The organism is Streptomyces panacea (assembly GCF_040560175.1).
Taxonomy (GTDB): Bacteria; Actinomycetota; Actinomycetes; order Streptomycetales; family Streptomycetaceae; genus Streptomyces; species Streptomyces panacea.
The window spans coordinates 1-56976 of record NZ_JARJHW010000008.1; the positions used below are offsets into that span (position 1 = coordinate 1).

At 72.0% G+C, this 56976-nt stretch carries 52 protein-coding genes and 1 pseudogene (1 of these 53 only partly in view); 36 read left to right on the forward strand and 17 right to left on the reverse strand.

Features of this window, described 5'->3' with window-relative positions:
- Positions 1-4 precede the first annotated feature (4 nt).
- Complete coding sequence (gene ileS / locus P3L51_RS03725) at positions 5-3151, reverse strand: isoleucine--tRNA ligase (RefSeq protein ID WP_354603570.1); 3147 nt, start codon at positions 3149-3151, stop codon at positions 5-7.
- A 641-nt stretch (positions 3152-3792) separates the two neighbouring features.
- Between ileS and P3L51_RS03730 the strand changes: the two genes are divergently transcribed.
- The 6 genes from P3L51_RS03730 to P3L51_RS03755 all read left to right on the forward strand — a co-directional run bounded on the left by P3L51_RS03730 (position 3793) and on the right by P3L51_RS03755 (position 9783).
- Positions 3793-4596, forward strand: a complete 804-nt coding sequence (locus P3L51_RS03730; RefSeq protein WP_354603571.1) for a TraR/DksA family transcriptional regulator — start codon at positions 3793-3795, stop codon at positions 4594-4596.
- A gap of 58 nt (positions 4597-4654) precedes the next feature.
- Positions 4655-5215, forward strand: coding sequence for a signal peptidase II (gene lspA, locus P3L51_RS03735; protein ID WP_354603572.1), 561 nt, complete (start codon positions 4655-4657; stop codon positions 5213-5215).
- 70 nt (positions 5216-5285) lie between these two features.
- Positions 5286-6230: an RluA family pseudouridine synthase gene (locus P3L51_RS03740; protein ID WP_354603573.1), complete on the forward strand. Its 945-nt coding sequence runs from the start codon at positions 5286-5288 to the stop codon at positions 6228-6230.
- Entirely contained in the window at positions 6227-6745 is a 519-nt protein-coding gene (locus tag P3L51_RS03745) for a GNAT family N-acetyltransferase (protein WP_354603574.1), read from the forward strand. Before P3L51_RS03740 ends, P3L51_RS03745 begins: the two co-directional genes overlap by 4 nt.
- Positions 6746-6942: 197 nt before the next feature.
- A complete protein-coding gene (locus tag P3L51_RS03750) occupies positions 6943-8013 on the forward strand; it encodes a glycoside hydrolase family 5 protein (protein WP_354603575.1) in 1071 nt (356 codons plus the stop codon).
- 183 nt (positions 8014-8196) lie between these two features.
- Positions 8197-9783, forward strand: coding sequence for a Na+/H+ antiporter (locus P3L51_RS03755; RefSeq protein WP_354603629.1), 1587 nt, complete (start codon positions 8197-8199; stop codon positions 9781-9783).
- A gap of 13 nt (positions 9784-9796) precedes the next feature.
- On the opposite strand, the gene P3L51_RS03760 is transcribed toward P3L51_RS03755, so the two are convergent.
- Positions 9797-10942, reverse strand: a complete 1146-nt coding sequence (locus P3L51_RS03760; protein WP_354603576.1) for a mechanosensitive ion channel family protein — start codon at positions 10940-10942, stop codon at positions 9797-9799.
- 8 nt (positions 10943-10950) lie between these two features.
- On the opposite strand from P3L51_RS03760, the gene P3L51_RS03765 reads away from it, so the two are divergent.
- On the forward strand, positions 10951-11568 hold the full coding sequence (locus tag P3L51_RS03765; RefSeq protein ID WP_354603630.1) for a dienelactone hydrolase family protein: 618 nt from the start codon (positions 10951-10953) through the stop codon (positions 11566-11568).
- A 101-nt stretch (positions 11569-11669) separates the two neighbouring features.
- Here the strand turns inward: P3L51_RS03765 and P3L51_RS03770 are convergent, their stop codons facing one another.
- The 3 genes from P3L51_RS03770 to P3L51_RS03780 form a co-directional block, all read right to left on the reverse strand.
- Positions 11670-12485, reverse strand: coding sequence for a DsbA family protein (locus tag P3L51_RS03770; protein WP_354603577.1), 816 nt, complete (start codon positions 12483-12485; stop codon positions 11670-11672).
- Between the two features lie 106 nt (positions 12486-12591).
- Positions 12592-13284 carry a hypothetical protein gene (locus tag P3L51_RS03775; RefSeq protein WP_354603578.1) on the reverse strand — a complete coding sequence of 231 codons (693 nt, stop codon included), beginning with the start codon at positions 13282-13284 and terminating at the stop codon, positions 12592-12594.
- 114 nt (positions 13285-13398) lie between these two features.
- On the reverse strand, positions 13399-14733 hold the full coding sequence (locus P3L51_RS03780) for a DUF2252 domain-containing protein (protein WP_354603631.1): 1335 nt from the start codon (positions 14731-14733) through the stop codon (positions 13399-13401).
- 295 nt (positions 14734-15028) lie between these two features.
- On the opposite strand from P3L51_RS03780, the gene dnaE reads away from it, so the two are divergent.
- The gene (gene dnaE / locus P3L51_RS03785) at positions 15029-18571 is read left to right on the forward strand and encodes a DNA polymerase III subunit alpha (protein WP_354603579.1); all 3543 of its coding nucleotides are present in this window, start codon (positions 15029-15031) and stop codon (positions 18569-18571) included.
- A 77-nt stretch (positions 18572-18648) separates the two neighbouring features.
- Here the strand turns inward: dnaE and P3L51_RS03790 are convergent, their stop codons facing one another.
- Positions 18649-18825 carry a hypothetical protein gene (locus tag P3L51_RS03790; RefSeq protein WP_354603580.1) on the reverse strand — a complete coding sequence of 59 codons (177 nt, stop codon included), beginning with the start codon at positions 18823-18825 and terminating at the stop codon, positions 18649-18651.
- A gap of 236 nt (positions 18826-19061) precedes the next feature.
- Between P3L51_RS03790 and P3L51_RS03795 the strand changes: the two genes are divergently transcribed.
- The 4 genes from P3L51_RS03795 (at position 19062) to P3L51_RS03810 (ending at position 23492) form a co-directional block, all read left to right on the forward strand.
- Positions 19062-20387, forward strand: a complete 1326-nt coding sequence (locus P3L51_RS03795; RefSeq protein ID WP_354603581.1) for an NYN domain-containing protein — start codon at positions 19062-19064, stop codon at positions 20385-20387.
- 355 nt (positions 20388-20742) lie between these two features.
- Positions 20743-21714: an ABC transporter ATP-binding protein gene (locus P3L51_RS03800; RefSeq protein WP_354603632.1), complete on the forward strand. Its 972-nt coding sequence runs from the start codon at positions 20743-20745 to the stop codon at positions 21712-21714.
- Positions 21715-21946: 232 nt separating this feature from the next.
- Complete coding sequence (locus tag P3L51_RS03805) at positions 21947-22789, forward strand: ABC transporter permease (RefSeq protein WP_354603582.1); 843 nt, start codon at positions 21947-21949, stop codon at positions 22787-22789.
- Positions 22790-22823: 34 nt separating this feature from the next.
- Positions 22824-23492, forward strand: coding sequence for an ABC transporter permease (locus P3L51_RS03810; RefSeq protein WP_354603583.1), 669 nt, complete (start codon positions 22824-22826; stop codon positions 23490-23492).
- A 22-nt stretch (positions 23493-23514) separates the two neighbouring features.
- On the opposite strand, the gene ybaK is transcribed toward P3L51_RS03810, so the two are convergent.
- The 4 genes from ybaK to P3L51_RS03830 all read right to left on the reverse strand — a co-directional run bounded on the left by ybaK (position 23515) and on the right by P3L51_RS03830 (position 27566).
- The gene (gene ybaK, locus P3L51_RS03815) at positions 23515-24027 is read right to left on the reverse strand and encodes a Cys-tRNA(Pro) deacylase (RefSeq protein ID WP_354603584.1); all 513 of its coding nucleotides are present in this window, start codon (positions 24025-24027) and stop codon (positions 23515-23517) included.
- 30 nt (positions 24028-24057) lie between these two features.
- On the reverse strand, positions 24058-24798 hold the full coding sequence (locus P3L51_RS03820) for an LON peptidase substrate-binding domain-containing protein (RefSeq protein WP_354603585.1): 741 nt from the start codon (positions 24796-24798) through the stop codon (positions 24058-24060).
- A gap of 5 nt (positions 24799-24803) precedes the next feature.
- On the reverse strand, positions 24804-25832 hold the full coding sequence (locus tag P3L51_RS03825; RefSeq protein ID WP_354603586.1) for a hypothetical protein: 1029 nt from the start codon (positions 25830-25832) through the stop codon (positions 24804-24806).
- 114 nt (positions 25833-25946) lie between these two features.
- Positions 25947-27566, reverse strand: coding sequence for an oxidoreductase (locus tag P3L51_RS03830; protein ID WP_354603587.1), 1620 nt, complete (start codon positions 27564-27566; stop codon positions 25947-25949).
- Between the two features lie 251 nt (positions 27567-27817).
- On the opposite strand from P3L51_RS03830, the gene hisD reads away from it, so the two are divergent.
- The 13 genes from hisD to P3L51_RS03895 all read left to right on the forward strand — a co-directional run bounded on the left by hisD (position 27818) and on the right by P3L51_RS03895 (position 40178).
- Positions 27818-29170: a histidinol dehydrogenase gene (gene hisD, locus P3L51_RS03835; RefSeq protein ID WP_354603588.1), complete on the forward strand. Its 1353-nt coding sequence runs from the start codon at positions 27818-27820 to the stop codon at positions 29168-29170.
- Positions 29167-30276 (forward strand): histidinol-phosphate transaminase, encoded by a 1110-nt coding sequence (locus P3L51_RS03840; protein ID WP_354603589.1) that lies wholly within the window; start codon positions 29167-29169, stop codon positions 30274-30276. Before hisD ends, P3L51_RS03840 begins: the two co-directional genes overlap by 4 nt.
- Positions 30273-30866 (forward strand): imidazoleglycerol-phosphate dehydratase HisB, encoded by a 594-nt coding sequence (hisB, locus tag P3L51_RS03845; protein ID WP_354603590.1) that lies wholly within the window; start codon positions 30273-30275, stop codon positions 30864-30866. The genes P3L51_RS03840 and hisB overlap by 4 nt, the downstream gene beginning before the upstream one ends.
- A 4-nt stretch (positions 30867-30870) precedes the next feature.
- Entirely contained in the window at positions 30871-31038 is a 168-nt protein-coding gene (locus P3L51_RS03850) for a hypothetical protein (protein ID WP_354603591.1), read from the forward strand.
- A complete protein-coding gene (gene hisH / locus P3L51_RS03855) occupies positions 31035-31670 on the forward strand; it encodes an imidazole glycerol phosphate synthase subunit HisH (protein ID WP_354603592.1) in 636 nt (211 codons plus the stop codon). Before P3L51_RS03850 ends, hisH begins: the two co-directional genes overlap by 4 nt.
- Positions 31670-32422, forward strand: coding sequence for a bifunctional 1-(5-phosphoribosyl)-5-((5-phosphoribosylamino)methylideneamino)imidazole-4-carboxamide isomerase/phosphoribosylanthranilate isomerase PriA (gene priA, locus P3L51_RS03860; RefSeq protein ID WP_354603593.1), 753 nt, complete (start codon positions 31670-31672; stop codon positions 32420-32422). Before hisH ends, priA begins: the two co-directional genes overlap by 1 nt.
- Positions 32419-32856 (forward strand): RidA family protein, encoded by a 438-nt coding sequence (locus tag P3L51_RS03865; protein ID WP_354603594.1) that lies wholly within the window; start codon positions 32419-32421, stop codon positions 32854-32856. Before priA ends, P3L51_RS03865 begins: the two co-directional genes overlap by 4 nt.
- A complete protein-coding gene (hisF, locus tag P3L51_RS03870; RefSeq protein WP_354603595.1) occupies positions 32853-33608 on the forward strand; it encodes an imidazole glycerol phosphate synthase subunit HisF in 756 nt (251 codons plus the stop codon). Before P3L51_RS03865 ends, hisF begins: the two co-directional genes overlap by 4 nt.
- A gap of 217 nt (positions 33609-33825) precedes the next feature.
- Positions 33826-34785: a bis(hydroxyethyl) terephthalate hydrolase gene (bdeA, locus tag P3L51_RS03875; protein WP_435594364.1), complete on the forward strand. Its 960-nt coding sequence runs from the start codon at positions 33826-33828 to the stop codon at positions 34783-34785.
- A 149-nt stretch (positions 34786-34934) separates the two neighbouring features.
- The gene (locus P3L51_RS03880; RefSeq protein ID WP_354603596.1) at positions 34935-37739 is read left to right on the forward strand and encodes a helix-turn-helix transcriptional regulator; all 2805 of its coding nucleotides are present in this window, start codon (positions 34935-34937) and stop codon (positions 37737-37739) included.
- Positions 37740-37844: 105 nt separating this feature from the next.
- A complete protein-coding gene (locus tag P3L51_RS03885) occupies positions 37845-39206 on the forward strand; it encodes a PucR family transcriptional regulator (protein ID WP_354603597.1) in 1362 nt (453 codons plus the stop codon).
- 141 nt (positions 39207-39347) lie between these two features.
- Entirely contained in the window at positions 39348-39935 is a 588-nt protein-coding gene (locus P3L51_RS03890) for an ArsR/SmtB family transcription factor (RefSeq protein ID WP_354603598.1), read from the forward strand.
- A gap of 33 nt (positions 39936-39968) precedes the next feature.
- Positions 39969-40178 carry a hypothetical protein gene (locus tag P3L51_RS03895; protein ID WP_354603599.1) on the forward strand — a complete coding sequence of 70 codons (210 nt, stop codon included), beginning with the start codon at positions 39969-39971 and terminating at the stop codon, positions 40176-40178.
- 79 nt (positions 40179-40257) lie between these two features.
- Here the strand turns inward: P3L51_RS03895 and P3L51_RS03900 are convergent, their stop codons facing one another.
- On the reverse strand, positions 40258-40890 hold the full coding sequence (locus P3L51_RS03900; protein ID WP_354603600.1) for a TIGR03085 family metal-binding protein: 633 nt from the start codon (positions 40888-40890) through the stop codon (positions 40258-40260).
- Positions 40891-40974: 84 nt separating this feature from the next.
- Between P3L51_RS03900 and hisI the strand changes: the two genes are divergently transcribed.
- The 11 genes and pseudogenes from hisI (at position 40975) to lgt (ending at position 50226) form a co-directional block, all read left to right on the forward strand.
- Positions 40975-41376: a phosphoribosyl-AMP cyclohydrolase gene (gene hisI / locus P3L51_RS03905; protein WP_354603601.1), complete on the forward strand. Its 402-nt coding sequence runs from the start codon at positions 40975-40977 to the stop codon at positions 41374-41376.
- 11 nt (positions 41377-41387) lie between these two features.
- Positions 41388-42923 (forward strand): anthranilate synthase component I, encoded by a 1536-nt coding sequence (locus P3L51_RS03910; RefSeq protein WP_354603602.1) that lies wholly within the window; start codon positions 41388-41390, stop codon positions 42921-42923.
- A 15-nt stretch (positions 42924-42938) separates the two neighbouring features.
- Positions 42939-43622 (forward strand): TIGR02234 family membrane protein, encoded by a 684-nt coding sequence (locus P3L51_RS03915; RefSeq protein WP_435594365.1) that lies wholly within the window; start codon positions 42939-42941, stop codon positions 43620-43622.
- Between the two features lie 186 nt (positions 43623-43808).
- Positions 43809-44048: pseudogene (locus tag P3L51_RS03920) on the forward strand (HGxxPAAW family protein); the annotation flags it as partial.
- Positions 44049-44416: 368 nt separating this feature from the next.
- Positions 44417-44854, forward strand: a complete 438-nt coding sequence (locus P3L51_RS03925) for a DUF2752 domain-containing protein (protein WP_354603634.1) — start codon at positions 44417-44419, stop codon at positions 44852-44854.
- A 125-nt stretch (positions 44855-44979) separates the two neighbouring features.
- Positions 44980-45789: an indole-3-glycerol phosphate synthase TrpC gene (gene trpC / locus P3L51_RS03930; protein WP_354603604.1), complete on the forward strand. Its 810-nt coding sequence runs from the start codon at positions 44980-44982 to the stop codon at positions 45787-45789.
- 8 nt (positions 45790-45797) lie between these two features.
- The gene (gene trpM, locus P3L51_RS03935; protein WP_354603605.1) at positions 45798-46025 is read left to right on the forward strand and encodes a tryptophan biosynthesis modulator TrpM; all 228 of its coding nucleotides are present in this window, start codon (positions 45798-45800) and stop codon (positions 46023-46025) included.
- Positions 46026-46153: 128 nt separating this feature from the next.
- Positions 46154-47401, forward strand: coding sequence for a tryptophan synthase subunit beta (gene trpB, locus P3L51_RS03940; protein WP_354603606.1), 1248 nt, complete (start codon positions 46154-46156; stop codon positions 47399-47401).
- On the forward strand, positions 47398-48210 hold the full coding sequence (gene trpA, locus P3L51_RS03945; protein ID WP_354603607.1) for a tryptophan synthase subunit alpha: 813 nt from the start codon (positions 47398-47400) through the stop codon (positions 48208-48210). The genes trpB and trpA overlap by 4 nt, the downstream gene beginning before the upstream one ends.
- A gap of 75 nt (positions 48211-48285) precedes the next feature.
- Entirely contained in the window at positions 48286-49128 is an 843-nt protein-coding gene (locus P3L51_RS03950; RefSeq protein ID WP_354603608.1) for a thioredoxin domain-containing protein, read from the forward strand.
- Between the two features lie 102 nt (positions 49129-49230).
- The gene (gene lgt / locus P3L51_RS03955; RefSeq protein WP_354603609.1) at positions 49231-50226 is read left to right on the forward strand and encodes a prolipoprotein diacylglyceryl transferase; all 996 of its coding nucleotides are present in this window, start codon (positions 49231-49233) and stop codon (positions 50224-50226) included.
- 77 nt (positions 50227-50303) lie between these two features.
- Here lgt and P3L51_RS03960 read toward each other — a convergent pair whose 3' ends face one another.
- The 6 genes in view from P3L51_RS03960 to P3L51_RS03985 are tightly spaced (at most 56 nt apart) and all read right to left on the reverse strand, a layout consistent with a single transcriptional unit that may run on beyond the window.
- Positions 50304-51134: an HpcH/HpaI aldolase/citrate lyase family protein gene (locus tag P3L51_RS03960; RefSeq protein ID WP_354603610.1), complete on the reverse strand. Its 831-nt coding sequence runs from the start codon at positions 51132-51134 to the stop codon at positions 50304-50306.
- The gene (locus P3L51_RS03965; RefSeq protein ID WP_354603611.1) at positions 51131-52330 is read right to left on the reverse strand and encodes a CaiB/BaiF CoA transferase family protein; all 1200 of its coding nucleotides are present in this window, start codon (positions 52328-52330) and stop codon (positions 51131-51133) included. The genes P3L51_RS03960 and P3L51_RS03965 overlap by 4 nt, the downstream gene beginning before the upstream one ends.
- Complete coding sequence (gene rbsK, locus P3L51_RS03970; protein WP_354603612.1) at positions 52327-53217, reverse strand: ribokinase; 891 nt, start codon at positions 53215-53217, stop codon at positions 52327-52329. The genes P3L51_RS03965 and rbsK overlap by 4 nt, the downstream gene beginning before the upstream one ends.
- Positions 53214-54896 (reverse strand): ADP-ribosylglycohydrolase family protein, encoded by a 1683-nt coding sequence (locus tag P3L51_RS03975; RefSeq protein WP_354603613.1) that lies wholly within the window; start codon positions 54894-54896, stop codon positions 53214-53216. The genes rbsK and P3L51_RS03975 overlap by 4 nt, the downstream gene beginning before the upstream one ends.
- Positions 54893-56053 carry an ADP-ribosylglycohydrolase family protein gene (locus tag P3L51_RS03980; protein ID WP_354603614.1) on the reverse strand — a complete coding sequence of 387 codons (1161 nt, stop codon included), beginning with the start codon at positions 56051-56053 and terminating at the stop codon, positions 54893-54895. The genes P3L51_RS03975 and P3L51_RS03980 overlap by 4 nt, the downstream gene beginning before the upstream one ends.
- Before the next feature lie 56 nt (positions 56054-56109).
- Positions 56110-56976: the 3' portion of an ADP-ribosylglycohydrolase family protein gene (locus P3L51_RS03985; RefSeq protein ID WP_354603635.1), read on the reverse strand. 372 nt of this gene lie beyond the right edge of the window; 867 of the gene's 1239 nt are visible here — the last part of the coding sequence; the start codon falls outside the window, past its right edge; the stop codon is at positions 56110-56112.

The window sequence follows — 56976 nt, forward strand, 5'->3', positions numbered from 1 at the left end:
GTGGTCAGGCCTTGCGGAGGTGGAACGTCAGCGACAGGCCCTCGTCCGTGAACGGCGGGCCGAACGTCGCGTCCGGGGCGCCCGGGGCGAAGTCCAGCGCCAGAACCTCGTCCGAGATCAGCGGCGTGTGTGTCGACAGCGCCTCCCGCGTCTCGTCCGTCGTCGTGGACCACCGCACGGCGATGCGGTCCGCGACGTCCAGGCCGCTGTTCTTGCGGGCCTCCTGGATCAGACGGATCGCGTCGCGGGCCAGGCCCGCGAGGCGCAGTTCCGGAGTGATCTCCAGGTCCAGCGCCACCGTCGCGCCCGAGTCGGAGGCGACCGACCAGCCCTCGCGGGGCGTCTCCGTGATGATCACCTCGTCCGGGGCGAGGGAGACCGGTTCGCCGTCGACCGTGACCGACGCCGTTCCGTCACGCAGCGCCGCGGACAGCGCCGCCGCGTCCGTGTCGGCGACCGCCTTCGCCACCGCCTGGACGCCCTTGCCGAACCGCTTGCCCAGCGCCCGGAAGTTCGCCTTCGCCGTCGTGTCGACCAGCGAGCCGCCGACCTCCGAAAGAGACGCGAGCGACGAGACGTTCAGCTCCTCGGTGATCTGCGCGCGCAGTTCCGGCGACAGCGTCTCGAAGCCCGACGCGGCGACCAGCGCGCGGGACAGCGGCTGGCGCGTCTTCACGCCCGACTCGGCCCGTGTGGCGCGGCCCAGCTCCACCAGCCGCCGTACCAGCGCCATGTGGCGGGACAGCGCGGGGTCGATCGCCGACAGGTCCGCCTCGGGCCACGACGAGAGGTGCACCGACTCCGGCGCGTCGGGCGTGACCTGGACGACCACGTCCTGCCAGACCCGCTCGGTGATGAACGGGGTGAGGGGCGCCATCAGGCGGGTGATCGTCTCGATGACCTCGTGCAGCGTGCGCAGGGCCGCCTTGTCGCCCTGCCAGAAGCGGCGGCGGGAGCGGCGTACGTACCAGTTGGACAGGTCGTCGACGAACGCCGACAGCAGCTTGCCGATGCGCTGGGTGTCGTACGCCTCCATCGCCTTCGTGCTCTGGTCGACCAGCGCGTGCAGCTCGCTCAGCAGCCAGCGGTCGAGCACGGGCCGCTCGGCCGGCGCGGGGTCGGCCTCGGACGGCGCCCAGCCGGACGTGCGGGCGTACAGCGCCTGGAAGGCGACCGTGTTCCAGTACGTCAGCAGCGTCTTGCGGACGACCTCCTGGATCGTCGTGTCACCGACCCGCCGCGCCGCCCACGGCGAGCCGCCCGCCGCCATGAACCACCGCACCGCGTCCGCGCCGTGCTGGTCCATCAGCGGGATCGGCTGGAGGATGTTGCCCAGGTGCTTGGACATCTTCCGGCCGTCCTCGGCGAGGATGTGCCCGAGGCAGACCACGTTCTCGTAGCTCGACTTGTCGAAGACGAGGGTGCCCACGGCCATCAGCGTGTAGAACCAGCCACGTGTCTGGTCGATGGCCTCCGAGATGAACTGCGCGGGGTAGCGCTTCTCGAAGAGGTCCTTGTTCTTGTACGGATACCCCCACTGCGCGAACGGCATCGAACCGGAGTCGTACCAGGCGTCGATGACCTCGGGGACGCGCTTCGCGGTATCCCCGCAGGTCGGGCAGGGGAAGGTCACCGCGTCGATGAACGGGCGGTGCGGGTCGAGCGACGACTGGTCCTCGCCGCTCAGCTCGGTCAGTTCGGCGCGCGAGCCCACGCACGTCAGGTGCCCGTCCTCGCAGTGCCAGATGGGCAGCGGGGTGCCCCAGTAGCGGTTACGGGACAGGGACCAGTCGACGTTGTTGTTCAGCCAGTCGCCGTACCGGCCGTGCTTGACCGAGTCCGGGAACCAGTTGGTCTTCTCGTTCTCCTCAAGGAGGCGGTCCTTGACGGCGGTTGTACGGATGTACCAGGACGGCTGCGCGTAGTAGAGCAGCGCCGTGTGGCAGCGCCAGCAGTGCGGATAGCTGTGCTCGTACGGCACATGACGGAACAGCAGCCCGCGCCCGTCCAGGTCGGCGGTGAGCGCTTCGTCGGCCTTCTTGAAGAAGACGCCGCCGACCAGCGGTACGTCCGCCTCGAACGTGCCGTCGGGGCGGACCGGGTTCACCACCGGCAGGCCGTACGCCTTGCAGACCACCAGGTCGTCCGCGCCGAACGCGGGGGACTGGTGGACCAGACCCGTACCGTCCTCCGTCGTCACGTACTCCGCGTTGACGACGTAGTGCGCCTCCGAGCCCTCGGGGAACTCGATGAGCGAGAACGGGCGCTCGTACGTCCAGCGCTCCATCTCGCGGCCCGTGAACCGCTCGCCGGTCAGCTCCCAGCCGTCCTCGCCGAGTGCCTTCTCCAGCAGCGGCTCGGCGACGACAAGCTTCTCGGTGCCGTTCGTGGCGACGACGTAGGCGACGTCGGGGTGGGCGGCCACCGCCGTGTTGGACACCAGGGTCCAGGGCGTGGTCGTCCAGACCAGGAGGGCCGCGTCCCCCGCCAGCGGTCCCGAGGTCAGCGGGAAGCGGACGAAGACGGACGGGTCGACGATCGTCTCGTAGCCCTGCGCCAGCTCGTGGTCGGAGAGGCTCGTCTGGTCCCGCGGGCACCAGGGGGCGACGCGGTGGTCCTGGACGAGCAGGCCCTTGTTGAAGATCTCCTTCAACGACCACCAGACGGATTCGATGTACTCCGGGTTCATGGTCTGGTACGCGTCGTCCAGATCGACCCAGTAGCCCATGCGCGTCGTCAGCTCGGCGAAGGCGTCGGTGTGCCGGGTCACCGACTCGCGGCACTTCTCGTTGAACTCCGCGATGCCGTACTTCTCGATGTCCTGCTTGCCGGCGAAGCCGAGTTCCTTCTCGACGGCGATCTCCACCGGCAGGCCGTGACAGTCCCAGCCGGCCTTGCGCGCGACGTGGTAGCCGCGCATCGTACGGAAGCGCGGGAAGACGTCCTTGAAGACGCGGGCCTCGATGTGATGCGCGCCGGGCATGCCGTTGGCGGTCGGCGGGCCTTCGTAGAAGACCCACTCGGGGCGGCCCTGCGACTGCGCCAGGCTCTTGTCGAAGACCTTGTTCTCGCGCCAGAACCTGAGGACTGCGTGTTCGAGCGCGGGCAGGTCGACCTGGGCGGGCACCTGGCTGTACTGCGGTGACGTCATGGGCGAAACTCCTCCAACGGAACTGCGGCATCTCCGTCGGAGGGACGAGAGCCTGCGGCTCCCGCGGTACCACCCTCCTTGGCCCCGGGCGTAGCCGCCCTCGGCCCCCTCATTGGGGTCGCGCTGCCGGGTCTACGGCCCCGCGTACTGCCAGGGCTTTCTTCCGGCGGCTCCGGGGTGATGCTTCGCTCCGCGCCGTGCCCCCGGGCTCGCACCGTCCCCGGGTCGCTCATGGCCGCTCTCGGAGCTACTCGTCCCCATCCACGCCTCTCGCTCGGGCCAGTGTACGGCGCGGCGACAGGCGTGGCCGACCGCTTTTCCGGGCCGCTACGGGGGCCGCCGCGGGGGCCGTAGCGGGGCCGCGAGGGCCGCCGGGGCCGGTCGCGGGGCGGGAGCGGGGCCGGTGCGGCGTACGGCCCTGCCGCTGACCCGAATGGGTCCGGCGGGCCCCGCGGACTTCCCCGGGCGCCCGCTGCGGCGGATTACCCGGCGGGGAGCTGGGCACAACGGATGGAGGCTCGCCTTGTCACCGGCGGAGGCGGGTCCCACCGGCGGCGTGCCCCGTTGCCGCGTGGCTGGTGTCGATTTATCGTCCCAGCACGACTCGCGTGCAAGATCACAAAATGTGAAGGGGCCGCGGCATGGTGGCGAAGAAGTCCGCCGCGAAGAAGACAGCGGCCAAGAAAGCGGCCAAGAAAACGGCTGTGAAGAAGCCGGCGGCCAAGAAGGCCGCCGCCAGGAAGACAACGGCGACGAACGCACCGGAGCGAGAGAGGCCGGCGACGCACGCACCGGCCGCGGAGGAGACCGCCGCGGCCGGGCCGGAGCACCAGGCACCTGCGAAGAAGACCGCGGCCAAGAAGTCGGCGCCTCCCAAGAAGGCAGCCGCCGGCAGGGCCGCGAAAAAGGCCGCGTCCGCGGCCGAGGGGGCGGCCGAGGCCGCGGAACAGACGGGAGCCAAGACGGTGGCAGCGAAGAAGACAGCGGGTAAGAGGGCGGCGGCCGGCACGGCGACCGCGGTGCCCCCGGCACGCGGCGCCACACAGGCCGGGGAGCTCGCGGTGCGGCCCGGCGAGGATCCGTGGACGGAGGAGGAGGTGGCCGAGGCGCGGACCGGTCTGGAGAGCGAGGCGGTCCGGCTGAACGCCGAGATCGCCACCTCGGAGCAGGCGCTCGTGGGCCTGATGCGGGACTCCGGCGACGGAGCGGGCGACGACGACGCCGACACCGGCACCAAGAACATCACCCGCGAACACGAGATGTCCCTCGCGGCGAACGCCCGCGAGATGGTCGAGCAGACGGAGCGGGCGCTGTTGCGGCTCGACGCCGGTACGTACGGCCTCTGCGAGGTCTGCGGGAAGCCGATCGGCAAGGCCAGGATGCAGGCGTTCCCGCGGGCCACGCTGTGTGTCGAGGACAAGCAGAAGCAGGAAAGGCGCGGCTGAGACCGTACGTGGGTGCCGTACCCTCGTCCCTAGTCGGGATCTAACTTGAGGGACTCACGTGGCAGAGGCGGAGCGCGTCATCGGTACGCCAGATGTTGACGACGAGGGCGCGGCTCCCGCCGAGCCGGTCCGGGGAAAGCGCAAGATCGTCGCGCTTTTCTCCGTGGCGCTCGTCGCCTACCTGCTCGACCTCGGCAGCAAGATGCTCGTGGTGGCGAAGCTGGAGCACCACGAGCCCATCCATGTCATCGGTGATCTGCTGAAGTTCGAGGCGGTACGCAACGCGGGCGCTGCCTTCGGCATCGGCGAGGCGTACACCGTCTTCTTCACCTTCGTCGCGGCGGTCGTGATCGTGGTGATCGCGCGACTGGCCCGCAAGCTCTACAGCGGGCCGTGGGCCTTCGCGCTCGGTCTGCTGCTCGGCGGGGCGCTCGGCAATCTCACCGACCGGATCTTCCGTGAGCCGGGCGTGTTCAAGGGCGCCGTCGTGGACTTCATCGCGCCGGCGAACTTCGCGGTGTTCAATCTCGCCGACTCCGCGATCGTCTGCGGCGGCTTCCTGATCGTGATCCTGTCCTTCCGGGGGCTCGACCCCGACGGGACCGTCCACCGCGACTGACACCCTCCCCCAGAGGCCGTGCGCGCTGTCCGTGGGCGGTCGAGCGGTGCGGGCAAGGCATACTCGACGGGTGAGTACCGTTCCCGATATCCGCACCCTGCCCGTTCCCGATGGCCTTGAGGGCGAGCGCGTCGACGCCGCCATCGCCCGCATGTTCGGGTTTTCCCGTACGAAGGCGGCCGAGTTGGCCGCCGCCGGGAAGGTGCAGGTCGACGGCGCTGTGGTCGCCAAGTCCGAACGGGTGCGTGGCGGCGCCTGGCTCGAGGTCGAGATGCCCGAGCCCGCCGCCCCCGTGCGTGTCGTGGCCGAGCCGGTCGAGGGCATGGAGATCGTGTACGACGACGACGACATCGTCGTGGTCGTCAAGCCCGTCGGTGTGGCAGCCCACCCGAGCCCCGGCTGGACGGGCACGACCGTCATCGGCGGTCTCGCCGCCGCCGGCTACCGCGTCTCGACGTCCGGTGCCGCCGAGCGGCAGGGCGTCGTGCACCGGCTGGACGTCGGCACGTCCGGGCTGATGGCCGTGGCCAAGTCGGAGCGCGCGTACACCTCGCTCAAGGCCCAGTTCAAGGAGCGGATCGTCGACAAGCGCTACCACGCGCTGGTGCAGGGACATCCGGACCCGATGAGCGGCACCATCGACGCCCCGATCGGGCGCCACCCGAACCACGACTACAAGTTCGCCGTGACCGCCGAGGGCAAGCCGTCGGTCACGCACTACGACCTGATCGAGGCCTTCCGGTCCGCCTCGCTGCTGGACATCAAGCTGGAGACGGGCCGTACGCACCAGATCCGGGTGCACATGGCGGCCCACCGCCACCCGTGCGTGGGCGACCTGACGTACGGCGCCGACCCGACGCTGGCCAAGCGGCTGGGGCTGACCCGGCAGTGGCTGCACGCGATGAAGCTGGGGTTCGAGCACCCGTCGGACGGCCGCTGGGTGGAGTTCGAGAGCACGTACCCGGACGACCTGCGGAACGCGCTGGACAAGGTGCGCGCCGAGAGCAACGCATGACCGCGGGTCCGGGGGTGACCCGGGCCGCCGCGGGGCTCGACGGCGTGGCGTACGAGATCCGGTCCGCCACGGACGCGGCCGACCGTGAGGCGTGCTTCGTGGTGCGCAGGCGGGTGTTCGTCGCGGAGCAACAGGTGCCCGCCGACCTTGAGTTCGACTCCCACGACGCCCCGGAAGCCGCCGCCGCGCATGTGCTCGCGGTGCGCGACGACGGGCTGCCGCTCGGTACGTCGCGGCTGCTGTACGGGCCGGAGGCGGCGGACCGGACCGATGGAGATCCGGCGGTGGGCTCGCTCGGCCGGCTCGCGGTGGTCGGGGAGGCGCGCGGTCTGCGGATCGGTGTCGCGCTGGTGAGGGCCGTCGAGGATCTGGCGCGGGAGCGCGGGCTGCTCGTGGTGGATCTGCACGCGCAGACCGGGGCGCTGGGGTTCTACGAGCGGCTGGGCTACGAGGCGTACGGCGCGGAGTACGAGTCCGTGGGGATCCCGCACCGGGCGATGCGGCGCGTGCTGTAGCGAGCCGTCCGGGCCGGGGATGTGAGGTTCCAGGGGTGCGCGGATGGTCGTGGGCAGCCTCTGCCGGCGAATCGTTAGGAAACTTTCCCAACACTCTTGACGGTGATTGGAAACAACCTTAACTTTCACTCACTTGCTGTCATGCCTCTGACAGTCGCTCTCCCGTACCGGACCCCACCCGAAGGGAGCACCACCCCATGCCCAAGTCCCCCAACTCCCGTATCCGAGGACGCCGCGGCCGTAAGGCACTCCTCGCCGTCTCCGCTCTCGGCGTCGTCACCGCCATGCTGTCCCCCATGAGAGCCGGCGCGGCCACCGCACCCACAGGCACGGCCGCACCCGCCGGCGCCGCCTCCCCGATCAGCGACAACGGCCAGCTCAAGGTCTGCGGCACCAAGCTCTGCAACAGCCAGGGCCAGGCCGTCCAGTTGCGCGGCATGAGCACGCACGGCACCCAGTGGTACTCCCAGTGCGTCACCGACGGCTCGCTCGACGTCCTCGCGAACGAGTGGCAGGCCGACGTGCTGCGCGTCTCCACGTACGTACAGGAGGGCGGTTACGAGACCGACCCGGCGCGCTTCACCTCGCTCGCCCAGAAGTTCGTGGACGGCGCGAACAGGCGCGGGATGTACGCGGTGATCGACTGGCACATGCTCAGCCCCGGCGACCCCAACTTCAACCTCGAACGTGCCAAGACCTTCTTCACCGCCATGGCGAAGAAGTACAAGGACAGCCCCGGTGTCCTCTACGAGATCGCCAACGAGCCGTCCGACGTGAGCTGGTCGACCGTCAAGTCGTACGCAGAGAAGATCATTCCGGTCATCCGGGCCCAGGACCCCGACGCGGTCGTCCTCGTCGGCACCCGCGCCTGGTCCTCGTTCGGCGTCTCCGACGGCGCCGACGAGAAGGAGGTCGTGAACAACCCCGTCAGGGCCTCCAACATCATGTACACCTTCCACTTCTACGCGGCGTCGCACCGGGACGAGTACCTGGCGGCGCTCGACCGGGCGTCGGACAGACTGCCCGTCTTCGTCACCGAGTTCGGCACCCAGAACTACGCGGGCGAGGGCGCCAACGACTTCACCCAGTCGAAGCGCTTCCTCGACCTGATGAAGCGGAAGAACATCTCCTGGACCAACTGGAACTACTCCGACGACAACCGCTCCGGAGCCGTCTTCAAGGAGGGCTCCTGCAACTCCGGGAAGTTCTCGGGCACCGGCGTGCTCAAGGAGGCCGGGGTCTGGATCCGGGACCGGATCCGCGAGTAGCGGTCCCGGGCTGGGTCACGGCGGCCGATGGTCCCGGCGCCCGGCCCACGCCGCACTGGCGAAACGTCTCCTCGCGGTCCGGAAGCGGGCCGCGAGGAGCAGCGCCTCGATGGGATTCGCCCATGGCCGTGACAGGGTTGAGGGGCCTTGATCGTCAGGGCTCACGACTCCGGAGGGCGCACCGTGGCCCAGTTGGCGCTGCTGCTCGTGCTGTTGCTGGGCGCCGTGGTGACGGTGCCACTCGGGGAGCGGCTCAATCTGCCGTCGCCCGTGCTGATGACCATCCTCGGCATCCTCCTGGCGCTGCTGCCCTTCGTACCGAACGTCGACGTGCCGCCGGACCTGATCCTGCCGCTGCTGCTGCCACCCCTGCTGTACGCGGCCGTACAACGCACCTCCTGGCGGCAGTTCACCGCCAATCTGCGGCCGATCTTCCTGCTCGCCGTGGCCCTGGTCTTCGTCACCATGGCGGCGGTGGCGACCGTGGCCAACTCCGTCGTCCCCGGACTCCCGCTCGCCGCCGCGTTCGTCCTCGGCGCCCTCGTCGCACCGCCCGACCCGGTCGCCGCGACCGCCGTCGCCGGGTCCCTGGGACTGCCGCGGCGGCTCGTCTCCATCCTGGAGGGCGAGGGGCTGTTCAACGACGTCACGGCGATCGTGCTCTACCACGTGGCCATCGCCGCCGCGGTCAGCGGCACCTTCTCCTGGCCGGCCGCGGCCGGGACTCTGGTGCTCTCCGCCGTGGTCGCCGTCGTCGTCGGTGTCGCGCTCGCCTGGCTCTCCAACAAGCTCATGGCGCTGCTCGGCGACGCGCCCCTCCAGGTCGGCCTGAGCCTGCTGGTGCCCTTCGTCAGCTACGTACTCGCGGAGGAACTGCACGGCTCCGGCGTCCTCGCCGTCCTGACCACCGCGCTCTTCCTCGCCGAACACACCGCCGACGCCGACGACGTGATGGGACGGCTCGCCGGGAACACCTTCTGGGAGATCATCGACATCCTCATCACGGGCATCGCCTTCGGCCTCATCGGGCTCGAACTGCACAACGCCTTCGGCCGGGCGGAGGGTCATCTGGGGGAGACACTCGGCTGGTCGGCCGCCGTCGTCGGGGTCGTCGTCGGCGTACGGCTGCTCTGGCTGCTCCCCGCGGTGTGGGTCACCAAGCGGCTCCACAAACTCCGGGACTACGAAGAGGAGTTCCCGGTCGGCTGGCGCGAGACCGTCGTCATGTGGTGGGCCGGGATGCGCGGGGTGGCCTCGGTCGCGCTCGCGCTGGCCATCCCGCTGGAGACCGACGACGGAACGCCCTTCCCCGGCCGTGACGTGATCATCTTCATCGCCTTCGCCGTCATCATGACGACGCTCGTCTTCCAGGGACTCACCCTGCCGTGGCTGGTCCAGCGCCTGGGCGTACGCGCCGACACCGAGGCCGAACGCGGCTTCGAGCACGAGCTGGCCGTGCGCGCGGCGAGGGCCGCCAAGCGCCGCCTCAAGGAGATCGAGGAGGTCGAGGAACTGCCCGAGGAGCTGAGCGAGCGGCTGGCGCGCGGCGCGTTCGACATCGGGGCAAGGATCAGCCCGGACGTGGTGGACGACGAGCGGCGCGACTGGTTCGCCAAGCGCAGCCAACGGGTCAAGACCTTGCAGCGGATCCAGCGCGAGATGATGTCGGCGGCCCGGCACGAGGTGCTCGCGGCGCGCAGCGAACCCAACGCGAACCCGGAAGTGGTGGACCGGGTGCTCAGGTATCTGGACGTACGCAGCATGCGATGACGGCGACGGTGGCTCACCCCCGGCCGGTGCGCGGGTCGCCGTCGGCGCCCGAAGTGACCGCCGGATCGGGCTTGTGGTGCGGCGCGAGATGACCCACGGCGCCGTTCTCCCGCGGGGCCGGGAGCACCGCGGCCCGGGTGGTCGCGATGCGCGGCAGCGCGTACGGATGCTCGTCCGCCAGCCACGCGATCAGCTGCTCCCGCACGGTACAGCGCGCCGTCCAGATGTCGTCCGCGTCCTTCGCCGTGACGACGGCCCGCACCTCGATGGTGCTCGGGCTGGTGTCCGTGACGGCCAGACTCCAGTCCCGGCCGTCCCAGGCCGCGCAGTCCTGAAGGATCTCGTGCAGCTTCTCGCGCATCAGGTTCACCGGGGCCGAGTGGTCGAGCTGGAGGAAGACGGTGCCGGTCATCTGGACCCCGCCGCGCGACCAGTTCTCGAACGGCTTGCTCGTGAAGTACGACACCGGCATCGTGATCCGGCGCTCGTCCCACGTGCGTACGGCGAGGAAGGTGAGCGTGACCTCCTCGACCACACCCCATTCGCCGTCCACCACGACCGTGTCGCCGATCCGCACCATGTCGCCGAAGGCGATCTGGAAACCGGCGAAGAGATTGCCGAGCGTGGACTGCGCGGCGACACCGGCGACGATGCCGATGATGCCCGCGGAGGCGAGCATCGACGTACCGATCGTCCGCATGCTGGGGAAGGTGAGCAGGATCGCGGCGACGGCCACCACGACGACCACCGCCGTCACGATCCGCATGATCAGCGTCACCTGGGTACGGACCCGGCGGACCTTCGCCCGGTCGCGGGCCGACGTCGCGTAGCGGGCGTACGTCGACTCCACGGCGGCCGACACGATGCGTACGACCAGCCAGGCGCAGGCACCGATCATGATCAGCGTCAGCGCGCGGCCGATGCCGGATTGATGGTTCTCGACGACCCACCACCCGGTCTCGCGGTACGTGGCGCGCAGCAGGGCGGTGAGGAGGACGACCTGGAGCGGCAGCCGGCAGCGCCGTAGCAGTCCCCACAGCGGGGTTTCGGGGTGCCGGGCGTCCGCGCGGCGCAGCAGCAGGTCGACGAGCCAGCCGAGCAGCAGCGTCAGGACGACCGCGCCACCCAGCACGGTCAACGGTCGCAGTACGTTCTCCATGGCTCCGGATTCGGACGAGGGGACCCACCTGGCAGGATGGCCGGATGGACGTTGTTCTCTTTCATTCGGTCCTCGGGCTGCGCCCGGCGGTGCACGCGGGGGCCGAACGGCTGCGCGCTGCCGGACACCACGTGCACGTGCCCGACCTCTTCGAGGGGCAAACCGTCGAGACCACCGAGGAGGGCAGGGACCTCAAGGACAAGATCGGCTCCGACGAGCTGCTGAGGCGCGCCGTCCTCGCGGTGGCGCCCTACTCGGAGCGCGGTCTGGTGTACGCGGGATTCTCCTTGGGAGGGTCCGTCGCGCAGACGCTGGCGCTGGGGGACGCGAAGGCCCGCGGGCTGCTGCTGATGCACGGCACGTCGGACATCGCCGCGAGCGCGTCGGTGGACGACCTGCCCGTACAACTGCATGTCGCCGACCCGGACGTGTCCGAGCCGCACGACTGGCTGAACACCTGGTACCTGCGGATGCGGGAGGTCGGGGCCGACGTGGAGATCTACCGGTACCGGGGCGTCGGGCACCTGTACACCGACCCGGATCTGCCGGACTACGACGAGTCGGCCGCCGAGCAGACCTGGCGCACGGGCCTGGCCTTCATCGAGTCGCTGGACGATCGGTCGTAGGGGTGTCCCGCCGGTCGGCCCGACCGGCGGGACACCTCCTACGACGCGGGCGCGGCCCGCGGGCCGTTACCCCGTGGCCGCTCCGGGGTGAGTCCGTGCCGTCACCCGGCGAGGGCCTTGGTGATCGCCGCCGTGTAGTCGGGCGCCGTGAGCGGGGCGTTCTCGCTGCCCGCCGCGGTGACCGCCCTGCCGTCCATCCGCAGCGTCGGGGTGCCCTCCACGCTGCTGTTGTCGAACGTCGCCGACATCTTCATCGCCCAGGCGTCGAACGTGCCGCTCTCGACGTTCTTCCGGAACGCCGCGTTGCCCTTCAGCTCGTTCACCGAGTCGGCGATCTTGATCAGGTTGCTGTCGTCGGCGAACTTGTCGTCGCTCTCCGAGGGGTGGTTCGCCGCCGAGTAGAGCGCGGCCTTGTACGCCGAGAACGCCTCGGGGCTCACGTCGAGCGCGGCACCCAGCGCGGAGAGCGCGTTCTTCGAGCCCTCGCCGTTGTCCGAGTTGTCGATGAACGTGGCGCCGATGTACTTGATCTTGTACTTGCCCGCGTCGACGTCCTTCTGGATCGTGCTGCCGACCTTCTGCTCGAATGTCGCGCAGATCGGGCAGCGGGAGTCCTCGTACAGCTCCAGCGTCTTCTTCGCCTCGGGCTTGCCGATGACGACGGTGGTGCCGTTCGTGCCGGAGGTGTGCTTCGGGGCGGTGACGGTCGTCGCGTCCTTGGCCGCCTCCCAGTGCGAGGGCTTGTTGGCCTGGACGACGGCGAAGCCGACACCCCCGGCGATCGCCAGGATCGCCACGGTGGATCCGGCGACGACGAGCTGACGGCGGGTCCGGTCCTTCCTGACCTGCCGCTCGCGCTCCTCGCGCAGCCGCTCGCGGGCGGCTGCCTTGTTGGCGTTGCTGTTGCGTGCGCTCATGGTGGGTCACTCCGTGTGGGGTCGAACGAGACGCGTGGGCGCACAGGGGCGTGCGCCGATACGCGGGGGACCGACGGCGTGCCGGAAGCGGCTGCCGTCGTTGTGCTCAGGCCGGGAGAAGGGCCGAGCGAGGTGGTCCCCGTCGTCCGACGGAGTGCGCGAACAGGCGCGTACGGGAGGCGCGCGGGTGGGTGGCGGGGCGCGGGAGGCGCCGCGGCGTACGGCGGACCGTGCCGGCCACGGCGACCGCGACCAGCAGCGGGCGGAAGGCGAAGCCGCCGATCGCCCGCACCAGGCCCGCCAGGGCGGCCTCGCCCCGGCGCAGCCAGAGCGCCGCGAGCAGCCCGATCGCGACATGTGTGGCGAGCAGCAGCCACGGGAGCGCGGGATCGGGGGAGCCCAGCAGGGTGGCCGCCGCGCTCTCGGGCGAGGCGACCGAGGAGACGCCGGGCAGCGGGGAGCCGAAGCTGCCGCCGCACAGGACGTCGAAGCCGACGGAGCGCAGCGATCCGGCGACGGGTCCGCCCGCGGGGCCGTAACAGACGTTCTGACCGGTGGTGAAGATGGTGTCCGCGGCCAGTTCCAGCGGGACGAGCAGGGCCGCGATGCGCCAGAAGCCCCGCTCGCGGCCCGCGAGGGCGTACGAGACCGGGAACACGACGGCGCACAGGACGGCGACGACGGACAGCGGGAGCGGGGCCTGCGAGAGCAGCACGTGCGAACCGGCGGACAGCGTCACGGCCAGTGCCGTGAACAGTGCCGCCCGCAGCGCTCTGAGCCGTGCCGCCGATATGTCCATCGTCGCCGAGTGTGCCACGAGAGCCTGTAAGGGGTCCCTAAGGTCTCCGCCGACCCGGCCGCCGGCCGATCGGTTCCGGCCGGTCGGACCGGGGCGGCGGAGTGCGGTCAGGGGTCAGCCGCCGGCGAGCTGTCCGTTGCGGAAGAGGTCCACGAAGATCTGGTGGTCCGCGCGGGCCCGCGCTCCGTAGCCGTGGGCGAACTCCACCAGCAGCTCGGCGAAGCCCTCCTCGTCGGCGGCGATCGCCGCGTCGATGGCCCGCTCCGTGGAGAAGGGCACCAGCGAGTGGCCGCTCTCGTCGTCCGCCGCTCCGTGCATCGTGGCCGTCGCCCGCCCGAGGTCGGCGACGACGGCGGCGATCTCGGCGGGGTCGTCGAGGTCCGACCAGTCCAGGTCGACCGCGTACGGGGAGACCTCGGCGACCAGCTGGCCCGCGCCGTCCAGCTCGGTCCAGCCGAGCCACGGGTCGGCGTGCGCCTGGAGCGCGCGCTGCGAGATGACCGTGCGGTGGCCCTCGTGCTGGAAGTAGCCGCGTACCTGCTCGTCGGTGATGTGCCGGGAGACGGCGGGGGTCTGCGCCTGCTTGAGGTAGATCACGACGTCGTTCTCCAGGGCGTCGCTGTTGCCCTCCAGAAGGATGTTGTACGAGGGCAGGCCCGCCGAACCGATCCCGATGCCGCGCCGCCCCACCACGTCCTTGACCCGGTAGGAGTCGGGGCGGGTCAGGCTGGACTCCGGCAGGGTCTCCAGATAGCCGTCGAAGGCCGCCAGGACCTTGTAGCGGGTGGCGGCGTCCAGCTCGATGGAGCCGCCGCCCGGCGCGAAGCGGCGCTCGAAGTCACGGATCTCGGTCATCGAGTCGAGCAGCGCGAAGCGGGTCAGCGAGCGGGCGTCCCGCAGTGCGTCCAGCAGCGGGCCGGTCGCCGTGTCCAGGGTGAACGGCGGCACCTCGTCGTTCTTCGCGCCCGTGGCCAGCGCGTGGATCCGCTGGCGGTAGGCGGCGGCGTAGATCCGGACCAGCTCGCTGATCTGGTCGTCGCTGAGGGCCTTCGTGTAGCCGATCAGAGCCAAGGAGGCGGCCAGCCGCTTGAGGTCCCAGGTGAACGGTCCTACATAGGCCTCGTCGAAGTCGTTGACGTTGAAGATCAGCCGGCCGTTGGCGTCCATGTAGGTGCCGAAGTTCTCGGCGTGCAGATCGCCGTGGATCCAGACCCGGCCGGTGCGCTCGTCCACGTACGGACCGGCGTGCTGCTCGCGCGCCAGGTCGTTGTAGAACAGGCACGCCGTGCCTCTGTAGAAGGCGAAGGCGGAGGCGGCCATCTTGCGGAACTTGACCTGGAAGGCCGCCGGATCCGCGGCGAGCAGGGCACCGAAGGCGGTGCCGAACACGTCGAGGATCTCCTCCCCTCGCTGCTGGTCAACGGCTTCGACCGGGCGCGGGACCGACATCGGTGGTGCCTCCTGGAACATGACGAACTGGGCGGATGCGACTGACACGCCACCCGCCTCGGGCGACGGCGTCGTCAGTACTGGCAACGCACGAAGGTACCGGTGCGTGCCCGTCCGGCGCCGGTGGACCCGGAGGTTCGTACGACCCGATCCGGCATCGGCCGGAAGTCTCGGGGACGGCGCGGGGACGGCGCGGGCACGTCGCTCGGATTGTCGGTGGGCGGTCGTAGACTTCGACGCTGTCCCCCCCAGGGCAGCCCTCGCTCGTCCGCTCGTTTCGCTGGAGGCCTCAGCCGTGACCAAGCCGCCGTTCACGCACCTGCACGTCCACACTCAGTATTCGCTGCTGGACGGTGCGGCGCGGTTGGGGGACATGTTCAAGGCGTGCAATGAGATGGGGATGTCTCATATCGCGATGACGGACCATGGGAATCTCCATGGCGCGTACGACTTCTTCCATCAGGCGAAGAAGGCGGATGTGACGCCCATCATCGGTATCGAGGCGTATGTGGCGCCGGAGTCACGGCGCAACAAGCGGAAGGTGCAGTGGGGGCAGCCGCATCAGAAGCGGGACGACGTCTCCGGTTCGGGTGGTTACACGCACAAGACGATCTGGGCGGCGAACAAGACGGGGCTGCACAATCTCTTCCGGTTGTCGTCGGACGCGTACGCGGAGGGCTGGCTGACGAAGTGGCCGCGGATGGACCGGGAGACGATCGCGAAGTGGTCGGAGGGTCTGATCGCGTCGACGGGGTGCCCGTCGGGTGAGTTGCAGACCAGGCTTCGGTTGGGCCAGTTCGACGAGGCGGTGCAGGCGGCTTCGGACTACCAGGACATCTTCGGCAAGGACCGGTATTTCCTGGAGCTGATGGACCACGGTATCGAGATCGAGCGCCGGGTGCGTGACGGGTTGCTGGAGGTGGGGAAGAAGCTGGGGATTCCGCCGCTGGTGACGAACGACTCGCATTACACGTACGCCAACGAGGCGACGGCGCATGACGCGTTGCTGTGTATTCAGACGGGTAAGAATCTGTCGGATCCGGACCGGTTCCGATTCGACGGGACGGGTTATTACCTGAAGTCGACGGACGAGATGTATGCGGTCGATTCGTCGGACGCCTGGCAGCAGGGGTGCGCGAACACGCTTCTGGTGGCGCAGCAGATCGATACGGAGGGCTGGTTCCAGGAGCGGAACCTGATGCCGAAGTTCGACATCCCCGACGGCTTCACCGAGGTCACCTGGTTCCGCGAGGAGACCATGCGGGGGATGGCCAGGCGTTTCCCGGGCGGTATCCCGGAAGACCGCCAGAAGCAGGTCGAGTACGAGATGGGCATCATCATCGAGATGGGGTTCCCGGGATACTTCCTCGTCGTCGCGGACTTCATCATGTGGGCCAAGAACAACGGCATCGCCGTCGGCCCCGGCCGGGGCTCCGCGGCCGGCTCGATCGTCTCGTACGCGATGGGCATCACCGACCTCGACCCGATCGAACACGGCCTGATCTTCGAGCGTTTCCTCAACCCCGAGCGCATCTCCATGCCGGATGTCGACATCGACTTCGACGAGCGTCGGCGCGGTGAGGTCATCCGTTATGTGACCGAGAAGTACGGCGCCGACAAGGTCGCCATGATCGGCACGTACGGAAAGATCAAGGCGAAGAACGCCATCAAGGACTCGGCCCGCGTGCTGGGTTACCCGTACGCGATGGGTGACCGCCTCACCAAGGCGATGCCGGCGGACGTCCTCGGCAAGGGCATCGACCTCAACGGCATCACCGACCCCAAGCACCCGCGCTACAGCGAGGCGGGCGAGATCCGGGGGATGTACGAGAACGAGCCGGACGTACGGAAGGTCATCGACACCGCGAAGGGTGTCGAGGGGCTGGTGCGGCAGATGGGTGTGCACGCGGCCGGCGTGATCATGTCCAGCGAGACGATCACCGACCATGTGCCGGTCTGGGTCAGGCACACCGACGGCGTCACGATCACGCAGTGGGACTATCCGCAGTGCGAGTCGCTCGGCCTGCTGAAGATGGACTTCCTGGGTCTGCGAAATCTGACCATCATGGACGACGCGGTCAAGATGGTGAAGGCCAACAAGGGCGTCGATCTGGAGCTCCTGTCCCTGCCGCTGGACGACCCCCATACGTACGAACTGCTGTGCCGGGGTGACACGCTCGGTGTCTTCCAGTTCGACGGCGGCCCGATGCGCTCGCTGCTGCGGCTGATGAAGCCCGACAACTTCGAGGACATCTCCGCCGTGTCGGCCCTGTACCGGCCGGGCCCGATGGGCATGAACTCGCACACGAACTACGCGCTGCGCAAGAACGGGCAGCAGGAGATCACCCCGATCCACCCGGAGTTGGAGGAGCCTCTCAAGGAGGTCCTCGGTCTCACCCACGGCCTGATCGTGTATCAGGAGCAGGTGCAGAAGGCCGCGCAGATCATCGCCGGTTACTCGCTCGGCGAGGCGGACATCCTCCGCCGCGTGATGGGCAAGAAGAAGGCCGACGAACTGGCGAAGAATTTCGTCCTGTTCCAGGCCGGTGCCAAGAAGAACAACTTCTCGGACGAGGCCATCAAGGCGCTGTGGGACGTGCTGGTCCCGTTCGCGGGATACGCGTTCAACAAGGCGCACTCCTCCGCGTACGGCCTCGTCACCTACTGGACCGCGTACCTCAAGGCGAATTATCCCGCCGAGTACATGGCGGCGCTGCTGACCTCGGTGAAGGACGACAAGGACAAGTCGGCGGTCTATCTCAACGAGTGCCGCCGGATGGGCATCAAGGTGCTGCCGCCGAATGTGAACGAGTCGGTGGCGAATTTCGCCGCGCAGGGCGACGACGTGATTCTCTTCGGCCTGACGGCCGTCCGGAACGTCGGCACGAACGTGGTCGATTCGATCATCCGCTCACGCAAGGCGAAGGGGAAGTACGCCACGTTCCCCGACTTCCTCGACAAGGTCGAGGCCGTCGTCTGCAACAAGCGCACCGTCGAATCCCTCATCAAGGCGGGCGCCTTCGACGAGATGGGCCACACCCGCAAGGGGCTGGTCGCGCACCACGAGCCGATGATCGACAACGTCGTACAGGTCAAGCGCAAAGAGGCGGAGGGGCAGTTCGACCTCTTCGGCGGCATGGGCGAAAGCGACGACTCCTCCGAGCCGGGCTTCGGCCTCGACGTCGAATTCTCCGACATCGAGTGGGACAAGTCGTATCTGCTCGCGCAGGAGCGGGAAATGCTCGGCCTGTACGTCTCCGACCACCCGCTCTTCGGTATCGAGCACGTGCTGTCCGACAAGTCAGACGCGGCGATCTCGCAGCTCACCGGCGGCGAGCACTCCGACGGCGCGGTGGTCACCATCGGCGGCATCATCTCCGGTCTCCAGCGGAAGATGACCAAGCAGGGCAACGCGTGGGCCATCGCCACCGTGGAGGACCTGGCGGGCTCGATCGAGTGCATGTTCTTCCCCGCGACGTACCAGCTCGTGTCCACCCAACTGGTCGAGGACACGGTCGTCTTCGTCAAGGGCCGGCTCGACAAGCGCGAGGACATCCCGCGTCTGGTCGCGATGGAACTCCAGGTCCCCGACCTGTCGTCCGCCGGGACCAACGCGCCGGTCACCATCACCATCCCCACCGTGAAGCTCACCCCGCCCATGGTCAGCAGGCTCGGCGAGATCCTCAGCCACCACCGGGGCAACTCCGAGGTGCGGATCAAACTTCAGGGCGCGCGCAAGACCACCGTCCTGCGGCTCGACCGGCACCGGGTGCAGCCCGACCCGGCGCTCTTCGGCGACTTGAAGGTGCTGCTCGGGCCGTCCTGCCTGGCGGGATAGCCGGAGGCGTACACCTACGCGGAGGGGCACGCCCGGATTCCCGGGCGTGCCCCTCCCGTCATGCGCGGCCGGCCGCGTCAGTTGTGGCCGAAACGCTTCTCACGGCCCTTGTGGGGGACGTCGGACGGAGTGACCCGTTCCTGTATCTGCTCGGCCTTGGCCTCCGTCGAGGGGGACGAGGACTGCTCGTTGCCGCGCTCGGCGGCCGAACGGTCCTGGTGCTTGCCGCGGTCACGGTTCTTGTTCTTGGCCATGGTGCTGCCTCCTGAAGGATGTTGGGGCCAGGGCCGCGACCAGATTCACATATGCCGTTAACCGCCGCATTTTGGATCATTGCTGTGCGTAACGGTCAGAAGTTCCGGTGTCCGTAGGGGTAGCCGAAACCGATACGCCACGCCGATGATCCAGTTCCGGCCGTTAAGCCAGTTGCGGTCGGGCAGACTCGAAGGAAACCCGTAGTAACTTCCGATCCCGACGTTCCCGAAAGAGGGTGGAACACGTGGACCGCTGCGTCGTCCTGGTGGACGCCGGTTACCTGCTGGGCGCCGCCGCGAGCCTCCTCGCCGGAGAACCGGCCCGCTCCCGCATCACCGTCGACCACGCCGCCCTCATCCAGGGTCTGCGCGAGCGCGCCGAGGCCGATACGGAGCAGCCGCTGCTCCGTATCTACTGGTTCGACGGCGCCCCCGACCGCGTACCGCAGCCCGAGCACCGGCGCTTGCGCGTCATGTCACGTGTCACCGTCCGGCTGGGCGCCCTGACCCGCAGCGACGGCCGCTGGGCGCAGAAGGGCGTCGACGCGGCGATGCACGCCGAGCTCACGGAGTTGGCCAGAAATCGCGCCTGCTCGGACATCGTGCTGGTGACCGGTGACGGTGATCTGCTGCCCGGCCTGATGTCCGCCAAGGAACACGGCGTCGCCGTGCACCTCTGGGCGGTGCAGGCGGCGGACGGCGACTACAACCAGTCCGAGGACCTGGTGGCCGAGGCGGACGAACGCCGCGTGCTCGACCGGGCCTGGATCACCAAGGCCGTACGCGCCAAGGACTTCGGCGGCATCTGCGCGCCGCCGCCCGTGCCCCGCCCCGAGATCGCCGCCATCCTCTCGGCGCCGCTGCCCGAGTCGGCGCTCGCCGCGTCCGCCGAACGGGCGGCGGAGGCGCAGGCCACGTCCGCGCGCAACGGCACGGCGCCGCCGGCGACGCAGGACGCGCCGGGACACGCGCCGGGACATACGCCGGGACACGTACCGGGGCATGACCCCGGGACCACGCATCCGGCGCCCGCCGGCGGCAAGGGCGTCCCCACCCCCAAGGACCTGGCCGCGCTGCGCGCGGCCGGATCGCATGCCGCGCCGCCCCCGCCGGCGAACGCGACGCTGCGCTGGTCGTCCGACCGGGGCTGGGTCGAGCGCCCGGGGGCCGGGGGCCAGCTCGGCGAGTCGCCCGAGACCGCGTCGCTGCCCACGCTCGCGCAGCTCACCAGCGCCGAGCAGCGCTGGGCCGACCGCGAGGAGGACATCACGACGGTCGGCGGCGACCCGTTCGAGGTGGGACAGGTGTTCGCCCGCCGGTGGATGGAGCGGCTGCCCGAGGCCGGCCATGTGCAGAAGCTGTCCACGATGTACCCGCGGATCCCGCACCGCATCGACGGCGAGGTGCTCAGATACGCCGCGCGCTTCGGGCTGCTGGCGCACAAGGACGACCAGATCGACGAGCACGACCGGTACGCGATCAGAGCGGGATTCTGGCGCGAGATCGACGTGCGGGCGGCGGCGGAGCACCCGCCCGCGAAGACCGACGGGGCGGCGGAGTGAGGACCGGCGGGGCGGCCGGGTAGCGCCTGACCCCGGGCGCCCGGCGGACCCACGGCCCGTGACACCCCTGGGGTGTGCCCGCGCAGTGGCGCCGTGCGCCCGAAAGGATGGGCCCTCGTCGACTGGTGTGGTGCGTCGCACGGCGGCGGACCGGCGCTGTCGACGGCCCGGCCGTACGTGGCCGGGCCGTCGACAACGCGGCGAGGTGCCGCCCGCCGCGGCTGCGGCTGATGTCACCGCGGCGTCGCGGGCCGGGCGGGACTTTGCGGACACGCCGTGGCCGCGAAGGGTCACCGGGCGCCCCCGGACGTATTCGGGGCGGTCGGACCCCGTAGGCTCGACCCTTGTGAGTACGGTGTGCGCGGTGCGGGAGCTGGTCAAGACGTACCCCGCCGCGCGCGGCAGGCGTGGGGCCCCGGCGACACCCGAGGTGCGCGCCACCGACGGCATCTCCCTGGACGTGCGGCGCGGTGAGATCTTCGGACTGCTCGGCCCCAACGGCGCGGGCAAGTCCACCCTCGTACGCCAGCTCACCGGACTCATGCGGCCCGACTCCGGCAGCGTCAAGGTCCTCGGACACGACCTGGTCCGCCACCCCGAACGCGCCTCCCGCCTCATCGGCTATCTCGGCCAGCAGTCCACCGCACTCGACGAGTTGACCGTCGGGCTCGCGGCCGAGACCACGGGCAGGCTGCGCGGGCTCGGCCTGGACGAGGCGCGCGCCGAGCGCGACGCCGTGCTCGCCGAACTCGGCCTCACCGAACTCGCCGGCCGCCCTCTGAAGAAGCTCTCCGGCGGTCAGCGCCGGATGGCCTGCTTCGCCGCCACGCTGGTGGGGGAGCGGCCCGTGCTCGTCCTGGACGAGCCCACCACCGGCATGGACCCGGTCGCCAGGCGCGCCGTCTGGGCGGCGGTCGACCGCCGCCGGGCCGAACGCGGGGCGACCGTGCTGCTCGTCACCCACAACGTCATCGAGGCCGAGACGGTCCTCGACCGGGTCGCCGTCCTCGACCGGGGCAAGGTCATCGCCTGCGACACCCCGTCCGGACTCAAGGAACAGGTCGCCGGCGAGGTACGGCTCGAACTCGTCTGGCGCGAGCGCGCCCCGCTCGACGTTCCGGAGGTCGCCGCGCTGCGCGGATCCGCGCAGGAGTCGGGCCGCCGCTGGGTGCTGCGGCTCGCCCCCGACGAGGCGCGCGCGGCCGTCGCGGCGGTGACCGGCGGCGCCGCCTTCGCGGCGCTGGACGACTTCACGCTGGCGACGCCGAGCCTGGAGGACGTGTATCTGGCGCTCGGCGGCCAGGTGCCGGGGCTGGTGAAGGGATGACGGGTGACGGCGGGACGGACGGGCCGGCGAGAGACTTCGGGATTACGGCTCCGAGGCCCGGCCCGGTCGCCACCGGGGGCCGCGCCGTACTCCCCGTGACCGACGTGGACTGGCCCGCCCGTACGGGGCGTTCGGCGCGTTCGGGCCGTATGACACGCTGGTCCCGGTCGGCGCCGTACCCGAACCGCCGCGCCCGCACCCGCCCGTCCGCACCGAACAGGAGCAGCGCCAGGTGAGCATCGTGCCCGCGGAGGCCGTCGCCGGGAAGAGCCGGACAGCCCCGGACACCCGTGCCGCAACCGACGGAGCCGACGGGGCGCCGGCGCCGCTGGCTCCCCGCGCGCGTCTGCTGCCCTCGATGGCCGCCGTGTACCGCGCGCAGCTCTCGCGGGCCCGCGTCGCCCGTATCCCGCTCCTCTTCGTCGCGACCTTCCAGTCCGTCGGGATCATGATCCTGATGCGCGGTGTCGTCGACGGCGGCGCCGAGGCGCGGGCCGTGGTGGCCGGGTCGAGCGTGCTCGTCGTGGCCTTCGTGGCGCTCAATCTGCTCGCCCAGTACTTCGGGCAGCTGCGGGCGACCGGCGGCCTCGACCACTACGCGACACTGCCCGTGCCGCCCGCCGCCGTGGTGCTGGGCGCGGCCGGCGCGTACGCCTCGTTCACCGTGCCGGGCACCGCGGTGACGGCCGTGACCGGCAGTCTGCTCTTCGACCTGCCGCTCACCCACCTCTGGGTGCTGGTCGCCGTCATTCCGCTCTCCGGCGCCGCGCTCGCCGGTCTCGGCGCCGCGCTGGGACTCCTCGCGCCGCGTCAGGAGCTGGCCACGCTGCTCGGGCAGCTCGGCATGTCCGCCGCGCTGCTGCTCGGGGTGCTGCCCGCCGACCGGCTGCCGGGGCCGATCACGTACGCCCGCGATCTGCTGCCGTCCACCTACGGGGTGGAGGCCCTGGCCCGTAGCTTCGACAGCCATCCCGACTGGGCCACCGTCGCGCTCGATCTGGCGGTCTGCGCGGCCGTCGGTGTCGTGTCGCTGGCCGTGGCGACCTGGGCGTACAGGCGTGCGGCGGTCCGATGAGGCACGGCCGGGCCATGCCTGGCACGATGGCGGGGTGACAGCACCCCTGACGCCGCCCCACCAGCCGCAGAACGACGATCCCTGGCAGAAGCCGCAGGGCGCGGGAGCCCACGCCTACGTCGCCGAGACGGCGGACGGGACCGACACGAGGACCGAGCTGAAGCAGGCCGCCGTCGTGACGCTCGTCGTGGCACTCTCCGGTGTCCTGTTCGGACTGCTCTGGCTCTGGCTGTCGCCCCGGGTGCCGCTGATCGCCGGTGACTCGGCCGTCTTCCTGAAGGACACGGAGGGCGAGGAGGCGATCGGCGCGGACGGCACGTTCGTCCTGCTGGCCCTGGGATTCGGCGCGGTCAGTGCCGCCCTGGTCTTCTGGTTCCGCCGGCGCGGCGGTATCCCGCTGGTCGTGGGCCTGGCGCTGGGCGGGCTGCTCGCGTCGGGGCTGGCCTGGCTGATCGGCTGGGGGCTGGGCCCGGACGACGTGGTGACGCAGGCGCGCGCGGTGGGGCAGGGCAAGACGTTCGACGCCCCGCTGGAGCTGAACGCGCGGGGCGCGCTGCTGGTGTGGCCGGTGGCGGCGATGGTCGTGCACCTGGCGCTGACGGCCCTGTTCGGGCCGCGCGACCCGGACCCGGAGTGGGTGCCGTTCGGGGCGCCGTACCTTCCCGCGGGCCCGGAGGACGAGCCGGGCGGCGCGGGGCGCTGACAGCGCCTGTCGCGCGCGGCCGTCAGGCCCTGGCGATCGGCGCCAGCGTCGCCGACGTCAGGGATGTCAGGTCCGACGGGGACAGCTCCACCTCCAGGCCGCGGCGGCCCGCCGAGACACAGACCGTCGGGTGGGCCCGCGCCGAGGAGTCGACCACCGTACGGAGCCGCTTGCGCTGGCCCAGGGGCGAGATGCCGCCGCGTACGTAACCCGTGGTGCGCTCCGCCGCCGACGGGTCCGCCATCGTCGCCCGCTTGCCGCCCACCGCGGCGGCCAGCGCCTTCAGGTCCAGCGAGCCGGAGACCGGGACGACCGCCACGGTCAGTTCACCGTCGACGTCGGCGACCAGCGTCTTGAACACCCGGTCCGCCGACACCCCCAGCGCCTCCGCGGCCTCCTCGCCGTACGAGGGCGCCGCCGGGTCGTGCTCGTACGCGTGCAGGGTGAACTCGGCCTTCGCCGCCGTCAGCGCGACCGTCGCCGGGGTGCCGCCCGCGGCTTTCTTCGGCTGCTTCTTGGACTGCGCTTTCGCCAAGGGACGTGTTCCTCGCGTGAGTTGGGCGGCTCAGTTCGGGCTGGTGGGCTTCAGCGTGAGGTCCACGGCCGGCAGCGACGGCAGATGCCGGATCACCGCCGTCTCGGCCCGCAGGAGCTTCAGCTCCTCCCGCAGCCGCGTCACGGTGTCCGGTGCCTGGAGCAGCCGCTGCTTCGCCGGGGTGTCCAGGACGGCCGCTGCGGCCACCAGGTACGAGACCACGGACGGTTCGTCGGGCAGGTCGCTGCCGGTCGACAGCGACCGTTCACGCGCGCCCGCCAGCCGTTTCTGGTAGCTGCGGAACGCCCGCAGCACGCCTTCGGCGAGCGCGCCCGCGCCCTCGCCCGAGTCCTCGGCGACGGCCTCGACCTTGGCGGTCAGATAGGGCCCGCCGGTGTCGACCGAGAGCAGCCGCACCCGGCTGGTGCCGGTGGCCAGGACCTCGAAGCTGCCGTCCGGGCGTTCGCGGATGGTGGTCGCGTCGGCGACGCAGCCCACCTCGTGGAAGGAGTTCAGCGGATCGGTGCCGAAGCCCGCCGCCGGACCGCGTTCCGGTACGGAGGTGGGATCGGGCAGGCCGGGGGCGGTCGGCGCGACCTCGTGCCCGTCGCGGATGGCGACCACGACGAAGCGTCGCGGTTCGGACTCGTCGGTCTTGAGCAGCTCGCGCATCATGGCGCGATACCGCTCCTCGAAGATGTTCAGGGGCATGACGAGGCCCGGGAACAACACCGCGTTCAGCGGGAAGAGAGGGAGATGTGCGGTGGTCACAACGCTCAAGCGTAATGGCCGCGCGGACGCCCTCTGTCTGTCCGGTTCCACAAGGGCATCCCGGAGGCCACCTGGAGCCGTACGCCGTCGCGTGTCTCCAGGAACTGGCCCAGCGGATCGTCGGTCAGCGCGGTCCACGGAAACGACGTCGCGTAGGGGCCGATCAGCCGGAACTGTTCCAGTGCCTCGTCCCACCGGTGCCGTCCGACCAGCACGTACGCCAGCAGATTCCGTACCTCCGCCGGCCAGGGATCGCCCACCGCGTACAGGGAGGAGAGCAGGATCGCCTCGTCGCAGGCCGCGTCGATCCGGTCCGTCGCCACGGAGGCGGGGTCGCCGCTCACCAGCCGGCTGAAGGCGGCCCGCATCGGAAGCGCCTTCACGAGTGATCCGGGCAGCGCGTCCTCGGCGGCCTGTTCGGCGAAGTCGAAGCACTCCTGGTGCGAGCCGTGCCACTGGGCGGAGAGGTACTGGAGCGCCGCGACATGACACCCGTAGTGGTGCGAGGAGCGGCGCACCGCCTCGGCCCACAGCGACTCGAAGGCATGGTGGCCCGCGTGCGTGCCACGCGCGTGGTCCAGGGCGATCCGCCACGGCACCGGGTCGCGCGTGTCGGCCTCGGCCGCCGCGCCGATCCGCGGGCCCATCTCGCGCAGCAGCTCGGCGCGGGCCGGGGACTCCCAGGCCCTGCGCACGCCCAGCTCGGCCTTGAGGACCAGCGCGTCCGGGTCGTGCGGGGCCGCGGCGAGCCAGTGGCCCAGCCATTCGTCACGGTGGTGGGCGAAGGCGGCGAGCCGCATCACATAGCGGTCGCGGTTCTCCCATTCGGCTGATTCACGTGTGGTCGCCAGCAGCTTCGCCGCCTGCTCGTACTCGCCGAGGGCGGCCGAGACGAGCGCCGGGGCGAGCCGGTCGTCGGGGGCGTCGAGCAGTACCGCATCGTCCGGCGGAAGCCCGTCGGCGAGCCGCGGGGTGTGCCGGAGCATGCGCGCGGTACTGATCAGTGCGCGAATCAATGACATGGTGCGGACCATTGAAAACCGCAGGTCGCAGGGGCGCCAGAGGGCATATGTGAAGCTTTGGTGGTGGGTGAAAGGTTGTCTTCCGACTGGTCAAGGGAAGGTAAAGAAAGCGGGCCGGGTGCTGTGTCAGCCGCGGCGCAGGAGACGTGAGGCACCTGCTGCGACTGTTGTGGCGAGGATCCAGCCGAGCAGCACCATCGCGGCCGCCAGCCACTGCCAGCCGCCCTCCGTCCGCCAGTGCCCGTCCTGGCCGAGATTGATCACCGGCACCAGCAGATCCAGCACGTACAGCGCCGGATTCCACGCCGGGTGCTCCTCGCCCTTCAGCGGCTCCGGCGCGTTCCGTGCGAAGGCGAACGTGCCCGCCGCCCACAGCATGGCCATCCACAGCGCGGCCCGGCCCGGCCGGTAGCCGTACGCCACCGTCCAGTCCTGGACGTACCCCCAGGTCTTCGCCGCCAGCGGCAGCGTCTCGCGCCGTCTGCGCTGCTTGGCCAGCAGCACCTCGCGGGCGTCGGCGTCCTCACCGCTGTTGCGCATCACCTGCGCGAGCCGTTCGTACGGCTCCGGCGAGTACTCCGGTGTCGCCGAGTCCAGCCACTCCAGCCGCCGGTTCAGGGGGAAATGGCCGGACGGCACCACATTCTCGTAGACGAAGCCCCCCATCGCCAGGCCGCCGGGGCCCGGCCAGCTCGTGGACAGATCCATCAGCGTCGTGATCCTCGCGCCGTTCAGCACGACCCGGCCCTCCAGCGGGCGCTCGCACTGGAAACGCAGCTCCGTCGCGGTGATCCGGCGCAGCGACAGCTCCTCGCCGGCCGCCATCAGGAAGCGCGCCTGGTGGAAGTCGATCGAGTCGCCGATCCGCCCGTCGTCCAGGCGGACTCCGCCGTAGCACTCGAACCGCCGGATCTCGGTGCCCGGCGGCAGCACCGCGGCGCCGCCCGTGGCGCCGGTGTAGACCGTGCCGTACGGCGGGGTGGAGTTGGCGTTGCCCGTCGCGCTGCTCACGACGGCGCCCGTCATGTAGAGCGAGCGCTCCACGGTCAGCTGCGGCGCGTTGAGCGCGCGGCGCTGGCCCGCCGCGCGCAGCCGGCTGCCGCGCAGCATCAGCGAGCCCCCGACCGTCGAGCCTCGCAGGCTGAACTCGCCGTGCGTCTCCATCTGTTCGGCCTGCAGATCCTGCCCCACCGACATCCCGTCGGCCGCTATCGACCGGCTGTCGCTGTCGGGCCGGACGGATATCTGGCTGATCAGCAGGTCCGTGCCGATGTGCGCGTCGGTCAGCCGGATACCGCGCGCGACATGGCAGCGCGGCAGATGCAGATCGCCCTCGGTGCGCAGCCGGGCGGCCTCCAGGCGCGGGATCACACAGCCCACCAGCCGCAGGGTGGTGAAGTGGCACTCCGGCAGCACCACTTCGCGCTCGAAGCGGCAGAAGGTCAGCTCCACGTACGGCTCGACCTTGCCGCCCGCGAGATCCAGCGACCCGCTGATGTACGCCCCGCGCAGCTTGAGGGCGGCGACCCGGCCGGGGCGCGCCGAGGGGCCGCTGAGCAGCAGCAGGGCGACGACCCGGGCGCGCACGCTGCGGTGCTCGCCCCAGGGGCCGGCCGCGGCCGGATCGTTGAGCAGTGGGCTCGGCACGCTCAGGTCGTAGGTGCTGCCGTTCCGAAATGCCTGCCACATGCCGAGTTCTGTGGCAGAGAGCCACTCCGGAGCTTCGTCGTCCTGCGGCTCGGACACTGCCGCGCCTCACTTCCCCGTTTGCCGTGCCTGTCGCTGTGCGTGGTCGTGGTGTGTCGGTGGTCGTGTGACTCCCGGGCGGCCGTCGCCGTGCGGGGCTGCTGTTGTGAAGTCGTACGAATGTTCTTCCCTCTGAGTGACCGAATGAACGCCGATCGTCAACGTTAGTAGCCGTGAGTGACATCCGGGGCTCATATCAGCCAGTGATACGGGCGACCGGCGGCGATATCCGGTCTGCGAGAATTGACCGCGTGATCTCACGAATCGATCTGCGCGGCGACGCCCTCCCCGAGGGCGGCGCACTGCGCGGCCTGCTGCCCCGTGCCGAGTTCGACGTGGAAGCCGCCCTGGCGAAGGTGCGGCCCATCTGCGAGGACGTACGCCATCGCGGCACCGCGGCGCTGATCGAGTACGCGGCGACGTTCGACGGAGTGACGCTCGACCGGGTCCGGGTCCCCGCCGAAGCCCTCACCGGGGCCCTGGAGGCCCTGGATCCCGCCGTACGGGCCGCGCTCGACGAGTCCGTCAGGCGGGCCCGTATCGTCCACCGCGCCCAGCGGCGCGCGGAGCACACCACCCAGGTCGTGCCCGGCGGCAAGGTGACCGAGAAGTGGGTGCCGGTCGGCCGCGTCGGGCTGTACGCGCCCGGCGGACGCTCCGTCTACCCGTCGTCCGTGATCATGAACGTGGTCCCGGCGCAGGAAGCGGGCGTCGGCTCGATCGCGCTCGCCTCCCCTCCCCAGAAGGAGTTCGGCGGCCTGCCGCACCCGACGATCCTCGCCGCCTGCGCGCTGCTCGGTGTCGAGGAGGTGTACGCGGTCGGCGGCGCCCAGGCCGTCGCGATGTTCGCGTACGGCACGACCGGGCCCGACGGCTGCCCGCCCGCCGACATGGTCACCGGCCCCGGCAACATCTGGGTCGCCGCCGCCAAGCGCTACTTCGCGGGCCGGATCGGCATCGACACCGAGGCCGGCCCGACCGAGATCGCCGTCCTCGCCGACGCGACCGCCGACCCGGCGCACGTCGCCGCCGACCTGATCAGCCAGGCCGAGCACGACCCGCTCGCCGCCGCCGTCCTCGTCACCGACTCCGTCGAACTGGCCGACGCGGTCGAGAAGGAACTGGTGCCGCAGACCGCCGCCACCAAGCACGTCGAGGACCGCATCGCGCCCGCCCTGGCGGGCAAGCAGTCCGCGATCGTGCTGGTCGACGGCGTCGAGGAGGGCCTGCGGGTGGTCGACGCGTACGGCGCCGAGCACCTGGAGGTGCAGACCGCCGACGCCGCCGCCGTCGCCGCCCGGGTCCGCAACGCGGGCGCGATCTTCGTGGGCCCGTACGCGCCGGTCTCGCTCGGTGACTACTGCGCCGGCTCCAACCACGTCCTGCCGACCGGCGGTTGTGCCTGCCACTCGTCCGGCCTCTCCGTCCAGTCCTTCCTGCGCGGCATCCACATCGTGGACTACACGCGCGACGCGCTCGCCGACGTCGCCCACCACGTCGTGACGCTCGCCGAGGCCGAGGACCTGCCCGCGCACGGCGCCGCCGTCAAGGCGCGCTTCGGCTGGAAACTGCCGCAGGCGCAGCGCTCCGGGGAGGGCGCGTGACCGGCATCGACGACCTTCCCGTACGCGACGAACTGCGCGGCAAGTCCCCTTACGGGGCGCCCCAGTTGGACGTCCCCGTGCACCTCAACACCAACGAGAACCCGTACCCGCTGCCCGAGGCGCTCGTCGAGCGGATCACCGAGCGGGTCCGCGAGGCCGCGCGCGGCCTCAACCGCTACCCCGACCGGGACGCGGTCGAACTCCGCACCGAGCTGGCCGCCTATCTGCGCCGCACCGCCGGCGACCTCCCGCTGACCGCCGCCAACGTCTGGGCCGCCAACGGCTCCAACGAGGTCATCCAGCAGCTGCTCCAGACGTTCGGCGGCCCCGGCCGCACCGCGATCGGCTTCGAGCCCTCGTACTCGATGCACCACCTCATCGCGCGCGGCACCAGCACCGGCTGGCTCTCCGGCCCCCGCAACGAGGACTTCACCATCGACGTGGCCGCCGCCGGGCGGGCCATCACCGAGCACCGCCCCGACGTCGTCTTCATCACCACCCCCAACAACCCCACCGGCAGCGCCGTCGACGCCGCGACCGTCCTGCGGCTGTACGACGCGGCGCAGGCAGCCAGGCCGTCGCTGGTCGTCGTCGACGAGGCGTACGTCGAATTCAGCCACCACCCCACGCTGCTGCCGCTGCTCGCGGGCCGCCCGAACCTCGTCGTCTCCCGCACGATGTCCAAGGCCTTCGGCGCCGCCGGACTGCGCCTGGGCTATCTCGCCGCCGACCCCGCCGTGGTCGACGCGGTGCAGCTGGTACGCCTGCCGTACCACCTCTCCGCCGTCACCCAGGCCACCGCGCTCGCCGCGCTGGAGCACACCGATACGCTGCTCGGATATGTCGAACAGCTCAAGACCGAGCGGGACCGGCTGGTCACCGAATTGCGGGCGATGGGCTTCGAGGTCACCGAATCGGACGCCAACTTCGTCCAGTTCGGCCGCTTCGACGACGCGCACCGGGCCTGGCGGACGATCCTCGACCAGGGCGTGCTGGTCCGCGACAACGGCGTCCCCGGCCGGCTGCGGGTCACGGCGGGCACCCCGTCCGAGAACGACGCGTTCCTCGACGCGGTACGTAAATTGACGAAGGAGCAGAGCGCATGAGCCGTATCGGCCGCGTGGAACGAACGACCAAGGAGACCTCGGTCGTTGTCGAGCTCGACCTCGACGGCACGGGCAGGGTCGAGGTGTCGACGGGTGTCGGCTTCTACGACCACATGCTCGACCAGCTCGGCAGGCACGGCCTCTTCGACCTGACGGTCAAGACCGAGGGCGATCTGCACATCGACTCGCACCACACCATCGAGGACACCGCCCTCGCCCTCGGCGCCGCCTTCAAGCAGGCGCTCGGCGACAAGGTCGGCATCTACCGCTTCGGCAACTGCACCGTCCCGCTGGACGAATCGCTCGCCCAGGTCACCGTGGACCTCTCCGGCCGCCCGTACCTGGTGCACACCGAGCCGGAGGGCATGGCGCCGATGATCGGCGGCTACGACACGACCATGACCCGGCACATCCTGGAGTCGTTCGTCGCCCAGGCGCAGATCGCGCTGCACGTGCACGTCCCGTACGGGCGCAACGCGCACCACATCGTCGAGTGCCAGTTCAAGGCCCTCGCCCGCGCGCTGCGGTACGCGAGCGAACGCGACCCGCGCGCCGTCGGCATCCTCCCGTCCACGAAGGGCGCGTTGTAATTCCATGACCGGTCTCAACACCATCCTGATCGTCCTCGGCCTGTTCCTGGCCGGCGGCGTCTACTCCTTCGCCAAGCAGAAGCAGCCCACGGGCGTCATCGTCCTGCTCGGCATCTGCTCCGCGCTCTGCCTCGTGGCCGGCGTCCTCCGTATCCAGGGACTGTGGGAATGACCAAGAACGTCGTCGTCCTCGACTACGGCTTCGGCAACGTCCGTTCGGCCGAGCGCGCCGTCGCCCGCGCGGGGGCGGAGGTCGAGATCACCCGTGACTTCGACAAGGCCATGAACGCCGACGGGCTGATCGTGCCCGGCGTCGGCGCCTTCTCCGCCTGCATGGAAGGGCTCCGCGCGGCGCGCGGCGACTGGATCGTCGGCCGCAGGCTGGCGGGCGGACGCCCCGTCCTGGGCATCTGCGTCGGCATGCAGATCCTCTTCGAGCGCGGCATCGAGCACGGCGTGGAGACCGAGGGTCTCGACGAGTGGCCCGGCACCGTCGGCCCGCTCACCGCCCCGACCGTCCCGCACATGGGCTGGAACACCGTCGAGGCACCCGAGGACAGCCGGCTCTTCGCCGGGCTCGACGCCGGGGAGCGCTACTACTTCGTGCACTCCTACGCCGTCCACGACTGGTCCCTCGAAGTCACCAACCCCAAGATCCGCGCCCCGAAGGTCACCTGGTCCCGGCACGGCGAGCCGTTCGTGGCCGCCGTGGAGAACGGTGCACTGTGGGCCACGCAGTTCCACCCCGAGAAGTCCGGCGACGCCGGAGCCCAGCTGCTGTCCAACTGGATCGGAACCTTCTGATGTCCGGCACACCCACCCCGTCCTCCGTGACGAGGCTCGAACTCCTCCCCGCCGTCGACGTGCGCGACGGCCAGGCCGTGCGGCTCGTCCACGGCGAGTCGGGCTCCGAGACCGGTTACGGCTCACCGCTGGAAGCCGCACTCGCCTGGCAGCGCGCGGGCGCCGAGTGGCTGCATCTCGTGGACCTCGACGCGGCGTTCGGCACCGGTGACAACAGGGACCTCGTCGCCGGCATCACCGACGCCATGGACATCAAGGTCGAGCTGTCCGGAGGCATCCGCGACGACGCCTCGCTCGCCGCCGCGCTCGCCACCGGCTGCACGCGCGTCAACCTCGGTACGGCGGCGCTGGAGACCCCTGAGTGGGCGGCCAAGGCCATCGCCGAGTACGGCGACAAGATCGCGATCGGCCTCGACGTACGCGGTACGACACTGCGCGGGCGCGGCTGGACCAGCGAGGGCGGCGACCTCTGGGAGACACTGGCGCGCCTCGACGCGGAGGGCTGCGCACGGTACGTCGTCACCGACATCGCCAAGGACGGCACGCTCCAAGGGCCCAATCTGGAGCTGCTCAAGAGCGTGTGCGCGGCCACCGACCGGCCGGTCGTCGCCTCCGGCGGCGTCTCCTCGCTCGCCGATCTGCGTGCCATCGCCTCGCTGGTGCCCGAGGGCGTCGAGGGCGCGATCGTCGGCAAGGCCCTGTACGCGAAGGCGTTCACCCTGGAAGAGGCGCTCACGGAGGTGGCCCGATGAGCGAGAACCACCCGGTCCGCACGGACGCGTCCGACCGCGTACGCCGCATCGTCTCGGGCGGTCCCTGGGAGGACGCCTACGGCTACTCCCGCGCCGTCCAGCTGCCGGGCGGACTCGTCCTCGTCTCCGGTTGTACCTCGGTCGTCGACGGGCGGATCGCCGAGGGCGGCCCGTACGAACAGGCCGTCACCGCCTTCGGTATCGGCGTCAAGGCGCTGGGCGACCTCGGCCTCGGCGCCGAACACGTCGTGCGCACCCGGATGTACGTGACGCACGCCGGGGACGCGGACGAGGTGGGGCGCGCCCACAAGGAGGCGTTCGGCGCCGTACGGCCGGCCGCCACCATGGTCGTCGTCGCCGGCCTCATCGACCCGAGCCTGGTCGTGGAGATCGAACTGGAAGCCTTCCGCGCGCCCTCCGGAGGCCCGGCATGAGCCTCGCCGTGCGAGTCATCCCCTGTCTGGACGTCGACAACGGCCGGGTCGTCAAGGGCGTCAACTTCCAGAATCTGCGCGACGCCGGTGACCCCGTCGAGATGGCGAGGCTGTACGACGCCGAGGGCGCCGACGAACTGACCTTCCTCGACATCACCGCCTCGTCGGGGGACCGCGAGACGACGTACGACGTGGTGCGCCGCACCGCCGAGCAGGTCTTCATCCCGCTCACGGTCGGCGGCGGCGTCCGTACCCCCGGGGACGTCGACAAGCTGCTGCGGGCGGGCGCCGACAAGGTCGGCGTCAACACGGCCGCGATCGAACGCCCCGACCTCATCCGGGAGATCGCCGAGCGCTTCGGCCGTCAGGTGCTCGTCCTGTCGGTCGACGCGCGGCGTACGCCCGAGGGCACCTTCGAGGTCACCACGCACGGCGGGCGCCGGGGCACCGGCATCGACGCCGTGGAGTGGGCGCACCGCGCGGCCGAACTGGGCGCCGGGGAGATCCTGCTCAACTCGATGGACGCGGACGGCACCAAGGACGGCTACGACACGGAGATGATCGCGGCCGTGCGAAAGCACGTCACCGTCCCGGTCATCGCCTCGGGCGGCGCGGGGAGCCTCGCGCACTTCCCGCCGGCCGTCGAGGCGGGCGCGGACGCCGTACTCGCCGCTTCCGTCTTCCACTTCGGCGATCTGCGGATCTCCCAGGTGAAGAAGGCGCTGCGGGACGCGGGTCACCCGGTGCGCTGAGCCGCTCCCGTACACACGCCCACTGCCCCGGAACGATCCGTTCCGGGGCAGTTCGCGCTCAACACCGGCGAACTCGCCGATGCGCGAAGGGGGTTGGCGGCGGGAATGTGGTCTCCGTCAGCCAGTACGGCGGTCGCCATCCGGCGGGGGCCACGGCCCAGGACGACGGGCCCGGTCCTCGTACGAGGGTGCCGCCCCCACCGAGAGGACCCCCCTCGTGCAGCAACTCTCCACCGGCGACAGCCCGGCGGGCCGCAGCCGCGCCTCCCTCTCCACCCGTTCCCGGTCGCGTACCTGGAGCGTCGCCCTGACCGCCGGCGCCGCCACCGCCGCACTGTTCGGCGGGCTCGTCCCCGGAGCGCAGGCCGCCGGCGCCGCCCCCGAGGCAGCCGCCGCCAACCCCTACGAGCGCGGCCCCGCCCCCACCGTCTCCAGCATCGAGGCGGCACGCGGCTCGTACGCCGTCTCGCAGACCAGCGTCTCCTCACTCGGCGTCAGCGGCTTCGGCGGCGGCACCATCTACTACCCGACGTCCACGGCGGACGGCACGTTCGGCGCGGTGGCGGTCGCCCCCGGCTTCACCGCCACACAGTCCAGCATGGCCTGGCTCGGTCCCAGACTCGCCTCGCAGGGCTTCGTCGTCTTCACCATCGACACGCTCACCACCCTCGACCAGCCGGCCAGCCGGGGCAGTCAACTCCTCGCCGCGCTCGACTACTTGACACAGCGAAGCACGGTCCGTACCCGGATCGACGCGGCACGGCTCGGCGTCATGGGCCACTCGATGGGCGGCGGCGGCTCGCTGGAGGCCGCCAAGAGCCGTACGTCGCTGAAGGCGGCGATACCGCTGACCGGCTGGAACACCGACAAGACCTGGCCCGAGCTCCGGACGCCCACCCTGGTCGTCGGGGCCGACGGCGACACGATCGCCCCCGTCGCCACGCACTCGGAACCGTTCTACGAGTCGCTGCCCGGCTCGCTCGACAAGGCGTATCTGGAGCTCAACGGCGCCAGCCACCTCACGCCCAACTCGTCGAACACGACGATCGCGAAGTACAGCATCTCGTGGCTGAAGCGGTTCATCGACGACGACACCCGCTTCGAACAGTTCCTGTGCCCGCTGCCCCGGCCGAGCCTCACCATCGAGGAGTACCGGGGGAGTTGCCCCCTCGGCTGACCCGCACCGCGTACCCGCGGCCCCCGCACTGTGCCCGCGCACAGTGCGGGGGCCCGCCCGCTGGGTCACCGCCCAGCACCGGCCGGGCGGCGCGGCGTCCGTGGACGCGAGCCTTCCGGGCTTGTTTACGCGGCAGTAACGTGCCGGACGTGACCCCAACGACGACCGTTCGCAGTCCGCTCCGGCTGTACGGCCGCAGCGGTGAACTCGCCATCCTGGAAACGCTGCTGACCCGCTTACCGGCCGGCCGCGGCGGCACCCTCGTGCTGACCGGGGCGCCGGGGCTCGGCCGCACCGCGCTCCTGCGCCACGCCGTCGACGGTCTGGGCGAGGACGGCCCGGCCCTGCTGCACGCGACCGCCGCCCCCGCCGAACGCCTGCTGCCCTACAGCGGATTGCACACCCTCCTCTGCTCGGCGCCGGGACCGCCGCCCCGGCCCGCCACCGGCATCCCGCGCCCCGACACCGCCCCCACCGCGCTGCTCGACCTCCTGACGACGCTCGGCGGCCCGCGCCCCCTGCTGGTCTGCGTCGACGACGCGCACGCCTGGGACGCCGCGTCGAGAGCCGCGCTCGTCTTCGCGGTCCGCCGGCTGACCCCCGCCCGGGGGGTCGCCGTCCTGCTCACCGCCGCCGAACAGCACCCCGGAGAGCGGGACTTCACCGCGCTGCCCGCGCTCCGCCTCGGACCGCTCGACCGCTCCGCGTCCCGCGCGCTGCTCGACCGGCTGACCGGCGGCCGGGCCGATCCCGGCGTACGGGAGGAACTGCTGCGCGAGGCCGCCGGCAACCCCCGGCTGCTCACCGCGCTCGCCGGCCGGCTGACCGAGGACCAACTCGCGGGCCGGGGCGGACTGCCACAGCCGCTGAGCGGCGGCGAGAGCCTGCTCGACGCGTACGCCGCGCACGTCGACGGGCTGCCCGACGACACCCGGCTGCTCCTGCTGTTCGCGGCGGCCGCCGAGGAGCACGAACCCGAAGGCGCCGGCGCGGACGCCGCCGTCCTGCTGCGGGCCGGACAGCTCGCCGGGGTCGACCCGGGACGGCTGGACCCGGCCGAGACACTGGGCGCGGTACGGATCGACGGCGAGCGCGTCCACTTCACGCAGCCACTGCTGCGCCGGGCCCTGCTGCGCCGCGCCCCACTCGCCCGCCGTCGCGCCGTACACCGTCTCCTGGCCACGGTGCTCGACGGACCGCACCGGACGCTGCCGAGACTTCTCCAACGCGCCGGCGCGGCCACCGGACACGACCCGGCGCTCGCCGATGCCCTGGCACGCGCGGCGGGGCCGCCCCGCCCGCACGCCGACCGTGCCGCCGCCCTCACCCGGGCCGCCGCCCTGTCCACCGACGAGACCCTGCGCGGCGAGCGGTTCGCCGCTGCCGCCGAGCACGCCTGGCTCGCCGGTGATCCGGGACGCGCCCGCGCGCTGCTGACCCGGGTGCGCACCGACCCCGCGCCCGGCCGCGCCCACTACGTACGCGGGCTGATCGCGCTGCGCGACGGGCCTGTCGCCGACGCGGGGGAAGTCCTCCTCACCGCCGCCGAACTGCTCGCGCCGCACGACACGGCGCGCGCCGTCGGCGCCCTGCTCGGCGCGGCGGAGGCCGCCTGGGTCACCGGTGACGTGCCCGGCTACCTCCACGCCATGGACCGGATCGCGCCGCGCCCCGGACGCCGGGCGCTCGGTCCGGCGTTCGGTCCGGGGCTCGATCCGGCGTTCGGTCCGGCAGTCGGTCCGGGGCTCGATCCGGCGCTCGACCGCTTCCGCGCGGGCATGTGCGCCGTACTCCGCGGCCGTACGGACGACGGGCGCGCCCTGCTGCGCGGCTGCCTCGACGCGGACGGCCGCACCGGCGACCCCGCGGCGCTGCTCCGGTCGGGCATCGCCGCCCTCGTACTCGGCGAGGTCGACGCCGCCTGCCGGGCGGGCGCGCGGGCACTGGCCGCCGTACGTGCCCACGGCCCCGAGGCGCTGCTGCCGCAGGCCCTGGAACACCTGGCGTACGGCGAACTGCGGGCCGGCCGGCACGCGCTGGCCCGCGTCCACGCGTACGAGGGGCTGCGCGCCGCCGAGCGGCTGGGGCAGTGCAACGCCGCCGCCGCGCTGCACGCCGTACTCGCCATGGCGGCCTCCGTAGAAGGCGACGCCGCCGCCTGCGCTGAGCACGCGGCGTCGGCCGCTGCCGACGCCGGGCCGCACGGTCTCGGGCAGGCCGCCACGCTCGCCACCTGGGCGGTGGCCCGCGCGGATCTGGCCGCGGGCCGGCACACCCGGGCAGCCGCGCGGCTCGCCCCGCTGGTGCTCACGGGGCCCCGGCGCGGCCACTTCGCGGCCCGGATGCTCGCCGTCCCGTGCTTCGTGGAGGCCGCCGTCCTGGCGGGCCGGGCGGAGGAGGCGCGCGCGGTGGTCGAGGAGTTCACCGGGTGGACGGCGTGGACCTCCGATCCGCAGGCGCCGGCCCAACTGGCCCGCTGCCGGGCGCTGCTGGCCCCTCCGGGGGAAGCCGCCGCCTGTTACGAGGAAGCGCTCGCGCACCACGCCGGGTCGGGCGGCGACTTCGAACGCGCCCGTACGGAGCTGCTGTACGGCCAGTGGCTGCGGCGGCGGCGCAGGACCCGCGAGGCCCGCGATCCGCTGCGGGACGCGCTCGTCGCGTTCGAGCGGTGCGGTGCCCGCGTCTGGGCCGAGCGCGCGGGCGGTGAACTGCGGGCCGCGGGGGAGTCGGTGGCCGGTTCGGGGCCGGTGGACCCGCTGACCGCTCAACAGCGGCGCGTCGCACGGTGCGTGGCGGAGGGCGCGACCAACCGGGAGGTGGCCGCGCGGCTCTCGGTGAGTCCCCGAACGGTCGACCACCATCTGCGCAATGTCTTCGCCGTGTTGGGGGTGCGTTCACGGACGGAACTGGCGCGTTTGCTGGACCGTGATGAGGAGAATGCGGCGAACCCCTAGGTACCGACCGGGCGGTATGTCATTCTGCGGGCGTCAGGAAGATCCGGCGCGGGGTCGGCCGCACTTCGCCGCGCCGGAGCGAACCGACTCCCGGTGGAGGCCGCCATGCCGCATGTCATCCGCTCGCGGGTCCGGGCGCCGCACGCCTCTCCCGTCACGTCTCCCGTCACGTCCGCGGTCGTATCCCCCGGGGCGTCCACCGTCGCGTCCCGGCGCCCCCGCTCCCTGGTGGACGCCGAGGCCGTCGCCGTACTGCACCGGGCCGCACAGGCGCTCATGGACGATCTCGCCGGGCTGACGCACCGTCTGGTCGCCGCGCTCCGCGAGAAGGAGCCGGCTTATCGGGCGGCGATCGAGGCCGACGCCGCCGAGATCTGGCAGGAGGTGAACCGCTCGCTGCGGCTCAGTGTCGGCTCCCTGATCCGGCCCCGCGAATCACGCGAGGCCGCCTGCCGCCTGTCGTGGCGGATCGGCGAGTGCCGGGCCGAACGCGGCCTGCCGCTCGACGCGTTGCTGCACGCCTTCCGGCTGGGCGGCGCGATGGTGTGGCAGGGCCTCGTGGACGAGACCACCCGGCGCCGTCCCGAGGACATCCGGCTGCTCGTCCACGTCGCCGCCGACGTCTGGAGCTTCGTGGACGAGCACTGCGGCCTCGTCGCCGACGCGTACCGGGCCACGGAGCGCCGGCTCGCCTGGCGCCGCGAGAACCAGCAGCGGCTGACGGTCGCGGCCCTCCTCGACGGGACCGCGCGCATCGCCGACATCCCCGACGCCGCGGCGATGCTGGGGCTGCCCGAGGACGGGCGTTACGTCGTGGTGTCCGCGTCGATGTCCGTGTCCGCGTCCGCGTCCGTGTCCGTGTCCGGCGTGGGTGGCGCGGCGCCCGTGGTGGACCCTCCGCCGGGGACGCGCACGCTGCGGCACCTGTCGCGGGACGCCGAACATGTGATCGTCCTGCTGGCGAACGAGCCCGTGTACGAGGGCCCTTGTCGTGCGGACCGTGAACTGACCGCGCTCGCAGCCGAGTTGACCGCGCCCCCTGGCGCGCGCGTCGGGATCGGCTCGGCCGTCACCGGGCTCGCCGCCCTCGGCGAGGCGCGCGGGCTCGCCGAGACCGCGCTGCGTGCCTGCCCGCGCGACGGCGGCGTCGTGCTGCTGGACGAGCACCTGCCGGCCGCGCTGGTCGTCTCCTCCGACCGGCTGAGCGCGGCCCTCGCCGGGCGGGTGTTCGGTCCGCTCGACCGGCTGGACCCGGCCGACCGCGATCTGCTGGTGGACACGCTCAGGGCCTGGCTGGAGGCCGACGGCTCGGCGCAGCGCGCCGGAACCCGCCTCTACTGCCACCGCAACACCGTCCTCAACCGGCTGCGCCGCTTCGAGCAGCTGACGGGCCGCTCGCTGGCGCGGCCCGCCGACGTGGTCGAGATCTCCCTCGCGCTCGCGGCCAGGCGACTGCTCGACATCTGACAGCTCCCAGCCCCTTTCCAGTACTTCAGAGAGCCCTTCAGAGCCCGGTCCGGCGGGTGACGACGGGGCGTCGCCATATCCGCAAGATTTATTGCGCAATTTATATTGTGCAACTTTCCTTTCGTATCTACTGTGGGGGGTATGGCAGCGAAGGAACCCCGCAGAATCGACGACCTGGCCACGCTCAAGGCCTTCGGTCACCCCCTCCGGATGCAGCTCTACCGCGCGCTCTACGTCTCCCGCACGGCCACCGCTTCGCAGCTCGCCGAGCAGGTGGACGAGGCCGTCTCGCTCGTCAGTTACCACCTGCGCAAGCTCGCCGACCACGGTCTGATCGAGGAGGCGCCGCAGCAGGGCAAGGACGGGCGTGAGCGCTGGTGGCAGCCGGCGTCCGAAGGGCTGACCTTCCACGACGAGGACTTCCGCGACGCGCCGGAGGCGGTCGCGGCGCACACGGCCGTGGGACGGATGTCGTTCGACCAGCGCTCGGACCTCTACCGGAGCTACCTCGACACCCAGTCGGCCTGGGGGCCGGAGTGGCGCGGCGCGTCGTTCAACAGCGAGTACCTGGCACGGCTCACCGCCGAGGAACTGGCCGGGCTCAGCCGCGAGATGCACGACCTGCTCAAGCGGTACGAGGAGGCAGGCCGGACCGCCGAGGAAGCCGGTGGGGCCGAAGGGCGCGAGAACGTCGCGCTGCACATCTACGGATTCCCGTTCCGCCAGTAGTCCCCGCCCGCCCCGTCAAAAGGAGCCCACGCCATGCACACCGACGTACACCTCCAGCTGCACGCCCTGCGCGCCGCCGAACTCCGTACGGAGGCGGACCGGTTCCGGCTCTCCCGCGCGGCGGCGCGGCCCCCCGGTCGCCTCCGCCGCCTGCTGGGCTGGTTCCTGGTCGACCTGGGCCTGCGCCTCGTGCACCGTCCGGCGGTACACCGCCCGCCCGTACGCGCCGCCCGTATCGCCTGACGGAAGGTCCACGCCGCTGATGACAGCGCTACCGACCGTCCCCGCCGCCGCCGTTGGGCCGGCGCCCGGGCGGCCCGCCCTACATCCCGAGCTTCGCCCGCTGGACCCTGTCGACCGCTTCCTTGTCGCCTTCCACTTCCACCCGCGCCGCGTCCTGGCGGCCGAAGACGAAGAGCAGCAGCTCGCTCGGCTCCCCGGTCACCGTCACCACCGGTGAGCCCTTGTGCGCCACCGCCGTCTGACCGTCCGGACGCCGCAGCACCAGACCCACCGGCGACTTGCGGCCCATCATCCTGGCGCCCTTCTCCAGCCGCGCCCACAGGGCGTTCGAGAAGACCTTGTCCACCTCGCGGGGCGTCCAGTCGGGCTGGGCCCGCCGTACGTCCTCGGCGTGGACGTAGTACTCGACGGTGTTCGCGGCCTCGTCGAGCTGCTTGATCCCGAAGGGCGACATACGCGGCGGCCCCGTACGGATGAGCTGGATCAGCTCCTCGTACGGCTTCGCCACATACTCGCCCTGCACCCGCTCCAGCCGGTTCCTGAGCGGGCCGATGAGCTGTCCGCCCGCCGCGTCCGGCCGGCGCTCGCGCACCACCACGTGCGCCGCGAGATCCCGGGCGGTCCAGCCTTCGCACAAGGTCGGGGCGTCGGGTCCCGCCGACTCCAACAGGTCGGCGAGCAGAAGTCGTTCACGCTTTGCATGGGTCGACATACCCGCCAGCGTACGACTGCCGCGCGCCGTCCGCCCAGTGGACGTCCGAGGCCCGCCGCGGGACGGGCGCGGCACAATGGACCCATGACCAGCGCGACCGAGGGCCCAGGCCCCACCAGTGGCCTCGACCCCGCCATCGCCGCCCGGCTCAAGCGCGGCACCGACGGGCTGATTCCGGCCGTCGTCCAGCAGTACGACACCGGCGAGGTACTGATGCTCGGCTGGATGGACGACGAGGCGCTGCGCCGCACCCTCACCACCGGACGCGGCACCTACTGGTCCCGCAGCCGCCGTGAGTACTGGGTCAAGGGCGACACGTCCGGCCACGTCCAGCACGTGAAGTCCGTCGCGCTCGACTGCGACGCCGACACGATCCTGCTCAAGGTCGACCAGGTGGGCGCCGCCTGTCACACCGGCGACCGAACCTGCTTCGACGCCGACGTCATCCTGCCGCCGACGTCCGAGACGGGCCCCGCCGCCGACTAGGCTCCGCTGCCATGGATCTCGACACCTTCCGCAAGCTGGCGGTCGACCGCCGTGTCATCCCGGTCGGCCGCAGGCTCCTCGCGGACGGCGACACCCCCGTCGGTCTCTACCGCAAGCTCGCCGCCGAACGCCCGGGGACCTTCCTCCTCGAATCCGCCGAGAACGGCCGCTCCTGGTCGCGCTACTCCTTCATCGGGGTACGGTCCGCCGCCACGCTCACCGAGCGCGACGGGCACACCCACTGGCTCGGCACCCCGCCCGTCGGCGTCCCCCTCGACGGCGACCCGCTGGCCGCCCTGCGCGCCACGGTGGAGACGCTGCACACCCCGCACGACCGCGAGGGTGACATGCCGCCCTTCACCGGCGGCATGGTCGGCTACCTCGGCTTCGACGTCGTGCGCCGGCTGGAGAAGAGGATCGGCGACCACGCGCGCGACGATCTCCACCTGCCCGAGCTGACGATGCTGCTCACCTCCGACCTCGCCGTCCTGGACCACCGCTCCGGCACCGTCCTGCTCATCGCCAACGCGATCAACCACAACGACCTCGACACGGGCGTCGACGAGGCGTACGCGGACGCCGTCGACCGCCTCGACGCCATGGAGCGCGACCTGGCACGCCCCGTGGACAACGTGCCCACCGCCCTGCCGCCGTCCGAACTGCCGCCGTACACCGCGCTGTGGGGCGGCGTGGCCTACCAGGAGGCCGTCGAGGACATCAAGGAGCGCATCAGGGCCGGTGAGGCCTTCCAGGTCGTCCCCTCGCAGCGCTTCGAGACCCCCTGCGAGGCGAGCGCGCTCGACGTCTACCGGGTGTTGCGGGCCACCAACCCGAGCCCGTACATGTACCTCTTCCGCTTCGACGGCTTCGACGTCGTCGGCTCCAGCCCCGAGGCCCTGGTCAAGGTCGAGGACGGGCACGCCATGGTCCATCCCATCGCCGGCACCCGCCCGCGCGGCGCGACCCCGCAGGACGACCAGGCCCTCGCCGACGAACTGCTCGCCGACCCCAAGGAGCGCGCCGAGCACCTGATGCTGGTCGACCTCGGCCGCAACGATCTCGGGCGGGTCTGCGAACCCGGCACCGTCGAGGTCGTCGACTTCATGTCCGTCGAGCGCTACTCGCACGTCATGCACATCGTCTCGACCGTCACCGGCCGCGTCGCCGAAGGCCGTACCGCCTTCGACGTCCTCACCGCCTGCTTTCCCGCCGGCACGCTCTCCGGCGCCCCGAAGCCGCGCGCCCTCCAGATCATCGACGAACTGGAGCCCTCACGGCGGGGTCTGTACGGAGGGTGCGTCGGGTACCTCGACTTCGCCGGCGACTCCGACACCGCCATCGCCATCCGTACGGCCCTGCTCCGGGACGGCACCGCGTACGTCCAGGCGGGCGCGGGCGTCGTCGCCGACTCCGACCCCGTCGCCGAGGACACGGAGTGCCGCAACAAGGCGGCAGCGGTGCTGCGCGCGGTGCACACCGCGAACCGGCTGACCGGATCCTCGGGCAGCCCGCTGGGAGGCCCGTCCGAGGCGGGCCGGGACCGGTAAGGGATAGTGGTGCGGGTGACTGCCCTACCCATTCCCCAGCCCCGCGCCGAGACCGCGGCGGACGCCACGAGAAGGCGCGCCGGCCGAAGTCTCGGCGTCGCCCTCCTCCTCGGCGCCGCGGGCTCCGCCGTGGTGCTGATCGCCTCCGGCCAGACCTGGGCCGAGGGCAGCGCCGTGGTGGCGGGCGGCAGCGTGTCGCTCGACGCCGGAGGCCGTGACGTCACCGGTGTCCCTGCCGCGCTCGCCGTCGTCGGCCTGGCCGCCCTCGTCGCCGTCTTCGCCGTCCGTACGGCCGGCCGGCTGCTGGTCTCCGCGCTGCTCGCCCTCAGCGGCGTGGGCGCGACCGTCGCCGCGCTCGTCGGCGCGAGCGACAGCGCGGCGCTCGACGACAAGGCCGCGCGTACGACGGGCGACACCGCCGCGACCGTCGGCGCCCTCACCCATACCGCCTGGCCCTACGCGACGGCGGCCGGCGGCCTGCTGATCCTGCTCGCCGGCCTGCTGGCCCTGCGGTACGGATCACACTGGCCGACCATGTCGGGCCGCTACGAGCGGGACGGCACCCCCCGCGCCGCCCGCGTCCGCGCGCCGGCCGCGAGCCCCGCCGGAGCCACCGTGGATCCCGACCGCCCCGAGGACATCTGGAAGGCCCTGGACCGGGGCGAGGACCCGACGAGCCGGGGCGTGTCCGGCACATAGCGCCGTCCGCCCGCGGGGGCGTCGCGCGCCCGGCGGGATATGGCACGGCCCCGGCTCGGTGACCGCCGTCGTGACCCCCCGGAGGGGAACGCCGACGGGTGCGGGACAATGAACGGTGAGCGTCCGACTCACCCAGCGCGCGACCCCAGCGCCACAGCAGCACATCAGCAAACGAGGAGCGAATTCATGGCGGGCAGCAGCCACGGACACACCCCGGCCGCCTGGACCGGTGTCACCATCTCTGTCATCGGCTTCTGCATCGCAGGCGTCTTCATGGTCGCGGCCGACCCCCTCGGGTTCGTCGTCGGCCTGGCGGTCATCCCCCTCGGTGGCATCGTCGGCCTCGCCATGCGGGCCGCGGGCCTCGGCGCGGTCAAGGAGTCCGAAGCGGCGAAGCAGGCCCGTGTGGAGGCCGCGCGGGCGTCCCTGGACCGCGCGGAGCGCGAGGCCCGGGAGCGTGGCGAGGGCCACCCCACCGGCCGGCCGAACGTCCAGGCGGAGCCCCAGCCGGCGAGTCAGACCGCGTAAGGCGCGTCCGCGGCGAAGTCCCGCCCGTTCTCAGGACGGGCGGGACTTCGCCGACACGCACCGGGCCCGGTCCGGATCGCCGCGACAGCGTCGGTCGGCGGTGCCCGGACCTGGTCCCGCACCGTGACACGAGGCGCGGCCCGGCCATGCCGGGCCGCGCCTCGCCTCGTCGCGTGGCGTCGCGTCGAGTCGCGTGGCGACGACGCGCGTACGGGGCCGGGCTGCGCCTTGCCGCCCCCGCGGGGGACAATCACCCGGTGGACGCCATGCCTGTACCCGCCGCGCCGCCCCCGGCCCCCGCTCCGGCGGCCCGCGCCCGGCGGCTCCTCGCCCCGCTGGGCACGCTCGTCGGCGTCGTCGCCGCCTTCACGTACGTCGGCCTGGTCGACCCCAACGAGAGCGGCCACTATCCCGTCTGCCCGTTGCTGAGCCTGACCGGCCTCTACTGCCCCGGCTGCGGCGGACTGCGCAGCGCCCACGCCGTCGCGCACGGCGACCTCGCCGCCGCCCTCGGTGCCAACGCGCTCGCCGTCATCGGGTACGGCGTCTTCGCCGCGGTCTGGCTCGTGTGGCTGATTCGCGTCGCTCGCGCCACACCGGTCCGGGTCTCGGTGCCACCCTTCCTGGGATGGGCCGTCGGCGCGGTGATCCTGGGCTTCACCGTGGTACGAAACCTGCCTTTCGGCTCGTCGCTCGCCCCATGAAGTCCCAGGTGATGGGATGCTCGACCGGCGGATGCGGGCCCCCGGCCCTCCTCCGGATACCATCGACATGGCTGATCCTGGTCCATGGCTGAATCCGACACCGTTCCCGGAAGGGGGCCGCTCGCGTGAGTGTGCTCGACGAGATCATCGAAGGCGTACGCGCCGACCTCGCGGAGCGGCAGACGCGCGTCGGCCTCGACGAGCTCAAGGAGCGCGCGGGCAAGGCGCGGCCGGCCAAGGACGGCGTCGCCGCACTGCGCGGCGAGGGCGTCACGGTGATCTGCGAGGTCAAGCGCTCCAGCCCCTCCAAGGGCGCGCTGGCCGCGATCGCCGACCCCGCCGGACTGGCCGCCGACTACGAGGCGGGCGGCGCGGCCGCCATCTCCGTACTGACCGAGCAGCGCCGCTTCGGCGGCTCGCTGGCCGACCTCGAAGCCGTCCGGGCCAAGGTCGACATCCCCGTCCTGCGCAAGGACTTCATCGTCACGGCGTACCAGCTGTGGGAGGCGCGCGCGTACGGCGCGGATCTCGTCCTGCTGATCGTCGCCGCCCTGGAGCAGCCCGCCCTCGTCTCGCTCATCGAGCGCGCCGAGTCCATCGGACTCACCCCGATCGTCGAGGTGCACGACGAGGACGAGGTGGAGCGCGCGGTCGACGCCGGGGCGAAGATCATCGGGGTCAACGCGCGTGACCTGAAGACGCTGAAGGTCGACCGCGGCACGTTCGAGCGGCTCGCGCCCGAGATTCCGGACGGCATCGTCAAGATCGCCGAGTCCGGTGTGCGCGGCCCGCACGACCTCATCGCGTACGCCAACGCGGGCGCCGACGCGGTGCTCGTCGGCGAGTCCCTGGTCACCGGGCGCGACCCCAAGTCGGCGGTGGCCGATCTGGTTGCCGCGGGCGCCCACCCGGCGCTGCGGCACGGGCGGAGCTGACCCCGCGCATGCCCGTCCCGCCCTCCTCCGGAACCCTGGCCGCCGTGCGCGCGCCCCACGCGCCGCTGGCGCGCGGGTGCCGGCCGCGCGGCTGCCGGGCCCCGGCCAGGCGGGTGCGCGGACGGCGGGTGCGGTACGTGATCGGTGACGAACCCGGTCAGGTCAACGGCATGCGATGGCGCGGGGCCGCGCTCCGGCGAGGCCCTTCCGACCACGACCGCCGCACGGCCACGTAGCCGCGCCGGCGACACACGTCCGGACCGGCCGGTCACCACGACCCGCGCCCCGCCCACACCGGGTACAGGGCCGCCTCGCTCATGGCGCATACGGTGCACCCACCCGTTGCTTCACGAGGAGATCATCCGTGACGACCCCTTCTTCCGAGTTCTTCATTCCCGACCCCACGGGCCTCAGCCCGAACGCCGAGGGCTACTTCGGCGAGTTCGGCGGCAAGTTCATCCCCGAGGCGCTCGTCGCCGCCGTCGACGAGGTCGCCGTCGAGTACGAGAAGGCCAAGGGCGACCCCGCCTTCACCGCCGAGCTCAACGACCTCATGGTCAACTACACCGGCCGTCCCAGCGCCCTCACCGAGGTCCCGCGGTTCGCCGCCGAGGCCGGCGGCGCCCGGGTGTTCCTCAAACGGGAGGACCTGAACCACACCGGGTCCCACAAGATCAACAACGTGCTCGGCCAGGCTCTGCTCACCAGGCGCATGGGCAAGACCCGTGTGATCGCCGAGACCGGCGCCGGACAGCACGGCGTCGCCACCGCGACCGCCTGCGCGCTCTTCGGGCTCGAATGCACCATCTACATGGGCGAGATCGACACCGAGCGCCAGGCGCTCAACGTCGCCCGCATGCGGATGCTCGGCGCCGAGGTCGTGCCGGTGAAATCCGGCAGCCGCACCCTGAAGGACGCCATCAACGAGGCGTTCCGCGACTGGGTCGCCAACGTGGACCGTACGCACTACCTCTTCGGCACCGTCGCCGGACCGCACCCCTTCCCCGCGATGGTGCGCGACTTCCACCGCGTCATCGGCGTCGAGGCGCGGCGCCAGATCCTGGAGCGGGCGGGCCGGCTGCCCGACGCGGCCGTCGCCTGTGTAGGAGGCGGGTCCAACGCGATCGGTCTCTTCCACGCGTTCCTCGCCGACGAGACCGTACGGCTGGTGGGCTGCGAGCCCGCGGGCCACGGCATCGAGACCGGCGAGCACGCGGCGACGCTGAGCGCGGGCGAGCCCGGCATCCTGCACGGTTCGCGGTCCTACGTCCTTCAGGACGAGGAGGGCCAGATCACCGAGCCGTACTCGATCTCCGCCGGACTCGACTACCCGGGCATCGGCCCCGAGCACGCGTACCTCAAGGACAGCGGGCGCGGCGAGTACCGGGCCGTGACCGACGACGAGGCCATGCAGGCGCTGCTGCTGCTGTCCCGCACCGAGGGCATCATTCCGGCCATCGAGAGCGCGCACGCGCTCGCCGGGGCGCTGGAGGTCGGCCGTGAGCTGGGGGAGGACGGCCTGATCGTCGTCAACCTCTCCGGGCGCGGCGACAAGGACATGGACACCGCTGCCCGCTACTTCGGGCTGTACGACGGGGAGAGCGCCAAGTGAGCGGGAACATCCAGCTGTTGAGCGACACCCTCGCCGCCGCGAGGAGCGAGGGACGCGCCGCGCTCATCGCCTATCTGCCCGCCGGATTCCCCACGGTCGACGGCGGCATCGACGCCGTGAAGGCCGTCTTCGACGGCGGCGCCGACGTGGTCGAGGTCGGGCTGCCGCACAGCGACCCGGTGCTCGACGGGCCCGTCATCCAGACCGCCGACGACATCGCCCTCAAGGGCGGCGTGAAGATCGCGGACGTGATGCGTACGGTCCGCGAGGCGTACGAGGCCACCGGAAAGCCGGTACTCGTCATGACGTACTGGAACCCGATCGACCGGTACGGCATCGAGCGGTTCACCGCCGAGCTGGCCGAGGCGGGCGGCGCCGGGTGCATCCTGCCCGACCTGCCCGTACAGGAGTCCGACGAGTGGAGGCAGCACGCCGAGAAGCACGGGCTGGCCACCGTCTTCGTGGTCGCGCCCAGCAGCAAGGACGACCGGCTCGCGAAGATCACGGCCGTGGGCTCCGGATTCGTCTACGCCGCCTCCCTGATGGGCGTCACCGGCACCCGCCGATCGGTGGGCGCACAGGCCCAGGAGCTGGTGCGGCGGACCCGCGCCACCACCGAGCTGCCGGTGTGCGTCGGGCTCGGGGTGTCCGACGCGGCGCAGGCCGCCGAGGTCGCCGCGTTCGCCGACGGGGTCATCGTCGGCTCGGCCTTCGTCAAGCTGATGCTGGACGCCCCCGACCGCGAGGCGGGGCTGGCGGCGGTCCGCGCGCTCGCCGCCGACCTGGCCGAAGGCGTTCGCAAGCGCTGACGGGTGGGGTAGCTCGTACGGGTGGACATGGGACCGGGGAGGTGCGCACGCGCCTCCCCGGTTCGTTGCTGAGGCGTGAGCGAGAAGAACCGAGAGGCAAAGAGAAGCGCCCGAGAGCGGCTTCAGGAGCAGCGTGAGCAGGAAAAGAGGCGGGACCGGCGCAAGCGCACCCTGATCGTCTCGGCGGCGGTGGTGGGCGTGCTGGGCGTGGCGGCGGCGATCGGACTCGTCGCCACCAACGCGAACAAGGACAAGGGCGGCGCCGCCGCGGGCCCCGTCCTCGCCCCGTCGGGCGCCCAGGGCAAGGACGAGCTGTCGATCCCCGTGGGCAGGGCCGACGCGCCGTCGACCCTCACCGTGTGGGAGGACTTCCGCTGCCCGGCCTGCGGCCAGTTCGAGAACGCGTTCCGGGACACGATCAAGGAGCTGGAGAGCGCGGGCCGGCTCAAGGTCGACTATCACCTCGCCACGATCATCGACGGCAACATGGGCGGCAGCGGCTCGCTGCGCGCGGCCAACGCGGCGGCGTGCGCCCAGGACGTGGGCAAGTTCGCGCCGTACCACGACACGCTCTTCCAGAATCAGCCGCCGGAGCCCGACGACGCCTTCGCCGACAACGCCAAGCTGCTGGAGCTCGCGGGCAAGGTCGACGGCCTGGAGTCGGCCCCCGGCTTCAAGCAGTGCGTGGAAAACGGCAAGCACGACAAATGGGTGGTGAATTCAAACACAGCGTTCCAGAAGGGCGGCTTCAGCGGCACGCCGACCGTCCTGCTCAACGGTGAATCCGTCTTCCCCAAGAAGGGCGGCGAGGACATCACCCCGGCCAACTTCAAGAGGTGGGTCACGGAGGCCAACCAGGGCAAGCAGCCGGGCACCGCACCGGCGACCCCGCCCCCCACCGGGGCTTCCCCCTCCTGAATCGACGGCCCGCGCGGCGCCTTTTCCGCGCGGGCTCGTTACCCAGACGTTGCCGGGCGGGTTGCCGTAGGCCCCGCCCGGCACGGTAGCGTCGGAACCGCCATGGACATTGCCTATATCCCCAGTCCGTCGAGCGGTGTGGTCCATCTCGGACCACTCCCGCTGCGCGGCTACGCGTTCTGCATCATTCTCGGTGTCTTCGTCGCCGTCTGGTACGGCAACAAGCGCTGGATCGCCCGCGGCGGCAAGGCCGGCACCGTGGCGGACATCTCCGTCTGGGCCGTGCCCTTCGGACTCGTCGGCGGCCGGCTCTACCACGTGATCACGGACTACCAGCTGTACTTCAGCGACGGTAAGGACTGGGTCGACGCCTTCAAGATCTGGGAGGGCGGCCTCGGGATCTGGGGCGCCATCGCCTTCGGCGCCGTCGGCGCCTGGATCGGCTGCCGCCGCCGGGGCATCCCGCTGCCCGCGTACGCGGACGCCATCGCACCCGCCATCGTGCTCGCCCAGGCCATCGGCCGCTGGGGCAACTGGTTCAACCAGGAGCTGTACGGCAAGCCCACCGATCTGCCGTGGGCGGTGAAGATCAGCGAAGGTGTGAACCGCGAGGCAGGCACCTACCACCCGACGTTCCTCTACGAGTCGCTGTGGTGCGTCGGTGTCGCGCTGCTCGTGGTCTGGGCCGACCGCCGCTTCAAGCTCGGCCACGGACGGGCGTTCGCCCTGTACGTCGCCGCCTACTGCGTAGGACGCGCCTGGATCGAGTATCTGCGCGTCGACGAGGCGCACCACGTGCTGGGGCTGCGCCTCAACGTGTGGACCGCGATCATCGTCTTCGTGCTGGCGGTCGTGTACATCGTGGTCTCGGCGCGGACCAGGCCGGGGCGCGAGGAGATCGTCGAGCCGGACCGGGAGACGCTGACCAAGAGCGGCAAGTCCAAGGACGGCGCGGACGGCGACGACAAGGACAAGGACAAGGACAAGGCCGAGAAGTCCGACGACACCAAGAGCGCCGGGGCGGACGCCGAGGCCGAACCCGACGCGACGGTCGACGCCGGGGGCGGCAGCGACCCCGCGGCGGCCAAGAACGCCTGACCCCGCACATCGCGCCACGAAAGGGCCGCCGGACCTCCTCAGGGGTCCGGCGGCCCTTTCGCGTGCTGCCCCGGGTCTCAGGCCCGCGTGGTCGCCCGCCCGGCCAGGAACAGTGTGCGGTGCGCCGCCGCCACGATCGCCGCGTCCACGAAGCGTCCGTCCGCCAGCGCCAGCGCCCCCGCGTCCTTCGCCGCCGCCTCGACGATCTCGGCAGCCGACTCCACCTCCCGCGCCGTGGGCAGATACGCGCGCTCGATCACCGGCAACTGGCGCGGATGGATCGCGGAGCGCCCGAAGAAGCCGAGCGAGCGGCCGTGCGCGCACGAGGCGGCCAGTCCCTCCAGGTCCCGCACGTCGGGGAAGACGGACTGGACGGGCGCGGGCAGACCGGCGGCCCGCGCCGCCACCACGACGCGGCTGCGCGGCCAGTCGAGCCCGGCGTCGCCGCGTACCCCCAGATCGGCGCGGAGGTCGGCCTCGCCGAGCGCGACACCCCGCACGGCGGGATGGGCCGCGGCGATGGCGTGGGCGTTCTCGATGGCGAGGGCGCATTCGAGCAGCGCGTACAGCGGGGTGTCCGGCGCGGTGGCGGCCACCCGGTGGATGTCCGAGGCGCGGGTGACCTTCGGCAGCCGCAGCCCGGCCAGACCGGGGAGCCCGGCCAGCGAGGGGATGTCGGACTCACCGGCGATGCGGACGTGGACCGGGGGAGTGGGGCCGGGGGCGCGCGACGCCAGCAGTTCGGCCGTCGCGGCGCGCGCGTACTCCCTGCGGTCGGCGGCCACCGCGTCCTCCAGGTCGACGATCACCGCGTCGGCGCCGGAGGCGAGCGCCTTCTGTACGACGTCGGGCCGGTCCCCGGGCACATAGAGCCAGGTGAGCGGGGCGTGCCCCGTCTCGCCGGTCACAGCGCGCCTTCCGTACGGAGGGCGGCGATCTCCGGTGCCGACAGACCCAGCTCGGTGAGGACCGCGTCCGTGTCGGCGCCGTGCGGGCGGCCAGCCCAGCGGATGGAGCCGGGGGTCTCGGAGAGCCGGAAGAGGACGTTCTGCATCCGGAGCGGGCCCAGCTCCGGGTCCGGGACCTCGGTGACGCTGTCCAGGGCCCGGTACTGCGGGTCGTCCATGACGTCGCGGATGTCGTAGACGGGCGCGATCGCCGCCTCCGCCTTCTCGAACGCGGCCATCGCGTCCTCGCGCGTATGCCGGGCGATCCAGCCGCCGACCGCCTCGTCGAGCACGTCGGCGTGCTCGGCCCGCCCGCCGCCGGTGCCGAACCACGGCTCGTCGGCCAGCTCCGCCCTGCCCACCAGCCGCATCACGCGCTCGGCGATCGACTGGGCGGAGGTGGAGACCGCGAGCCAGGAGCCGTCGGCGGTGCGGTAGGTGTTGCGGGGGGCGTTGTTACGGGAGCGGTTGCCGGTACGGGGCTGTACGTAGCCGAGCTGGTCGTACCAGAGCGGCTGCGGCCCCAGCACCGTCAGGATCGGCTCGATGATCGCCAGGTCGACCACCTGGCCCCGGCCCGTCGTCGCCCGGCCGTTGAGCGCGGTCATCACGGCGTACGCGGTGGCCAGCGCGGCGATCGAGTCGGCCAGCCCGAACGGGGGCAGCGTCGGCGGCCCGTCGGGCTCGCCGGTCATCGCGGCGAACCCGCTCATCGCCTCGGCGAGCGTGCCGAACCCGGGGCGGTGGGAGTAGGGGCCGAACTGCCCGAAGCCGGTGACCCGGGCGAGGACCAACCGGGGGTTGACGGCGGAGAGTTCGGCCCAGCCCAGGCCCCACCTCTCCAGAGTGCCGGGGCGGAAGTTCTCCACGATCACGTCCGCGTCGGCGGCCAGCCGCAGCAGGACGTCACGGCCGCGCGGGGTGGCGAGGTCGAGCGTGATGGCGCGCTTGTTGCGGCCCAGGATCTTCCACCAGAGACCGACACCGTCCTTCGCCGGTCCGTGCCCGCGCGACGGGTCGGGGCGGGTGGGGTGCTCGACCTTGACGACCTCGGCGCCGAAGTCGCCGAGCATGGTGGCGGCGAGGGGGCCGGCGAACAGGGTGGCGAGGTCGAGGACGCGCAGGCCGTGCAGCGGGGGAGTGGCTTCGGCGTTCATGAGGCGGCCTCGTCGATCTCGGAGCGGTACGGCATGGACGTGGACGCCCCGTGGCGCCGCACGCAGAGCGCGGCGGCGGCCGACGCCCAGCGCGTCGCCCCGTCCATCGGACGGCCCTCGCCGATCGCCACGGCGAGCGCGCCGACGAACGTGTCGCCGGCGCCCGTCGTGTCCACGGCGGTCACCTCCGGCGCGGGGACGGCGACGGGCTCGGCGCCGTGCGCCGCGTACAGACAGCCCGCCGCGCCCAGGGTGATCACGACCTCGGGGACCTGCCGGAGCAGCACCTCGGCCGCGGCGTACGGGTCGGCGACGCCCGCGAGCGCGGCGGCCTCGTGCTCGTTGGGCACCAACAGATCGGTGGCGGTGAGGAGTTCGGGTGGCAGGGGCTGGACGGGGGCGGGGGTGAGGATCGTGCGTACGCCGTGCCGCCGGGCCGCCCGCGCGCCGTCGAGCACGACGCTCAGCGGGAGTTCGAGCTGGAGGAGCAGGGAGCCGGCGGTGCTGATAAGAGTCTCCTCGCCGGGGCCGAGCGCGGTGAGGGTGCCGTTCGCGCCGGGGACGACGACGATCGCGTTGCCGCCCTCGTCGTCCACCACGATGTGCGCGGTGCCGGAGGGGCCTTCGGCGGTGTGGAGGAGGTCGGTGTCCACGCCCGACGAGGTGAGCGTGTGCCGGAGCCGTACGCCGAACTCGTCGGCGCCCACCGCGCCGATCATCGCCACGTCGCCACCGGCGCGGGCGGCGGCGACGGCCTGGTTGGCGCCCTTGCCGCCGGGGACCGTACGGAATTCACGCCCCGTGACGGTCTCCCCGTGCTTCGGGGCCCGCGCGACGTACGCGACGAGGTCCATGTTGGTGCTGCCGAGCACCACGATGCCGGTCATGGGCGGAGTGCCTCCTGGGTGAGTCGGGCGAGTTCGTCGAAACCGATGCCGTCGAATCCGGCGACGGAGGTGGCGAGCCGGTTCTTGAGCGGGGCCGTCCACCGCTCGGGCAGCCGGTCCGGGTGCCCGGCGAGCAGACCGGCGACGGAACCGGCGGTCGCCCCGTTCGAGTCGGTGTCCCAACCGCCGGACACGGCACGGCAGATGGAGCCGGTGAAGTCGCCGTCGGCGTGGGTGAGGGCGGCGGCGAGGAGTGCGGCGTTGGGGATGGCGTGGACCCAGTGGTAGTGGTCGTGGGCGGCGTGCAGTCGGTCGACGACGGTGTCGAAGTCCTGGTGGGCGCGGGCGGTGTCGATCGCCTTCCGCACAGCTTCCGCGAGGCGCGAGCGCGGGGGTACGACGGCGAGACCATTCTGGAGGCAGGCGTGCACGTCCGCGCCGCCGCTGCCCGCCGCAGCGATCGTGCCCGCGACGAACATCGCGCCGTACACGCCGTTGGCGGTGTGCGTCAGCGCCGCGTCCCGGTGCGCCTGGGCGGCGGCCGACACGGGGTCGCCGGGGTACGCCCAGCCGTGTACGTCGGCGCGGATCGCCGCGCCGATCCACTCCCGGAACGGGTTGTGGTGCCGGGCGGTGTCCGGCGGCTCGATCCCGGAGAGCAGATTGCGGTACGCGACGCGCTCGGCGGTGAACGTACGCCCGGCGGGCAACTCGTCGAGCCAGAGGCGGGCGACGTCGCGGGTGCGGAAGCCGCGGCCGTACCGCCGGAGCAACAGCACATTGAGAAGGGGGTAGTTGAGGTCGTCGTCCTCGGGCATGCCGTCGATGTTCTCGGCGAGGGAGTTGGCGGCGGACCGCCGATTCCAGGGGTGCGCGGCGGCGAGGTCCGGGGGGAGGCCCTTGGCGGTGAACCAGGTGGTGAGGGGCCAGTTGCCGGTGGCGCGGGCGAGGGCGCGGACGGCGGGGAGGGGGAGTTTCTCGACGGGCTTCCCGAGAAGGCATCCGGCGGCGCGGCCGAGCCAGGCGGCGTGCAACTGGTGCGAGCTGAGGGCTTCCCCCGTCCCGCCCCTTCCCGAAACCGGGGGCGGGGCCCCGGACCCCCCTGGGTCGGTCGTGCCCGCCGGGCCGGGTGGCGCGCTTCGCGGTGCGGTGGTGGCCGGCATCGTGGGCGGGGCCCCGGACCCCTGGCGGGTGGCGGGTGGTGTCGGACGCGAGGCGCCACGCTCCCGGGTGGTGGCAGGTGGTGCCGAAGGCCCGGATGGGGACAGGTCCGGGGCCGTGGACCGTTCCGGACCGGCGGTCGCGCCGCCGGCCGCCGGCGTCTGCGATGCCGTTGGGGCGGTGTGCTCCCGGGCGTCCTCCGCCGAGGGCGCGCGTCGGATCGGCCGGCCGTCGCCGCAGGCCCGTGCGATCTCCGGCAGCGACGTCGGTTCCTTCCCCGCCAACGGCGTCGGCAGCAGCGCCAGTTCGTCCAGCAGTCGCAGGGCCAGCGCGCGCAGTTCCGGGGTCGCCGGTGGGGTGGACGCGCCCGCGCGGGACGGGGACGGTGGGCCGCCCGACCTGTACCAGGTGGTGGCCTGCGCCGCCGCGTCGCGGCCGTCCTCGGACGCCTGGCGGAGTTCGTGGCCCAGCAGGTCCTCCGGCTGGACCCAGGTCACCCGCAACGGCTCCTCCGTCATCGCGCCACCGTCAGCGCGCCGAAGGCCGACTCGTGGGCGCGGCGGCGTGCCGAGTCTCGTTCGTGGACCTCGTACGCGACCTCCGTCAGCGTCCGCCCCGGGCCGTGCAGGTCGAGACGGCTCGCCTCCGCGACGCGCTTCGACCAGTCCGGCGGGATCGTCCCCTCGCCGGACAGCGCCCCGGCCACCGCCCCGCTCATCGTCGCGATCGAGTCGCAGTCACGGCCGTAGTTGACCGAACCCAGCACCGTACGGCGGTAGTCGCCGTCGCCGACGAGCAACATGCCCAGCGCGACGGGGAGTTCCTCGATGGAGTGCAGCCGCGAGGGACGGCGCGCGCCGAGGGACGGGGCGCGGTAGTCGGGGCCCACGGTGTCGAACGGCGCGACGGCCTCCCGCAGCGGACGCAGCGCGGGCTCGAAGTCCTGGTAAACGGCGGCCACTTCGCACACCGCCTCGATCGCGGCGCGCGTCCCGTCCTTGGCGAGCACCAGGCACGCCTCGACGACACTCGTCGGCGTCGCACCCGGCACGCACGCCGCCGCGACCGCAGCCGCGAGGACCCCGGCCGCCTCCCTCCCGTACGAGGACTGGTGCGCGCCGGCGACATCGACGGCCTCCGCGTACGCCGCCGCGGGATTCGCCGCGTTGACCAGTCCCACCGGCGCCATGTACATCGCCGCACCGCAGTTGACGATGTTCCCGGCGCCCGCCTCGCGGGGGTCGACGTGCCCGTAGTGGATACGGGCGACGAGCCACTTCTCGGCGAGGAAGATCCGCTGGAGTGGCAGCGCCCGCGCCTCCAACTCCGGGATCCAGCGCGGCGTGGAGATCAGGTCGGGGACGAGATGGTCGGCGACGGCGTACGCGTCGAGATGGTCGCGCACCGTGTCGTACACCCGGACCAGCGCGTGCGTCATCAAGGTGTCGTCGGTGACGTGGCCGTCGCCCTTGTGGTACGGGGCGATGGGCCGCGCCGTACGCCAGTCCTCGTTCCACGGGCCGACGATGCCGGACACCCGGCCGCCGTGCCGGTCCATGATCTGCTCCGGGGTGTAGCCCTCGACGGGGCCGCCGAGCGCGTCGCCGACGGCCGCGCCGACGAGACTGCCGGTGATCCGGTCTTCGAGCGTGGGGATGGGGGTGGAGGTCGTCATGCCGGAATTGTCCACCCGGGTGCGTCCCGTCGGGGTGAAGCTCGCCGCCCGTGGCGCTACGGGGAGTTGTGGTCCGCCGCGGTGAGCGTGTGCGTCAACAGCCCGGCGAGTTCCACCAGGTCCGTACCCGCGAGGCGGGGCAGCGCGCAGCCCGCCAGGGTGCGGCAGGCGTCGCGCCAGGTCGGGGGTACGGCCGCGCCGCCGCCGAGCGCCCCGGTCAGCGCGCCGGCGAGCGCGGGCGCGGAGTCCGCGACGCGCGAGAGGCAGGCGGCGGCGGGTACGGCGGCGGAAACGCTCCCCCCGGAGGCGAGGGTCAGGGCGAGGGCGACCGGCACGGTTTCCGCCGCCGCGATGCCGTAGCTGTAGACGTGGTCGACGATCTGATGCTCCAGCAGCGGGACGAGCGCGAACGCACCGGCCGGTTCGTGCGCGAAGTCCCTTGCCAGCTTGACCGCGTGCTGGGCGTTGCGGCCGATCTCCGTGCTGTCCGGGAGCTGTTCGAGCGCGGCGGCGACCGCCGTCGCGGCGTCGGCGCCGCCGAGCGCCGCGGCGACGGCGGCGGCCATCGCGCGGGCGCCGTGCACCCCGTCGCCGTCCTGCGTGTAGCGCGCGTCGAACTCGGCGAGCTCGGCCGCGGCGTGCGGCCGTCCCGGATGGACGACGGCCAGCACCACGGCCCGTACGCAGGCCGCGTCGTCGAAGTAGTGCGGGTTGTCGTGACCGGTCGCGGGCGGGCGCAGGCCGGTGGCGAGATTGCCGAGCCCGGCGCGTACGGAGATCCGGGCGCGGAGCGGCAGTACGGCGGACTCCACCTCGGGCGCCCGGTCCGCCGCCGCGGCGACCTCGCTGGCGAGGGTGTTCCAGGCGAGGTCGACGGCGGCGCGCGTCCGGCGGCCGGCGGGGAGGCCGACGAAGAGATCGCC

Bases quoted from the DNA above. Each gene is read 5' to 3' on its own strand.
- P3L51_RS03890 (WP_354603598.1), top strand. From the start codon at position 39,348: ATGGCAGCGAAGGAACCCCGCAGAATCGACGACCTGGCCACGCTCAAG.
- P3L51_RS03965 (WP_354603611.1), bottom strand. From the start codon at position 52,330: ATGAACGCCGAAGCCACTCCCCCGCTGCACGGCCTGCGCGTCCTCGAC.
- P3L51_RS03925 (WP_354603634.1), top strand. From the start codon at position 44,417: ATGCCTGTACCCGCCGCGCCGCCCCCGGCCCCCGCTCCGGCGGCCCGC.
- P3L51_RS03895 (WP_354603599.1), top strand. From the start codon at position 39,969: ATGCACACCGACGTACACCTCCAGCTGCACGCCCTGCGCGCCGCCGAA.
- trpM (WP_354603605.1), top strand. From the start codon at position 45,798: ATGCCCGTCCCGCCCTCCTCCGGAACCCTGGCCGCCGTGCGCGCGCCC.
- P3L51_RS03745 (WP_354603574.1), top strand. From the start codon at position 6,227: ATGACCGCGGGTCCGGGGGTGACCCGGGCCGCCGCGGGGCTCGACGGC.
- P3L51_RS03775 (WP_354603578.1), bottom strand. From the start codon at position 13,284: ATGGACATATCGGCGGCACGGCTCAGAGCGCTGCGGGCGGCACTGTTC.
- P3L51_RS03975 (WP_354603613.1), bottom strand. From the start codon at position 54,896: ATGACGGAGGAGCCGTTGCGGGTGACCTGGGTCCAGCCGGAGGACCTG.
- P3L51_RS03780 (WP_354603631.1), bottom strand. From the start codon at position 14,733: ATGTCGGTCCCGCGCCCGGTCGAAGCCGTTGACCAGCAGCGAGGGGAG.
- P3L51_RS03760 (WP_354603576.1), bottom strand. From the start codon at position 10,942: ATGGAGAACGTACTGCGACCGTTGACCGTGCTGGGTGGCGCGGTCGTC.
- P3L51_RS03825 (WP_354603586.1), bottom strand. From the start codon at position 25,832: ATGGTCCGCACCATGTCATTGATTCGCGCACTGATCAGTACCGCGCGC.
- P3L51_RS03910 (WP_354603602.1), top strand. From the start codon at position 41,388: ATGGATCTCGACACCTTCCGCAAGCTGGCGGTCGACCGCCGTGTCATC.
- P3L51_RS03790 (WP_354603580.1), bottom strand. From the start codon at position 18,825: ATGGCCAAGAACAAGAACCGTGACCGCGGCAAGCACCAGGACCGTTCG.
- hisI (WP_354603601.1), top strand. From the start codon at position 40,975: ATGACCAGCGCGACCGAGGGCCCAGGCCCCACCAGTGGCCTCGACCCC.
- P3L51_RS03900 (WP_354603600.1), bottom strand. From the start codon at position 40,890: ATGTCGACCCATGCAAAGCGTGAACGACTTCTGCTCGCCGACCTGTTG.
- P3L51_RS03750 (WP_354603575.1), top strand. From the start codon at position 6,943: ATGCCCAAGTCCCCCAACTCCCGTATCCGAGGACGCCGCGGCCGTAAG.
- P3L51_RS03770 (WP_354603577.1), bottom strand. From the start codon at position 12,485: ATGAGCGCACGCAACAGCAACGCCAACAAGGCAGCCGCCCGCGAGCGG.
- hisH (WP_354603592.1), top strand. From the start codon at position 31,035: ATGACCAAGAACGTCGTCGTCCTCGACTACGGCTTCGGCAACGTCCGT.
- hisB (WP_354603590.1), top strand. From the start codon at position 30,273: ATGAGCCGTATCGGCCGCGTGGAACGAACGACCAAGGAGACCTCGGTC.
- P3L51_RS03865 (WP_354603594.1), top strand. From the start codon at position 32,419: ATGAGCGAGAACCACCCGGTCCGCACGGACGCGTCCGACCGCGTACGC.
- P3L51_RS03885 (WP_354603597.1), top strand. From the start codon at position 37,845: ATGCCGCATGTCATCCGCTCGCGGGTCCGGGCGCCGCACGCCTCTCCC.
- rbsK (WP_354603612.1), bottom strand. From the start codon at position 53,217: ATGACCGGCATCGTGGTGCTCGGCAGCACCAACATGGACCTCGTCGCG.
- P3L51_RS03980 (WP_354603614.1), bottom strand. From the start codon at position 56,053: ATGACGACCTCCACCCCCATCCCCACGCTCGAAGACCGGATCACCGGC.
- P3L51_RS03730 (WP_354603571.1), top strand. From the start codon at position 3,793: ATGGTGGCGAAGAAGTCCGCCGCGAAGAAGACAGCGGCCAAGAAAGCG.
- priA (WP_354603593.1), top strand. From the start codon at position 31,670: ATGTCCGGCACACCCACCCCGTCCTCCGTGACGAGGCTCGAACTCCTC.
- P3L51_RS03850 (WP_354603591.1), top strand. From the start codon at position 30,871: ATGACCGGTCTCAACACCATCCTGATCGTCCTCGGCCTGTTCCTGGCC.
- ileS (WP_354603570.1), bottom strand. From the start codon at position 3,151: ATGACGTCACCGCAGTACAGCCAGGTGCCCGCCCAGGTCGACCTGCCC.
- lgt (WP_354603609.1), top strand. From the start codon at position 49,231: ATGGACATTGCCTATATCCCCAGTCCGTCGAGCGGTGTGGTCCATCTC.
- hisF (WP_354603595.1), top strand. From the start codon at position 32,853: ATGAGCCTCGCCGTGCGAGTCATCCCCTGTCTGGACGTCGACAACGGC.